The sequence below is a fragment of the Xanthomonas sp. WHRI 1810A genome (assembly GCF_040202885.1).
Lineage (GTDB): Bacteria > Pseudomonadota > Gammaproteobacteria > Pseudomonadales > Pseudomonadaceae > Aquipseudomonas.
This window is the reverse complement of the sequence record NZ_JBEGED010000014.1, coordinates 114212-171882: the sequence shown is the minus strand read 5'-3', so window position 1 is coordinate 171882 and position 57671 is coordinate 114212. Positions and strand designations below refer to the sequence as shown.

The following is a 57671-nucleotide window of genomic DNA, read 5'->3' as shown; positions in this document are numbered from 1 at the left end:
GCGACCGGCACCTTCATTGCGCTGATCATCATCAGCCTGCTGCTGGACGAAGCCGGGTTTTTCGCCTGGGCCGCGCTGCACGTGGCGCGCTGGGGCAAGGGCAACGGGCGCCGGTTGTTTGCCTTCATCGTGCTGCTGGGGGCGCTGGTGTCGGCGCTGTTCGCCAACGACGGCGCGGCGTTGATCCTCACGCCTATCGTGATGTCGATGCTGCTGGCGCTGCGCTTTTCCCCGGCCACCACCCTGGCGTTCGTGATGGCAGCCGGGTTCATTGCCGACACCGCGAGCCTGCCGCTGGTGGTGTCGAACCTGGTGAACATCGTCTCGGCGGATTACTTCGGCATCGGCTTCAACCGCTACGCCTCGGTGATGGTGCCGGTGAACGTCGTCAGCGTCGCGGCCACCCTGGCGGTGCTGCTGCTGTTCTTCCGCCGGGACATCCCCAAGACTTTCGACGCTTCGCAGTTGGATGATCCCGCGACCGCCATTCAAGACCGCGCGACCTTCATGGCCGGCTGGTGGGTGCTGTTGATTCTGCTGATCGGTTGTTTCGCCCTTGAGCCACTGGGCATTCCGATCAGCGCGATCTCCGCGGTGTGTGCGGCGATCCTGCTGGGGATTGCGGCCAAGGGGCACAAGATCCACACCGTCAAGGTCATGAAAGATGCGCCGTGGCAGATCGTGATTTTCTCGCTGGGGATGTACCTGGTGGTCTACGGCCTGCGCAACGAAGGCCTGACCACTTGGCTCGCAACGCTGCTGGATCGCTTCGCCCAGTACGGGCTGTGGGGCGCGGCCATGGGTACGGGACTGCTGACCGCCTTGCTGTCCTCGGTGATGAACAACCTGCCGACGGTGCTGATCGGGCTGCTGTCCATTGACGCCAGTCACGCGGTCGGGCCGGTGAAAGAAGCGATGATCTATGCCAACGTCATCGGCAGTGACCTGGGCCCGAAAATCACCCCGATTGGCAGCCTGGCCACCTTGTTGTGGCTGCACGTGCTGGCGAAGAAGGGCGTGACGATTGGCTGGGGCTATTACTTCCGCGTGGGCATCGTGCTGACCCTGCCGGTGTTGCTGATCACGTTGGCGGCGTTGGTGTGGCGGCTGAGCTGGTAATGGGTTGGGCTGGCTCTGAAGAGAGGTCAGGCCACAGGTCCGGCATCAGGAACAACCGCTCGGCCTCGTGCCAGACGCCGTCGGTGGCTTGCGTCACACGCACCATCAAGTGCGCGGCGGCCGTGGGCTCAAGTTCGCTGAACCACTGCTGCAGGTGCGCTTCGCTCCATGCCTCGTCGTAACGCGCCGGTGCCAGCCACGCAGGGCGGGGCAACGGTTGCCAGCGACCCGCGGCGCTTTGCGCGATGAACGCTTGCCAGTCCCGGCGATGCAGCCACAGCCCGCGCAGATGACGGGCATGGATGCCGGCCGGGGACGACGTGTGCCCTGGCCAGGGATAAAACAGATAACCGCCCAGCCATAGTTCGGCGCTGAGCTGCTCGACGCCCAAGTCTGACAGGGCATCGCGGCTTTGCTCACGGGACGACATTGGCAACTGATGCCCGCTCAAGTGCGCCAGCTTGCGGTCCAGCCGGTCATCGGAATCGGTGCCGACCCACTGAGCCAGGTCCGTGCCATCCCCGTGTTGCGGTCCGAGATAGAGTTTGATGGCCAGCTCAACGTGGTGAACGCCTTCGCGATCCCGCAGCAGCATGTCCAGCTCGCCCAGCGTTCGCCCGTTCAGACGGATTGGCAGGTTGGCGGCGATCAACTCCACCCCCGGCGCGTGTTCCACCGCGAACTGCCAGAGCCGTTCGTAATAACGGCCAAGCCGACGGTTTACCGGATCGGACAGGGCCTGGGTGAGGGCGCTGCTGTCTGTGTCCAGTGCCAGCAAAAAGTCGTTTAGCGCCTGTGGATCGGTCACCCAGCCGCTGGCGCTGAGCGGATGACGCTGCGGCCAGGGTGTTTCATGGAGCATGGGCGGCGACAGAATCACCCACGCCAGGTCCCGCACCGGGGGCTGGCGCAGGCGGGGGAGGAGGTGGGTGAGGGTGGGGAATAGGGTCATGGGCGCAGCATAGCAGCCCGTTTTGCCGCGTTACCGCCAAATCCCCTGTAGGAGCGCGCTTGCCCGCGATAGCCACCTTCGTGCCGCTAAAGGTGCGTCGGATGTGCCGGCTGTTCGCGGGCAAGCGCGCTCCTACAAAAGCAGCGGCCGGCATCGCTTATTTGCCGCAGCTCGGGCCTTTCGCCCATAATCGCTTTCTTTGCACGCGCCAGAGCCCTCGGGAGCCCCATGGAGCAATTTCGTAATATCGGCATCATCGGTCGCCTGGGCAGTTCGCAGGTGCTCGAGACCGTTCGCCGACTGAAGAAATTCCTGTTGTCGCGGCACATGCACGTGATTCTTGAAGACACCATCGCCGAAGTCCTGCCCGGGCATGGCATGCAAACTTCCTCGCGCAAGATGCTGGGCGAAGTCTGCGACATGGTCATCGTCGTCGGCGGCGATGGCAGCCTGCTGGGCGCCGCCCGCGCGCTGGCCAGGCACAACGTCCCGGTGCTGGGCATCAATCGCGGCAGCCTGGGCTTTCTCACCGACATCCGCCCGGATGAACTGGAAGTGAAAGTCGCCGAAGTGCTGGACGGCCATTACCTAGTGGAAGACCGCTTCCTGCTGCAAGCCGAAGTCCGCCGCCACGGGGAAGCCATCGGCCAGGGCGACGCCCTCAACGATGTGGTGCTGCACCCCGGCAAATCCACGCGCATGATCGAATTCGAAATCTACATCGACGGCCAGTTCGTCTGCAGCCAGAAGGCCGACGGGCTGATTGTCGCGACGCCCACCGGTTCCACGGCCTACGCGCTGTCGGCGGGCGGGCCGATCATGCATCCCAAGCTCGACGCCATCGTCATCGTGCCGATGTACCCGCACACCTTGTCCGGGCGGCCGATCGTGGTGGACGGCAACAGTGAGCTGAAAATCGTGGTGTCCAAGGACATGACGATCTACCCACAGGTCTCGTGCGACGGGCAGAACCACTTCACCTGCGCGCCGGGCGACACGGTGACGGTCAAGAAGAAGCCGCAGAAGCTGCGCCTGATCCACCCCCTCGACCACAACTACTACGAGGTCTGCCGCACCAAGCTGGGTTGGGGCAGTCGGCTCGGCGGTGGAGGCGACTGATGCTCGATCCCGCGCGTGGCTACGATCTGATCGGTGACGTGCATGGTTGTGCCCAGACCCTTGAGCACCTGCTCGACACCCTCGGCTACCGGTTTCAGGCCGGTGTCTGGCGCCATCCCGAGCGCATGGCGCTGTTCCTGGGCGACATCATCGACCGCGGCCCGCAGATTCGCCAGGCGCTGCACATCGTGCATGACATGGTCGAGGCCGGTCAGGCGCTGTGCATCATGGGCAACCATGAATTCAACGCCCTGGGCTGGATCACCCCGGCGCCGCCGGAAACCGGCCAGCAGTTCGTTCGCGAACACTCGCCGCGTCATACCCGGCTGCTGAGCGAAACCCTGGCGCAGTTCGAGCAGCATCCCGGCGACTGGCACGATTTCACCCAATGGTTTTACCAACTGCCGTTGTTCGTCGATGCCGAGCGGTTCCGCATGGTGCACGCCTGCTGGGACGCCAGGCTGATCGAGCCGCTGCGCGGTGTGCACGGCGACGGCCGGATCGACCAGCATTTCGTCGAGGCCTCGGCGATCCCGGGCAGTTTCGCAGCGGCGGTGTTCGACCGTCTGCTGCGCGGCACCGACATGCGTTTGCCCCATGGCATGACGCTGACCGGTGGCGACGGCCTGACCCGCGCCTCGTTCCGCACCAAGTTCTGGGAAGACGACCCGCAAACCTACGGCGACGTGGTGTTTCAGCCGGACGCATTGCCCGAGCCTGTCGCCAAGCGTCCGCTGTCCGACACCGAGAAAAACGCGCTGCTGCGGTATGGCATCAACGAACCGTTGTTGTTCGTCGGTCATTACTGGCGCAGTGGCATCCCCGCCGCCATTCGGCCGAACCTGGCCTGCCTGGATTACAGCGCGGTGCTGTACGGCAAACTGGTTGCCTACCGGCTCGATCAGGAAACACAGATCGATCCGGGCAAATTTGTCTGGGTCGATGTCACCCGACCCGAGAGTGCCGAATGAGTCCTGTCGCCGTTTTACGTCTGCCGTTGAACACCGACCTGAGCGGGTTCGTCGACCTGCTCACGCGCCTGAACGTCCCCCATCGGGTCAGCGAGGAGGCCGGCGAGCAAGTGCTGTGGGTGCCGGGTGCGGCGCAACTGGCCGACGACGTGCGTGATCTGTATCAGCGTTACCCCGAAGGCGACCCCACTGCGAAGCTGCCGGCCGGTCAGCAGGTGTCGACGTTCCGGCGCCCGAGCGGGCTGGCCGGGGCGTGGGTGCAGTTGCGCAGCAGCCCGGTCACCGCGTTGATCCTGCTGGCGGCAGCCATCGTCGCCGGCATCACCTTACTGGGCGACAACCTCGGTACGCTGAGCTGGTTCACCTTCAACGATTTTCGGGTCAACGGGCAGTACGCCCTGTTTACGCCGCTGCAGGACAGCCTGGCGGCGGGGCAGTGGTGGCGCATCGTGTCGCCGATGCTCATCCACTTTGGCCTGCTGCACCTGGCCATGAATGCCATGTGGTACTGGGAGCTGGGCAAGCGCATCGAACTGCGCCAGAGCGGTTGGCAGTTGCTGGGCCTGACGCTGTTGTTCAGCGCCGTGTCCAATTACATCCAGTACCTCTGGAGCGGGCCGAGCCTGTTCGGCGGGCTGTCCGGCGTGCTTTACGGCCTGCTCGGTCACTGCTGGCTCTTTCAATGGCTGGCGCCCAACCCCATGTATCGTTTGCCCCGTGGCGTGCTGATCATGATGCTGGTCTGGCTGGCGGTGTGCCTGACCGGTGTGGTCAGCCTGCTGGGCTTTGGCGAAATCGCCAACGGCGCCCACGTGGGCGGGCTGATCATCGGTTGTGCAACAGGTCTGCTGGGCGGTGCATTGGCCCGCCGTAAACACTAAAATCGCCGGCTAACTCTGGGAGCACTTCATGTCCACATTCAACGAAATGATTGAAAACATCACCCCGGACATCTACGAGAGCCTGAAACTGGCCGTGGAAATCGGCAAATGGTCCGACGGGCGCAAGCTGACCCAGGAACAACGCGAGCTGTCGCTGCAGGCGCTGATCGCCTGGGAAATGCGCAACGTGCCCGAAGAACAGCGCATCGGCTACATGGGCCCGCAGGAATGCGCGTCCAAATCGGCGCCGGTGCCCAATATCCTGTTCAAGTCGGACGCTATCCATTGATTGAGCTTGGCCGCGGTGCAGTCAACAAAATGTCGGCGCGTCTAGAGGCGTCGCGGGTTGAGTACAGCTTTCGTCTGGGCGAGACCGAGATCGCGGTCAATCCGCTGATCGGCAAGACCGTGCGCCTGGAATACCTTGGCGCTATTTATTGCAGCCACTGCGGGCGTCGCACCAAGACCAGCTTCAGCCAGGGTCATTGCTACCCGTGCATGCAGAAGCTGGCGCACTGCGACATCTGCATCATGAGCCCGGAAAAGTGCCACCACGAACACGGCACCTGCCGCGATCCGGAGTGGGGGCAGCAGTTCTGCATGACCGATCACGTGGTCTACCTGGCCAATTCTTCGGGCGTAAAAGTCGGCATTACCCGCGCTACCCAGTTGCCGACCCGCTGGCTGGACCAGGGCGCCAGTCAGGCGCTGCCGATCCTGCGGGTGGCGACCCGTCAGCAATCAGGCTTCGTCGAAGACCTGCTGCGCAGTCAGGTGGCCGACCGCACCAACTGGCGCGCGCTGCTCAAGGGCGACGCCCCGGCGGTGGACCTCAAGGCCGTGCGCCAGCAATTGTTCGCCTCCTGCGGGGCGGGCCTGATGGCGCTGCAAGAACGATTCGGGCTGCAGGCCATCCAACTGCTGCATGACGTCGAACCGCTCGAGATGGTTTACCCGGTCCAGGCGTACCCGACCAAGATCGTCAGCTTCAATCTGGACAAGGACCCGATCGCCGAAGGCACGTTGATGGGGATCAAGGGCCAGTACCTGATCTTCGATACCGGCGTGATCAATATTCGCAAGTACACGGCGTATCAACTCGCCGTGCATCAGTAATAAGGAATCACCATGCGCACCGACCAGCCGAAAATGATCTACCTGAAAGATTACCAGGCGCCTGAGTACCTCATTGACGAGACGCACCTGACGTTCGAATTGTTCGATGACCACTCGCTGGTCCATGCGCAGTTGGTGATGCGCCGCAACCCCGAGCGCGGCGCCGGCTTGCCGCCGCTGGTCCTCGACGGTCAGCTGCTTGAGTTGCAATCGATCAAGCTGGCGGACATCGACCTGACCGAGGCCGATTACCTGCTGACCGATGACAGCCTGACCGTGCACCCCAAGACCGACAGCTTCACGCTGGACACCACGGTCAGGATCCACCCCGAGACCAACACCGCGCTGGAAGGCCTGTACAAGTCCAGCGGCATGTTCTGCACCCAGTGCGAGGCCGAGGGCTTCCGCAAGATCACCTATTACCTCGACCGCCCGGACGTGATGAGCAAGTTCACCACCACGGTCAGCGGCAGCAAGCATGACTTCCCGGTGCTGTTGTCCAACGGCAACCTGGTGGCTCAGGGCCCTGGCGACGACGGCCGGCACTGGGCGACCTGGGAAGACCCGTTCAAGAAGCCGGCGTACCTGTTCGCGCTGGTGGCCGGTGACTTGTGGTGCATCGAAGACACCTTCATCACCATGACCGACCGCAAGGTCACGCTGCGCATCTTTGTCGAGCCGGAGAACGTCGACAAGTGCCAGCACGCCATGGACAGCCTGAAGAAGTCCATGCGCTGGGACGAGGAGGTCTACGGCCGCGAATACGATCTGGACATCTTCATGATCGTCGCCGTCAACGACTTCAACATGGGCGCCATGGAGAACAAGGGCCTCAACATCTTCAACTCCAGCGCCGTGCTGGCCCGCGCCGAAACCGCCACCGACGCCGCGCACCAGCGGGTCGAGGCCATCGTCGCCCACGAATACTTCCACAACTGGTCGGGCAACCGCGTGACCTGCCGCGACTGGTTCCAGCTGTCGCTCAAGGAAGGCTTCACCGTGTTCCGTGATGCCGGCTTCTCGTCGGACATGAACTCGGCCACGGTCAAGCGCATTCAGGACGTTGCCTACCTGCGCACCCACCAGTTCGCCGAAGACGCCGGCCCCATGGCCCATGCCGTGCGCCCGGACAGCTTCATCGAGATTTCCAACTTCTACACCCTGACCGTGTACGAAAAGGGCTCGGAAGTCGTCGGCATGATCCACACCCTGCTGGGGGCCGACGGCTTCCGCAACGGCAGCGACCTGTATTTCGAGCGCCATGACGGCCAGGCCGTGACCTGCGATGACTTCATCAAGGCCATGGAAGATGCCAACGGCGTCGACCTGACCCAGTTCAAGCGCTGGTACTCGCAAGCCGGCACGCCGCGTCTGGCGGTGACCGAGGCCTACGACGCCGACGCCAAAACCTACAGCCTGACCTTCCGCCAGACCGCGCCGACCACACCGGGCCAGCCGGGCAGCGAGAAGAAGCCGTTTGTGATTCCAGTGGCTCTGGGTTTGCTGGACGCTGAAGGCACCGAGCTGCCGTTGCGTCTGCAGGGCGAAGAAGCGGCGGTCAATACCTCCCGCGTGCTGTCGGTGATCGAGGCGGAACAGACTTTCACCTTCGTCGACATCGCTGAAAAGCCACTGCCTTCGTTGCTGCGCGGCTTCTCGGCGCCAGTGAAGCTGAGCTTCCCGTACAACCGCGATCAACTGATGTTTCTGATGCAGCACGACACCGACGGCTTCAACCGTTGGGACGCCGGCCAGCAGTTGTCGGTGCAGGTGCTGCAAGAGATGATCGGCCAGCATCAGGCCGGCACGCCGCTGGACATGGATCAGCGTCTGGTGACGGCATTGAGCACTGTGCTGGCCGACGACAGTCTGGATCAGGCCATGGTCGCGGAAATGCTGTCGCTGCCGGGTGAGGCGTATCTGACCGAAATCAGCGAAGTGGCTGATGTGGAGGCCATCCACGCCGCACGGGAGTTCGCCCGTCTGCAACTGGCAGAGAAACTGTCGGACGGCCTGTGGACGCGTTATCAGGCCAATCGCGCAGTCTCCAAAGCCACGCCGTATGTCGCAGAAGCCGAGCACTTTGCCCGTCGCGCGCTGCAGAACATTGCCCTGTCGTACCTGATGCTGGTGGGCAAGCCTGAAGTGCTGGCCGCCACCAACGAACAGTTCGAGACCGCCGACAACATGACCGAGCGCCTGACCGCGCTGGCGGTGCTGGTCAACTCGCCGTTCACCGCGGACAAGGACAAGGCGCTGGCGGAATTTGCCGAGAGCTTCAAGGACAACCCGCTGGTCATGGACCAATGGTTCAGCGTCCAGGCCGGCAGTGCGTTGCCGGGTGGTTTGGAGCGCGTGAAAGCCTTGATGCAGCACCCGGCGTTCACCCTGAAGAACCCGAACAAGGTGCGTGCGCTGATCGGTGCCTTTGCCGGGCAGAACCTGATCAACTTCCACGCCGCCGACGGTTCGGGTTATCGCTTCCTCGCGGACCTGGTGATCGAGCTGAACGGCTTCAACCCGCAGATCGCCTCCCGTCAATTGGCGCCGCTGACCCGCTGGCGCAAATACGACGACAAACGCCAGGCCTTGATGAAAGGCGAGCTGGAGCGCATTCGCGCTTCGGGGCAGCTGTCGCCTGACGTGTATGAAGTGGTGAGCAAAAGCCTGGCGGAGTGATCCACCGGCTTCACCAAAAGAGCGCCATCCCGTGAAAGCGGGGTGGCGCTTTTTTGTGTGGGCTCAGGCCTGCCTCCTCCGGAACACTGGAGTCAATGTGGGAGGGAGCTTGCTCGCGAATTGTTTGCTGATGGTTCCCACGCTCCGCGTGGTAACACCTCACATGACGCTCCGCGTCGGACGCGGAGCGTCCATGGATGCATTCCCACGCAGAGCGTGGGAACGATCATTTACTGGTTAAGTGGCCATTCGCTTGTATGTCACTCGACAGCTTATCCGGCGCGCTAAAGTCTGCATCAGCCCCAGTGATAAGCCGCCAATCACCGTGTCGTGGCTCAGCCAAACAGGCCGTCACTTCGATTGTCAGCGCTTTCCAAAGCTGGATAGGATGGGTCCGCTGCCAGGCAGGTCGGTACGCAGGCGATGAAACCAATAACAATAAAGAAAAGGAAAAGCTTCATGGGCGAGCCAGTCAATGGGGGCGACCGATTCGGTGTTCGCGCGGGTCATCGTGGCCATCGCCTCGTTGAGTCAAAGACGCCCTTGAACGCCAGGCTGTTGCTCCTCGCGTTGACCCTTTCAACCGCTTCGTTCCCCACATTCGCCGCGCCCGTTGATGCGTCTGCCACCGCCGACGACCCTGCCGTTTACGCCATCGAATCCACCAAGGCGTCCCGCGGTTTGCTGCTGGACGTGACCCAGGCCGGCAAGCGCCTGATCGCCGTGGGTGATCGCGGCCATATTCTCTATTCCGACGACCAGGCCAAGACCTGGACCCAGGCCAAAGTGCCGACCCGGCAACTGCTCACGGCGGTGTATTTCGTTGATGACCAGCACGGTTGGGCAGTGGGGCACGACGCGCAGATCCTCGCCAGCCGCGACGGCGGCACCACCTGGAGCAAGCAGTTCGAAGACGTCAAACGCGAGGCGCCGCTGCTGGATGTCTGGTTCAAGGACACCCGGACCGGCATCGCCGTCGGGGCCTATGGCGCGCTGCTGGAAACCACCGACGGCGGCCAGCACTGGGAAGACATCAGCGCGCGCCTGGACAACGAAGACCAGTTCCACCTCAACGGCATCGCTCAGGTGAAGGGCGCCGGGCTGTTCATCGTCGGCGAGATGGGCAGCATGTTTCGCTCCTCGGACGATGGCCAGACCTGGGAAAAACTCGAAGGGCCTTATCAGGGCTCGCTGTTCGGGGTGGTGGGCACCGCGCAGGCCAGCACGCTGTTGGCCTACGGGCTGCGCGGCAACCTGTACCGCTCCACCGATTTTGGCGACAGCTGGCAGCCCATCGCGTTACAGGGTGAGCGCGGGCCGCTGGAATTCAGCCTGTCCAATGCGTCATTGCTGCCGGACGGATCGCTGGTGCTGGTGGGCAACGGCGGCAGTGTCATGCGCAGCCGCGATGACGGCTTGACGTTCAAAGTGTCCAACCGCGCCGACCGTCTCTCGCTGAGCGGGGTCGCCGAGGACGATAAAGGCGATCTGATTCTGGTGGGGCAGGGCGGCATTCACGTCACGTCGCCCTCGGGCACCGACGTCGCTCAACCGTAGCGGCTCAACGATAAAAAAGTCGCCCAACAATAAGAACAGAAGGCAAGGACGTTTCTGCATGACGAATCTGCAACTCCCCGAAGAAAAGTCCACGTTCCTTGAGCGGTTGATCTTCAACAACCGTCCGGTGGTGATCGGCATCTGTCTGGTGGTCAGCCTGTTCCTGTTCTGGCAGGCGACGCTGGTCCGGCCGTTCACCAGCTTCGAAAAAATGATCCCGTTGGGGCATCCCTTCGTCCAGAAGATGATGGAGCACCGCAACGACCTGACGAATCTGGGCAACACCGTGCGCATCTCCGTGGAAGCCAAGGACGGCGACATCTTCTCCAGGGACTACATGGAGACCCTGCGGCAGATCAACGACGAGGTGTTTTACATTCCGGGGGTGGACCGTTCCGGGCTCAAGTCGTTGTGGAGCCCGAGCGTGCGCTGGACCGAGGTGACCGAAGAGGGGTTTGCCGGCGGCGAGGTGATTCCGCAGAGCTACGACGGGACCGAGGCCAGCCTCGATCGGCTGCGCAACAACGTGCTCAAGTCCGGCCAGGTCGGGCGGCTGGTGGCGAACAACTTCAAGTCCAGCATCGTCGACGTGCCGCTGCAGGAGTTCTACCCGGACCCGGCCGACCAGAGCGTGCTGGTGCCGCTGGATTACCGCCAGTTCTCCCATCAGCTCGAAGAAAAGATCCGCGACAAATACGAAGCGCAGAACCCCAATGTCGAGATCCACATCGTCGGCTTCGCCAAGAAGGTCGGCGACCTGATCGACGGCCTAATCATGGTGGTGCTTTTCTTCGGCGTCGCGTTCCTGATCACCCTGGTGCTGCTGATCTGGTTCACGCGCTGTATCCGCAGCACGGTGGCGGTGTTGAGCACGACCTTGATCGCCGTGATCTGGCAGCTGGGGCTGATGCATGTGGTGGGTTTCGGGCTTGATCCCTACTCGATGCTGGTGCCGTTTCTGATCTTCGCCATCGGCATTTCCCACGGCGTGCAGAAAATCAACGGCATCGCCCTGCAATCCAGCGACGCCGACAGCCCCTTGCTCGCGGCCAAACGCACGTTCCGCCAGCTGTTTCTGCCGGGGATGATCGCGATTCTGGCGGACGCCGTGGGCTTCATCACGCTGCTGATCATCGACATCGGGGTGATTCGCGAACTGGCCATCGGCGCGTCCATCGGCGTGGCGGTGATTGTGTTCACCAACCTGATCCTGCTGCCTGTGGCGATTTCCTACGTCGGCATCAGCAAAAAGGCCGTGGTGCGCAGTAAACAGGATGCGGTGCGCGAGCATCCGTTCTGGCGTCTGCTGTCGAACTTTGCCAGCGCCAAGGTCGCCCCGGTGTCCATCGCGCTGGCGGTGCTGGCCATGGGCGGCGGCCTTTGGTACGGGCAGCACCTGAAGATCGGCGATCTGGATCAGGGCGCGCCGGAGCTGCGGCCCGACTCGCGCTACAACCAGGACAACGCGTTCATCATCAACAATTACTCCACCAGCTCCGACGTGCTGGTGGTGATGGTCAAGACCCCGCCCGAGGGCTGTTCGGCGTACCAGACGCTGTCGGCGATCAACGAGCTGTCGTGGAAGATGGAGAACACGCCGGGGGTGCAGTCGGCGATCTCGCTGGTGACCGTGTCCCGGCAGGTGATCAAGGGCATGAACGAAGGCAACCTGAAATGGGAGTCGCTGTCGCGCAACAAGGACGTGCTCAACAGCTCCATCGCCCGCGCCGACGGGCTCTACAACAACACCTGCTCGCTGGCGCCGCTGTTGGTGTTCCTCAACGACCACAAAGCCGAAACCCTGGACCGCGCGGTGCAGGCGGTGCAGACCTTCGCCGCCGAGAACAACCGGGAAGGCCTGGAGTTTCTGCTGGCCGCCGGTAACGCCGGGATCGAGGCGGCCACCAACGAGGTGATCAAGCAGGCCGAGCTGACGATTCTGGTGCTGGTCTACCTGTGCGTGGGCGTGATGTGCATGATCACCTTCCGCTCGTGGGCCGCGACCTTGTGCATCGTCCTGCCGCTGGTGCTGACCTCGGTGCTGGGCAATGCGCTGATGGCGTTCATGGGCATCGGCGTAAAAGTCGCGACCTTGCCGGTGGTGGCGCTGGGCGTGGGGATTGGCGTGGATTACGGGATTTACATCTACAGCCGCCTGGAAACCTTTCTGCGCGCCGGGCTGCCGTTGCAGGAGGCCTATTACCAGACGCTGAAATCCACCGGCAAAGCGGTGTTGTTCACCGGCCTGTGCCTGGCCATCGGGGTGTGCACGTGGATTTTCTCAGCGATCAAGTTCCAGGCCGACATGGGTCTGATGCTGACCTTCATGCTGCTGTGGAACATGTTCGGCGCGCTGTGGCTGCTGCCCGCGCTGGCGCGGTTTTTGATCAAGCCGGAGAAGATGGCGGGGAAGGTGGGCCATTCGTTGTTTTCCCATTGATCCATGGACAGTGCTGCCGACATTTGTTGGAGCGAGGCTTGCCCGCGAAGAGCATGACCGTGGCTTTACAGAAACACCGCGTTTGGAGCTTCGCGGGCAAGCCTCGCTCCAACAGGACATTTATCAGCCCGAATGGCGAGGCGTTTTCAGGACTTCGGGGGTTGTCCGAGAACCACACTCAACGCATTGCGCGCATCGTCCAGTTGCACCAGCGTCGCGTGATGGGCGCCGAGGGCGTCGCGGTTTTCGATGGCGGTGAGGATCGCCTTGTGCCGCGGCAGCGCCAGCTCGTGCAGGTTCGGCCGCTGATTAGAGTGCTTGAGCGCTTCACGCAACGCCAGCGACAGCATGTTGCACAGGTGCGCCAGCAGGTCGTTATGGGTGGCGTCGGCGATGCGGCTGTGGAAATCCAGGTCCGGTTGCAGCACCTCTTCCACCGTCTGCGCGCCTTCCATGCGGGTGTAGGCCTCGTTGATCAAGGCGATGTCATCGGCGCTGGCGTGCTGAGCGGCGAGGGCGGCGGCGGCCGGTTCGATGATGCTGCGCACGCTGGTCAGCAGGGCGAAGAATTCGTTTTGCGGGGAGCTTTGCATCAGCCAGTGCAGCACGTCGGGATCGAGGATGTGCCATTCGCGACGGGGTTTGACCACCGTGCCGACCCGGGGCCGCGAGTAGACCAGCCCCTTGGCGACCAGCACCCGCGTGGCCTCGCGCAGCACCGGACGGCTGACCGCGTACTCTTCACACAGCAGCGCTTCGGGCGGCAGTTTGTCATCGGGTTTGAAACGGCCCGACACGATCTGCATGCCGAGTTCCTGGACAATGCGCGAATGCATGCTTTTGCGGACGGAGGGCTTACGGTAATCCATGGGGCGCGGGGTGATCCTGGGCGATGAATGCGGCGCATCATAGCATCGGGGCGGTGTGTCTGGACTAACGCGGTCCATTGTAGGAGCGCGCTTGCCCGCGAAAGCGTTGGGTCAGATACAGGGGTGGGGCTGACACACCGCACATCGCGGGCAAGCGCGCTCCTACAGGGTTTGCGGTTGCTGCAGATAGTCGCAGCTGTGGTAATCGGTGTAGGAGTGAGCTTGCTCGCGATGCGTCAGGTCCGACAATTGAATTGTGCCTGACACACCGCACATCGCGGGCAAGCGCGCTGCTACAGGGTTGGCGTCATCAGTGAGAATGCCGCGGCACTTCCGATCCGCGCATCCCGACCAGAAAGTCGAAATCGCAGCCCTGATCCGCCTGCATCACGTGGTCGATGTACAGCTGGCGATAACCCCCGACCAGGAGCTGCGGCGGCGCTTGCCAATCAGCCAGGCGCGCGGCGAGTTCGGCTTCCGGGATGTCCAGATGCAAACGCCCGGTGGCGCAGTCCAGCTCGATGAAGTCGCCTTCCTGCACCACCGCCAACGGCCCGCCCGCAGCCGCTTCCGGCGCCACATGCAGCACAACCGTGCCATACGCCGTGCCGCTCATGCGCGCGTCGGAAATCCGCACCATGTCGGTCACGCCCTGGGCCAGCAGTTTGGCCGGCAGGCCCATGTTGCCGACTTCAGCCATGCCCGGATAACCCTTCGGCCCGCAGTTTTTCAGCACCATGACGCTGTTGGCGTCGACGTCCAGATCGGGATCGTTGATCCGCGCCTTGTACATGTCGAAGTTCTCGAACACCACCGCGCGGCCGCGATGCTGCATCAGCGCAGGCGTGGCGGCGGACGGCTTGAGCACGGCTCCGAGCGGCGCGAGATTGCCGCGCAACACGCAGATGCCGCCGTCGGCGCGGATCGGGTTGTCCAGCGCGCGAATCACTTCGTCGTCGCCGTAGATCGGTGAGTTCTTCACGTTCTCCCGCAGGCTCTGGCCATTGACCGTCAACGCGTGGGGGTGCGGCAGCAGGCCGGCTTCGTCCATGCGCCGCAGCACCGCCGGCAGGCCGCCAGCGTAGTAGAACTCTTCCATCAGGAAACGCCCGGACGGCTGCAGGTCGACGATGGTCGGCGTGCCGCGACCGATGCGGGTCCAGTCGTCCAGCTCCAGGTCGACGCCGATGCGACCGGCGATGGCTTTCAAGTGGATCACCGCATTGGTCGAGCCGCCGATGGCCGCGTTGACCCGGATCGCGTTCTCGAACGCTTCCTTGGTCAGGATCTTGGACAGGCGCAGGTCCTGCTTGACCATTTCCACCGCGCGCATGCCGGACATGTGCGCCAACACGTAACGCCGCGCGTCCACCGCCGGAATCGCCGCGTTGTGGGGCAGGGACGTGCCCAGCGCTTCGGCCATGCAGGCCATGGTCGAGGCAGTGCCCATGGTGTTGCAGGTGCCCGCCGAGCGCGACATGCCGGCTTCGGCGGAGAGGAATTCGTCGAGGCTGATCTGCCCGGCTTTGTAGGATTCGTGCATCTGCCAGACGATGGTCCCGGCGCCGATGTCCTTGCCTTTGTGCTTGCCGTTGAGCATCGGCCCGCCGGTGACGACGATGGCTGGCACGTCGCAACTGGCTGCACCCATCAGCAGCGCCGGGGTGGTCTTGTCGCAACCGGTGAGCAGCACCACGCCATCAATGGGGTTGCCGCGAATCGCTTCCTCCACGTCCATGCTCGCCAGGTTGCGGGTCAGCATGGCGGTGGGGCGCAGGTTCGATTCGCCGTTGGAGAACACCGGGAATTCAACGGGGAAACCACCGGCTTCGATCACGCCACGCTTGACGTGTTCGGCGATGGTGCGGAAGTGGGCGTTGCACGGGGTCAGTTCAGACCAGGTGTTGCAGATGCCGATGATGGGTTTGCCGAACTGATGATCGGCAATGCCCTGGTTCTTCATCCAGCTGCGGTACATAAAGCCGTTCTTGTCGGCCGTGCCGAACCATTGGGCAGACCGCAGGACAGGTTTTTTCTCGGAATCAGACATAACTCAGCACTCTTATTGTTAGATCGATTTGTAAGACTAAAAGCTTTGCGTTCTGACTAAAATAGGCTGAAATTCCCCCGAGTGGAAGAGTTGTCAGCTTAAATAGTAATACTATATAGTCTGCTTCCATCGAGGGACGATCCTGCCAGACCGACGCTACCGCAGCACGGCGCACACGACACGGCAGAGACGATCCCCGACGTTTCCATAACAAAAACAAACATGGAGAAGGCATACATGAGCCAGGAACTCAGGCTTATTCGTCGCATCACCCTGAAACTCATTCCCTTTCTGATCCTGCTGTACCTGATCGCCTATGTAGATCGCTCCGCCGTGGGCTTCGCCAAGCTGCACATGGGCGCGGACGTCGGCATCGGGGACGCGGCGTATGGCCTGGGCGCCGGGCTGTTCTTCATCGGCTACTTTCTCCTGGAAATCCCCAGCAACCTGATGCTCGAACGCTTCGGCGCCCGTCGCTGGTTTGCGCGGATCATGCTGACCTGGGGCGCCATCACCATGGGCATGGCCTTCGTGTCAGGGCCCACCAGTTTTTATGTCATGCGTTTCCTGCTGGGTGCGGCCGAGGCGGGGTTCTTTCCCGGGGTGCTGTACTACATCACCCAGTGGTTCCCGGTGCGCCATCGCGGCAAGATCCTCGGGCTGTTCATCCTCTCGCAACCCATCGCGATGCTCATCACCGGGCCGATTTCCGGTGGCTTGCTGGGGCTCGAAGGCGTGGGCGGCCTGCACGGCTGGCAATGGTTGTTCCTGTGCATCGGCGCGCCGGCGATTCTGCTGACCTGGCCGGTGCTGCGCTGGTTGCCGGACGGTCCGAAGAACGTCAAGTGGATGGACCCGGTGGAGAAACAGTGGCTGGCCGGTGAGCTGAAAAAGGACCTGGAACAGTACAGCCAGACGCGCCATGGCAATCCGTTGCATGCGCTGAAAGACAAGCGCGTGTTGCTGCTGGCGCTGTTCTACCTGCCCGTGACCCTGAGCATTTATGGGCTGGGCCTGTGGCTGCCGACGCTGATCAAGCAGTTCGGCGGCACGGATTTGGTCACCGGGTTCGTGTCGTCGATTCCTTACATCTTCGGCATCATCGGCTTGCTCATCGTGCCGCGCAGTTCGGACCGCTTGAACGACCGTTACGGGCACCTGGCCGTGCTGTACGTGATTGGCGCCATTGGCCTGTTCTTCAGCGCTTACCTGACCGTGCCGGTGTTGCAGCTGGGCGCGTTGTGCCTGGTGGCGTTCTCGCTGTTTTCCTGCACGGCGGTGTTCTGGACACTGCCGGGGCGGTTCTTCGCCGGGGCCAGTGCGGCGGCGGGGATTGCGTTGATCAACTCGGTGGGCAACCTGGGTGGCTACATCGGCCCGTTCGTGATCGGCTGGCTGAAAGAAGTCACCGGCAACCTGGCCAGCGGCTTGTACTTTTTGTCCGGCGTGATGGTGTTCGGGTTGATCCTGACCGGCATCGTCTATCGTGTGCTGGAGCGCAATCACGTGCTGCCCGAATCGCAGTTTGCCGCGAGCGCGCGGAGCAAGGCCTGACACAAATCCTGTAGGAGCGCGCTTGCCCGCGAAGGCGGTGTGTCAGACATGAAGATATTTCAGACAGATCGCTATCGCGGGCAAGCGCGCTCCTACAAGGGCGTGGAAATCTGGACATTGGTACAAACCTGTAGGAGCTGACGAGCCCGAGCGAGGCTGCGAGACGTCGGTACAGACGAAGAATATTCGTCGGCCAAACCACCGCTTCGCAGCCTTCGGCGGCTCGGCAGCTCCTACACAGGGCGTGGACATTTTGACCATTGATGCAAACCTGTAGGAGCGAATTTATTCGCGAAGCGCCGGGGCTGACACCGCGTCGATATCGCCAACACATAAGCGCCTACCGAGTCGTGGACATTTAAGAGGAGAAATTCATGCATTTATTACAGTTCGAATTGAGCAACGGCGAGCGGCGCGTAGGTCTGGTGGACGGTGCGCTGGTGCGCGAGATTCAGGGCGCGACCACTACCCGCGACCTGGCCCTCGCGGCCATTGAGAAGAAGATTTCCCTGGCCGAACAGGTGGACAGCATGGGCCTGGGGGACGATTACGATTACTCGCAACTGCGCGCCGACCTGCAGATCCTGCCGCCGCTGGACCACCCGGACCCGGCGCACCTGCTGGTCAGCGGCACCGGCCTGACCCACCTGGGCAGCGCCTCGGCACGGGACAAAATGCACCAGCATGCTGGCGACGAAGCGGCGATGACCGACACCATGCGCATCTTCAAATGGGGCCTGGAAGGCGGCAAACCCGGAGCGGGCGTGGCAGGTGTGCAACCGGAGTGGTTCTACAAGGGCGATGGCAGCATCGTCATTCGTCCGGGCGAATCCTTCCCGCAGCCGCCGTTTTCCGAAGACGCCGGCGAAGAACCCGAGCTGTGCGGGTTGTACGTCATCGGCCATGACGGCCAGCCGTACCGCGTGGGCTACGCCATCGGCAACGAGTTTTCCGACCACGTGATGGAGCGCAAGAACTACCTGTACCTGGCCCATTCGAAACTGCGCGCCTGCAGCTTCGGCCCGGAGTTGCGGGTCGGCGAACTGCCGCAACACCTGGCTGGCACCAGCCGCATCCTGCGTAAAGGCGAAGTGCTGTGGGAGAAGGAGTTCCTCAGCGGCGAGGCCAACATGTGCCACAGCCTGGAAAACCTCGAGTACCACCACTTCAAGTACGCGCAGTTTCTGCGTCCGGGTGACGTGCACGTGCATTTCTTCGGCACGGCCACGCTGTCGTTCGCCGACGGGATCAAGACCCGACCGGGTGACCGGTTCGAAATCAGCCAGGCCGCGTTCGGTGCGCCGTTGGTCAATGGCATTCATCAGACTGACGCGGTGTTTGCGCCGGGGGGCATCCACCAGCTCTGAGATTTGACGCAGTACCGACACCCCATAAAAACAAAACGAGGTGCGCCCCATGACCGCCAACGCCATACCGGTCGAACACGTCGATGCCGACACGTTCGAAGCCGCCATCTACCGCAAGGTGACCTGGCGCATCGTGCCGTTGTTCATCCTGTGCTTTCTGTTTGCCTACCTGGACCGGGTCAACATCAGCTTTGCCAAGCTGCAGATGGCCAGCGACCTGGGCTTCAGCGAGACCGTCTATGGCCTGGGCGCAAGCCTGTTCTTCGTCGGCTATTTCCTGTTTGAAGTCCCAAGCAACATCCTGCTGCACAAGATCGGCGCGCGGGTCTGGATCGCCCGGATCATGGTGTCCTGGGGCATCGCGTCGTCCTGCATGATGTTCGTGCACACCGAACTCTGGTTCTACACGCTGCGGTTTCTGATCGGCGTGATGGAAGCCGGGTTCGTGCCGGGGGTGCTGTATTTCTTCACCCAGTGGTACCCGAGCACGCGGCGGGCACGGGTCAATTCCTACTTCAAAAGCTCGATTCCGTTGTGCGGGATTGTCGGCGGCCCGATTGCAGGGCTGATCCTTGGCCACATGGACGGCGTCATGGGCTTGGCCGGCTGGCGCTGGTTGTTCCTGCTCGAAGGCGTCCCGTCGATCCTGATCGGCGGCATCGTGTTCTGGCTGGTCAAGGACCGTATCCAGGACGCCACCTGGCTCAACGACCAGGAAAAACAGGTGGTGCTGGACCGCATGGCCCGTGAAAAACAGCCCGACACCCCGCAGCGCTTCAAAGACGTCTGGAAAGAACCCACCACCTACGTCATGTCGGCCATTTACCTGTGCCTGGTGATGGCGCTGACCGGTCTGCTGTTCTGGATGCCGCAGCTGATCAAGAGCGCGGGCGTGCTCGACACCCTGAACATCGGCCTGCTGACCGTGATTCCCTATGTCGTGGCCGTCATCGGCAACCTGCTGATCGGCGCCAGCTCCGACCGTCACGCCGAACGTCGCTGGCACCTGGCGGGGTGCGCCACGCTGACGGCGGCGGGGTACCTGGTCTGCGCGCTGTTTCCGGGGCAACTGCTGCCGCTGATGATCGGCATGAGCATGACCATGACCGGCATGATCGCCTGGATGCCGATCTTCTGGACCATCCCGCCGCGCTTCCTCACCGGGCTTGCCGCCGCGGCAGGCATCGCGTTGATCAACTCGCTGGGGCAACTGGGCGGGGTCATTGCGCCGTACATGGTCGGGCGGATCAAGGACCTCACCGGTACCGCGACGCCGGCACTGTACGCCTTGTGCGCCGTGAGTCTGCTGGCGGTGGCGCTGATTGTCTGGGGCGTCCCGAAGCGCTTTTATGACCGGGACATGACCCACGACTGATCATGGGAACCGGTCCGAAGGGCGCCTGCGACCACACACCGGCGCCTTTTGGCCTATCATTCGCGCTTTCACCTACGCGAATGAATGCCATGACCACCACCCCGGAAAACCTGCTCGCTGCCCTGCAAACCGCCGACATGCTGGAAATTGACGGCCTGCACGCCTTCGAGTTCTCCCTGACCGAGGAGCAACTGAACATCGAAAGCATGGACGGACGCGAGCGCAAGGTCTGGCGTTTCAGTCAGGCGCAGATCGACGCCGCCCGCTTCGACGATACCCTGCAGAGCTGGGTGATCAACGACGGCAACGCCGACCACCGGATCATCGCCATGAGCGCCTTTGCGGCGCGTGATGAGGATGATGGGGAGCAGGAGTAACGCGCACCCATTGTAGGAGCGCGCTTGCCCGCGATTGCGGTGTGTCAAACAACCTTGCTTTGTCTGACCGGACGCCATCGCGGGCAAGCGCGCTCCTACAATGACCGAGGCCGGCAACTACCCGCCGCCACCCGCTGTCATACCCACCGACGTACGGCACACAATCGACAAAGAGAACTGCCCCATGACTCGTAAAATTCTGCCCTGGCTGGTAATGGCCAGCAGCATCAGCGCTTTCCCCCTTCAGGCGAAAACCATGACCGACTACGACGTGCTGGTGGGTGCCTACACCGCCGGCGCCAGCGAAGGCATTTATCGCTTTGGCTTCGACACCACCACCGGCAAACTCGACGCCACCCCGCGTCAAGTGATCAAAAGCGAAAACCCGTCCTGGCTGACGCTGACCAAAGACCAGCGCCACCTGTTCGCGGTGAACGAGAACGGCCCGGGTCAGACCGATGCGGTCGGCAAGGTCAGCAGCTTCTCCATCGATCCCAAGACCCACGTCGTCTCGTTCATCAATGCGATTGAAAGCAAGAGCGAAGAGCCGACTCATTCGAGCCTGAGCTTCGACGAGCGTTTCCTGTTCGTCGCCAATTACGCCGTCAACCCGGTGCCAGGCGGTTCGCTGGCGGTGGTGCCGGTGGGCAAGGACGGTAAATTGTCCGCGGTGGCGCAAACCAGTATTCATCCGGCCAGCAAGGTCAATCCGGAGCGCCAGGCGTCGTCCCACGTTCACTCGGCGGTGCCTTCACCGGATGGCAAGTACCTGATCGCCAGCGATCTGGGCGCCGACAAATTGTTCGTGTTCACCTACGACGGGAAGAAGACCCAGCCCTTGCAGCCGGCGAAAACCCCTTCCGTCGATATGCCGGCCGGTAGCGGTCCGCGCCACTTGCTGTTCAGCAAAGACGGCAAGCACGCCTGGCTGACCACGGAAATGAATGCGCAGGTCACCGTGTTCGACTACCACGACGGCGTGTTCAAGCGCACGCAACAGGTCGAACTCGCCAGCAAGGAAGGTCAGGACCAGCGCGCTGCAGGCGGCTTGCACACCTCCCCGGACGGCAAATTCCTGTACGTGGCCAATCGCGGTGCCGTGAACGAGTTGCTGGTGTACAGCATCGATCAGGCCACCGGGCAGTTGAAGGAAATCCAGCGTCGGTCGGTAGAAGGCAAGGAGCCACGTGAGTTCAGTTTCGACCCCAGCGGCCATTTCGTGCTGATCGCCAACCAGAAAAGCAACCAGATCGTGACCGTGCGCGTCGACCCGAAAACCGGTCTGCTGGGCGAAACGGTGCAGACCCTGGACTTCGATTCACCGTCGGACATCCGCTTTCTCACCGCCAAGTGAGTGCCTGATTGATGCTCCAGCCCTTCATTTGTAAGGGCTGGAGCGCTGTATCAATTGGCGTGATAAGGGCTAGTGCTACAAAAGATTTTTGCTGATGCCCCCTCGGGCGTACTTTCGATTCACGGCCAAGACGGTCAAGACTTGAAACGCAACATTACACCCGAGGTACACATCATGAACTTCAATCTCTTCTCCATCATCGCCGCGTCTGCCATCTCCGCCACGGTTGCATTGCCTGCCAGCGCCAGTGTCGATGTTGCCGACAAAAAAGTAAGTTCGACCCAGACTTACACACCGAAGTATCTGCAACAAAGCGCCAACTTCTACGCAGCACTGGATCACAAGACTCAGTAATGATTAGAACTTTCGACGTAAATCCATTCCCCGTTAGCGTACACAACGATACCGGGGAATGGATTTGTAAGAACCGACTCAAGTTACGCGCTCGGGCTACTGTTTAAACGCTTTCGCGAACACATTCGTTTGCAACAGGTTGATGCGACCCACTGACCCGTACGTGTCAGGCCATGTATCAAGTGTCAAACGAACGTGTTCGCGAAAGCGTTGATTCCCTCCCCTTATCCCCGTCTGCTGAATAAGCGATGGGGATTTTTTTATGCCGGGCGGTGTCCTGCAACGACGTTGCCCTGTAGGAGCGCGCTTGCCCGCGAAGGCGGTGTGTCAGACACGAAGATGTTTCAGACAAATAGCTATCGCGGGCAAGCGCGCTCCTACAGTTTGCTCATTGTGTTTAAAAAAAGGTGCGACTCCAGAAACCGCTGCAACCACACTTGCAACTTCGGATACGGGCTCTGCCAGAACCACTCAGGATCGACAAAACAAAACTGCCGAACAAACGGGGCGAGGGCGGTATCGGCCAGGGTCAGGTGGGACGCCACTAAATAATCGCGCTGTTGCAAACGCGTTTCCAGATCACGCAAGAACACTTCCCCACGCTGCCGATAGTCCTCCTGGGAGCACTCGGGATAACGCACGGCGTATTTGTAGTGGTCCAGCGAGGTCTTGAACGGGCCGTCGTTGCGCATGATCAAGCCCGCGATTTCTCGCTGGGCATCAGGATCATTGGCCATCGACCAATCATCGGGGTCATTCAGGGCCAGGGCCCAATGCATGATGTCCAGGCTCTGTTCCAGCACGCGATCGCCCAGTACCAGGACGGGGACGGTGCCTTTGGGTGAGCGTTCGAGCATGTCGGCCGGTTTGGCCTTGAGGCTGACTTCGACGATGTCCACCGCGCAGCCGGCGTACCTTACGGCCATGCGCGCACGCATGGCGTAAGGACAACGGCGAAACGAGTAGAGCGTCGGTGTCGCGCTGCGAGAGGCGATCACCAACACCGGATCACGCTGCTTAGAGTTCGCCACAATCGGCGATGGTGACTTTCTTGCTGGTGCGGCCGGACTGCGAGCCCAGGGCTTCGATGGCGCGGACCACGTCCATGCCTTCGATGACTTTACCGAACACCACGTGCTTGCCATCCAGCCAGCTGGTGACGATGGTGGTGATGAAGAACTGGCTGCCGTTGGTGTTCGGGCCGGCGTTGGCCATGGACAGGTCGCCTGGCTCGGTGTGCTTGAGCTCGAAGTTTTCGTCCTTGAATTTTTCGCCGTAGATCGACTTGCCGCCGGTGCCGTTGTGGTTGGTGAAATCGCCGCCCTGCAGCATGAAGTCGTTGATGACGCGGTGGAAGGACGAGCCTTTGTAGGTCAGGCCATCGACTTCGCCGGTGCACAGGGCACGGAAGTTTTCAGCGGTTTTCGGCACCACGTCGTTGCGCAGTTCCATGACGATGCGGCCCATAGGCTCGTCGTTGGCGGTGATGTCGAAAAATACTTTGGAGTTGGACATGGGATTACCTTCTTCTCTGGTTCGGCGCGACGAATCGCGCGGTGTGTATAGCGTTGCACAGAACACCTTTGGCGTTGTGTGCCGGAAATAATTCGAATTATCCGTTATTCACTTCAATCGTGCTCAGGCCGTTGCCTTGACGGCGGACCTGAATCTGCACCGGTATGCGCTCGTGCATTTCCTGCACGTGGGAGATCACACCGACCTTGCGGCCCTGGGCTTGCAGCCCGTCCAGCGCATCCATGGCCAGTTGCAGTGATTCTGGATCGAGGCTGCCGAAGCCCTCGTCGATGAACAGCGATTCGATTTTCAGCGTGCTCGATGCCATGGACGCCAGGCCCAATGCCAGGGCCAGCGAGACCAGGAACGTCTCGCCGCCGGACAACGAATGCACCGAGCGCAGTTCGTCGCCCATTTCGGTGTCCATGACCAGCAGGCCGAGCATGCTGCCGCCGCGCTTGAGGCGATAACGGCGCACCAGTTGCTTGAGCTGGGCATTGGCGTGATGCACCAACAGGTCGAGATTGTAAGCCTGGGCGATCTTGCGGAACGTGTCGCCGGTCGCCGAACCGATCAGCGCGCTGACCCGGCCCCAGCGTTGATATTCGGCCGCCGCCATCGCGATACGCGATTGCAGCTCACTGTTGGCGTTGCGCCGGCGCTCGTCTTCGCTCAATTGCGCCCGCAGCTCGGCGCACAGTTGCTCGTGGCTGGCGGCCAGGGTCTGTGCCTCCAGCAGGGCGCTGGCCAGTTGCGCCGCGTCGGCCATGTCGGTGTGCTGCGCCTGATGCTGCTGCACCTGCTTCTCCCGCTCGGTCACCAACACGCGCGCCTGTTCCAGCGCTTTTTCGCTGCGCTGCAACTGCTGGCGAAGCTGGCTGACGGCCTCGTCGGTGTAGGCGAGCAGGGTGTCCAGCGCGGCATCGTCCAGTTCCGGGTGCGCAGTGCGCCACTCCAGAATCTGCCGGTCCAGTTCAGACACTTCCTGCTCAAGGCCTTGCAGCCGTTGACGCTCGGCGTCCAGTTCCGCCGCCAGCTTGATCAGCTCGCCACGCGCCGTTTGCAGCGCTTCGCTGGCCGCATGCTGCGCTGCCCGGGCCTGTTCGACCGCCTGTTCCAGGTGCTGCTGCCATTGCTCGGCGCTGGCCTGTTCTCCCAGCAAGTCGGCCAGGCGTTGCTGGCCGGCCAGTTGTTGCGCCTGACTGGTTTCAAGCCGCGCCTTGAGCTGTTCGTGGGTCTGCTGCCGATTGAGCTGAGCCACGTGCTCCAGTTCGATCTTCTTCGCCCGTTCGCTGTGCGCCTGTTGCTCGTCCTTTTGCTGGTCGAGTTGCGCCAGACGCTGGGCAATGTCGTTGTCCAGCTGCATGAAGCTTTCGGTGGCCGACTCGCGCCACAGTGGCAGGCTCTCGCTGGGCAGCAGCGCTTCGAACTCCTGCAACGCGGCTTCGAACGCCTGATTGTCCAGGGAGATATTGCGCTGCTGGTCGTCCAGTTGCTTCATCGCCTGGGCGCTGGCATCGCGGGCGGCCTGGGCCTGCTGCTGCATCGCTTCGGCCTGTTGCTGCACCTTGAGCAACTGCGTCTGGCGCTGCTCGCTGGTAAGGATGTCCTGGGCCAGCGTGTGCAGACGTTCGCTGAGCCAGTCGCCACGCTGTTGCTCCGGCTGCTCCAGCAGGCGCGGGTACAGCGGATGCGCGTCCAGCTGCGGGGTCAGCGTCTGCAACTGTTCGCCGAGCTGTTCCAGTTGCGGCTTGGCCTGCTTGAGCTGGTTGTTGAGCTCGGTCACTTCCACCCGCAGCTCGGTCAGCTTGTCGCTGAGCTGGCTGACCAGAAGGCGCGCTGCCGCTTCCTCGCCGTCGTCGTGCCCGGACAGCGCCTGCAGCAATGCTTCGGACTGGTGATACGGATGCTCTTGGCTGCCACACACGGGGCAGGGCTGTTGGTCGATCAATTGCTCGCGCAACTGCTCGACGCTGGCACTGCGCGCCAGACGCTGACGTTGCAGCAACTCGACCGTAACGTTCAGCGCCTGGGTAGCGGCTTCGTGTTCGGTCTTGAGCTGCAAGCCCGACGCGATGCCGTGCGCGCGACGTTCATTGGCTTGTTGCTGCTGAAGCTGAAGGTTCTGCAACCGGCTGTCGAGGTCTTGATGGCGCTGCCACAGACGGTCCAGTCCGTCGCAGGCGCTGTGTTGCTGACGGTTGTCTTGCAGCAACTGGCCAAGGCGCTGGATCTCTTCATTGACCGCATCGGCCTTGACGTCGGCCTCGCGGTACAGCGCGTCCATGGCGCTGCGGCGTTCGGTCAGATCCAGCTCGGCGCGGGTGGCGTTCTGTTCCAGCACCGGCAGTTCTTCGCGGCCCTGTTTCAGGCGCGCGCTGAGGGCGACGGTCTGTTGCAAGCGGGGACGGTAGGCTGGCCAGGCCTGGCTCAAGGGCGCCAATACGGCGCTGTGTTCCAGTTGCGTGGCGATCGATTGCAGGCGTTGATCGCGTTCGCGCTGCTGCTCAATCTGTTTGTCCAGACCCGCCTGACCGACGACGTACGCCTGATGCGCGGCCTGGGCCTGTTCGCTGATGTCTTGCAACGCGGTGTTCAGGTGCGTCAGGCTGGTTTGATGCTCGAACGCTTGCTTGAGCAACGGCGCGGCTGAGGTCTGTTGCGCCTGGGCCTGTTGCAGGGTTGTCTGCGCAGCCAGCAATGCGTCGTCCAGCGAGGTCTGTCGTGTCTGAAGCTCGGTCTGCTGCTGGGTGTGCTGCTCAATCACGTCCTTGAGCGGCGTGATCTGCCCGTCGAGTTTGTTGCGCAACGCGAACAGGTGACGCTGAGGGGCGAGCCGTTCCAGTTGCCCGAGCATCTGCCGCTCACCGGCTTGCGCGTCCCACGCCTGTTGGGCGCTGCTCAGTTGTTCCGTGGCGCTCAGGTGTTCGTCGCGCAGGCGCTGCAATTCGGTCAGCCACTGCTGCTTGAGTTCCAGCTGACGTTGTTGCGCCTGCTGCAGCTTGAGTTGCTGCTGCGCATCGCTGAAGCGCTGCTCCAGTTCGGCGCGTTGCTCGGGCTCCATGGGAATGACGCCCGTCGCCAGCAGGTTCAGGTCATCGCAGGCCTTTTTCGCTTCGCTGGCCTTGCTGTAGGCGCGACGGCCGAGCTGGCTGTAAATCGCCGTGTCGGTAAGCTTTTCCAGCAGTTCGCTGCGCTCGCGGTCGTCGGCCTTGAGGAAGGCGCTGAATTCGCTTTGCGCCAGCATCACGGCGCGGGTGAACTGCTCGAAGTTCAGGCCCAGCCGGGCTTCCAGCAGCGGCTTGTAGTCGGTCTTGTTCTGACTGAGGATTTGCTCGCTGTCCAGGTCGGTCAGGGTCTGGCGGCTGGCCTGCAACTTTTTGCCAGCGTTGTCCCGGGCCCGATTGGTTTCCCAGCGCGCGCGGTAACGGCGCTGGTCGATGCCGACAAAATCTACCTCGGCATAACCGCTGCCGGTGCCGCGCCGCAACAGGTTGCGCGGATCGCCGGTCGAGATGTCGCCATCGATTTCCGGGACTTTTGACTGGCCGACGTTGTTCAGGCGCGGAATCGCCCCGAACAGCGCCAGGCACAGGGCGTCCAGCAGCGTGCTCTTGCCGGCGCCGGTGGGGCCGGTGATGGCGAACAAGCCGGCGCTGGCCAGGGGTTCGGCGGTGAAATCCAGCTCGAACGGGCCGGCCAGCGAAGCGAGGTTTTTCAGGCGGATGGCAAGGATTTTCATGGCTGTTCACCCTCCAGCTGGACGTCCTGCAACAGCTCGGCAAAGTCCTTGAGGGTCTGTTCGTCCACCTCGCTGCCGTAGCTGTCGAGCCAGGCGCGGCTGAACAATTCCTGCGGGCTGAGTTGGTCCAGGTCGATCAGGCCTTCGCCGTCATCGTCGCGGCCATTGGCGCCTTTGCCGGCGTACTCGGCGGCGATGCGCACCAGGCGCACGGCTTTGTTTTCCAGCGCCGATTCGATCTGGTGGCGCAGGTCCGGCTGCGGTTCGTCCAGCCGCACGCGCACCTCCAGCCAGGGCTGGCGGTCGATGTCGGCCAGCAGGTCGATGTCCGGCAGGTCCTTGAGTTGCACCAGCAGCTCGGCCAGCGGCGCAGGGCCGACCCGTTGCAGGTTCACGGCGCGGGGGATCAACAGGGTGTCGACGCTGGTCAGCTTGTCGCCCTTGCAGTTGATTTCCAGGATCTGGTGTTGGTAGCCGATTTCCGAAAACGACAACGGAATCGGCGAGCCGCTGTAACGAATTCGCTCTTCGCCGTTGACCCGTTGCGGTTTGTGCAAATGGCCCAGGGCGACGTAGGTGATGGTCTCGCCGAACAGGCTGGCGGGCAGGGCTTCGGCGTTGCCGATGATCAGGCTGCGTTCGGACTCTTCCGACACCGAGCCGCCGGCCATGTGGGCGTGGCTCACCGCGATCAGCGCCTGACCCGGTTCGCGCTTGAGGTTGGCGGCTTCTATCAGCATTTCATGCACACGGCCGATGCCGCGCAGGTAGTTGTCGCCCAGGGTAGGGCCGGTGACTTCGGCCGGGCGCAGGAAGGGCAGGGCCAGGCACCAGGCGCGGATTTTGCCTTTGGCGTCGGGCAATGGCAGCAACAGGCGTTCGACGTTGAGGGTGCCGTCGTCCAGCCACAGCACGCGGCCCAGGGCATGGGTGCGCAAACGGCGCATCAACGGCGCGGGCAGCTCGATGCGCGAACCCGAATCGTGGTTGCCGGCGATCATGACGATGGTCAGCTTGGGCTGTTGCTCGTGGGCACCGACGATGAAGTCGTACAGGCGCTCCTGGGCTTTGACCGGCGGGTTGACCGTGTCGAAGATGTCCCCGGCGATCAACAGCACATCCGGCGCACGCTCAGCCAGACGCGCCAGCAACCACGTGAGGAAGCTGGCGTGCTCGAAGTCCCGCTCCTGGCCATGGAGGTTTTGGCCCAGGTGCCAGTCGGAGGTGTGGAACAGACGCATTTAATTACCTTGTTTCGAAAGAGATGAGCAAAGTGGCGTACGGGGTCTGGTGGGAGGGAGCTTGCTCGCGAGAGGCCGATACATCCGGCATGTCTTCTTCGCGCCAGCCCGTGCATCGCGAGCAAGCTCCCTCCCACATGGGGTCGTTGTTGGCCATCACTTCGGGTACAACGGCGGCAGGCTGTTGTCGCCGCTGTTGTCCTGCGGGCGTTCGATGGCGGGGAGGGCCTTGACGGCGCGCCACAGGTCTTCGCCCAGCCACAGTTTTTCGGTTTCGCTGTAGAGCACGCCGTTCAAGCCATCCAGTGCGTCGGACAAGGGCACGAACCGCGCGGCCATGTCGGCCAGGGTTTCCGGCTGTTGCCGCGCCCAGGCGTCCAGCGCCTGGCGGGTGGCGTGGGGGTCGTTGGCCAGGCTCGCGCGCTTGAGGTCGTCGAGCACCGACCGCGGGCTGGGACCGGCCTGCGCCACCCGGGCCCGGGCCGGTTGCCAGCGCGCGCGCCACCACAGACCGAAACCCAGCAGGGTGGTGAAGCTCAGCAGGACCGTCGCCAACTGCCACGGCCAGACCGGCGGCCCCATGACAATCAGGCCGCCGTTGTCGCTGACCGGGGTGTCCACCGCCAGTGCCGGGTTGCTGCTGATCTGCAGGGTCCGCGCCGGCAGGGTGCTGTGTTCCAGATGGTCTTCGTGGGTGTTCCACCACACCAGGTCCACCGCCGGCACGTCGATGGCGCCGGGACGATTGGGCACCAGCGCTTCACGCTCCTCGCGGGTGCCAATCAATCCACGCTCGCTGGCCAGATTCGCCAGTTTCGGCTGATCCGGATAGCGCCGCAGGGCACTCACGTCGGTGGCAGGCAGCGGCGGCAATTGCGCACTGGACAGGCCTTCGACCTTCAGCGTCAGGGTGCGGGTCAGGGAATCGCCCACCTGGCTCTGCCCCGGTTCCGGGCTCCAGCTTTCGCTCAGGTTGATGCTGCGCGCCGGCAACCACGGTGTGTTGGCCGGGTAGTTGGCGGGCTGGGCCTTGACCTGCAGGGTCAGCGGCGCCGAGGTCACCCGCATGACCTTGCCGGGCTTGGGCCCGAACGGGTTGACGTCGGTGGTCTGCGCCTGGCCCTGATTGCCGTTTGCCGCGGGCGGCTCCTGCACCAGCGTGGCGCTGAACACCTGCGGCGGGATCACCAGCGCGCCGCTCTGTTGCGGGTACAGCGCGTAGCGCATCTCGATCACGCCGTGACGAACGTTGTTGATCAGCTTTTCGTAGGTGCGGGTGTCGCCGAGCTTCTCGATCCGCGCGTCGGGCACCTGCAGCGGGGTCAGGTTGCTGTCGTCGAACAGCGACACCGAGTGGTAGATGCGCAACGTCAGCACCGCCTGAGCCTGAACGTAGACCGAATCCTGATCAACGCTGACCTCGATGAACACCGGCGCCAACGCCTGCGCCTGCGGGCTGACCGGCGCGTCAACGGCCACCACTTGCAGGGTGATCGGTTCGCTTTTCATCTCCCCCAGTTGCAGCGCGGGGATCACCACCGAACCGCTGCGCCTGGGCATCAAGGTGATCAGCCAACGGGTGGTAGCCTGGCGGGTGCCGTCCAGGGTGGTGGAGCGGTTGACCTGACGCGTGCCCTGCACCTCGAAGTCGGTGTCCAGCACGCCGATGTCCGGTTTGCCGAACAGGGTCGGGTCATTGGATTCCAGGGTCAGCTCGACGGTTTCCCCGGTGTTCAGGCGGGTGCGGTCGGTGCTGGCGAGCAACGCGGGCGCGGCCTGGGTCGACAACGCCACCAGGCACAACAGCCAACCGATCACCACGCGGTGTACACGACTCATGGGGTCTTTTCCTGATGCTGCTGTTGTTCGTACCAGAATTTGCGCCTGAGCAGCTCGCCCGGTTCGTCCGGAATTTGCCGCAGCCATTGTTCGAGCGCCTGCTTTTGTTCGCCGCTGAGGGATGCGTCCGCCGGTTGGGTCGGCGGGCGCGTGCTGTCGACTTCGTCCAGCGATGTGCCCGGGGTTTCATTGCCGCCAGTCACGGGCTGCTGACTGCCGGGACTGTTTTCCTCGCCGCCCTGGGGCGGGGTCTGCGGCGGATTGCGTTCGTCGACACTGCCGCTGCGGGGGTGGTCGCCGTCATTGTCGCCTTCGGTCTTGCCCTTGCTCGGGTCCTCGGCGCCCGGCTGTATGCGCTGGTCCAGGAGGGTCTGCACCAGCGCGCGGTTGGCGGTGGCGGCCGGAAACTCGGGTTGTCGCTCCAGCGCCTGATCATAGGCATCCAGTGCGGCTTCCAGTTCCCCGCTTTTGGCCAGGGCATTGCCGCGATTGTAGTGGTCGGTGGCGCTGTTGCCCTGGGCGAAACGCTGGGCGGCACCGGCGTAATCGCCTGCTTCGTAGAGCGCCACGCCTTGCCATTGCGGGTCCTCGAAGTGGCGCGCGGCGTCCACCGGTCGATGCCGTTCCAGCAGGCGCTGGCCCTGTTGGTCCGGGCGCAGCCACAGGTCCTTGAAGTCAAAGGCGTAGCTGTTTTGCGGCAGCATGAACAGCAGCGGCAGGCACAACACCCAGCCGCGTCGCCCGGCACACGCCGCCAGCAGCAACAGCGGCAGCAGCAGCCAGTAACCCTGGTCGGCCCAGGTGTCGAGCTGCACGATCTGGCCATCACTGCGAATGCTTTTCGGGCTGTCCAGCAGGCCCAGTTCCCGCAGGTCCTGATCGTCCATGCGCAGCGAGCTGTAGCGCCCGTCGAACTGTTCGGCGAAATCCTTGAGGCTGGCGCTGTCCAGACGCGGCAGCAGAATCGCCCCCTGGGCGTCCTTCAGAAAACCGCCCTTGTCCTGGGCCACCGGCGCGCCTTCGGCGGTGCCGACGCCAAGAATCAGCAGCGATTGCGGGTGACCGCTCATGGCCAGGCGAATGCCCTGACGCTCCTGCTCGGTCAGCGACGAGCCAATCAGCAGCAAACGGCCTTGGCCCAGCGCGCCCTGGCGCAGCAGGTCGAGGGCCTTTTTCACCGCCAGGTCCGCGCGCTGGCCGCTCTCGGGCATGATCGACGGCTTGATCGCGTCCAGCAGGTTTTTGCTGGTGGCCAGATCGTCCGACAGCGGCACCAGCGTGTGGGCGCTGCCGGCATAGACCACGATGGCGGTCTGCGATTCGCTGCGCGCCTGCAGCAGGTCCATCAGTTTGCGCCGCGCCTGTTCCAGCCGCGTGGGCGGGGTGTCGGTGGCGAGCATTTCCGGGGTCAGTTGCAGCATCACCACCAGCGGGTCCACCGGTTTCTGGCTGGTCTGTTCGACCCGCTGCCAGCTCGGCCCCAGCAGCGCCAACAGCCCCAGCGCCCAGCCAAAGCCCATGGCGATCCACGGCAGTCGGCTTTCGCGTCCGCTGCCGCCGTTGAGCAGCACCGAGTGGAAGGCGACGGGCAAGATCATCTGCCAGCGCCCGGCGCGCTTTTGCCGGTTCCACAGACGCCAGAGCAGCCAGCCGAGCAGCGGCGCAATCGCCAACCACCCAGGGCGAAACCAGTGCGGCCAAAGGGCGATCATCGACGCCTCCCCAGACGCTGGAAGCGCTGACGCCACTGCGGGCTTCTGAGCAGGGCGGGCTGGCGTGCGAGAAACCGGTAAAAGCGGTTGTTGGGCCGGCGCTCATGAATCACCAGCAACACGCTCAACACCAGCGCGACGGACAGGGGCCAGTGATACAGCGCCAGCACCGGCCGGGCCTGGGTCGGTTGTTGCGTGACCGGTTCCAGGGTGTCGAGGGTCTTGCCGATTTTGGCCAACTGCGCGCCATCCCGGGCGCGGAAGTATTGCCCGCCGGTAATGTCGGCCAGTTCTTTCAATGACGGTTCGTCCAGGTCCAGGCTTGGGTTGAGGCCCAGCACGCTGGCCGCGCCCTTGTCCGGGTCGGCGCCGATGCCGATGGGGTAGATTTTCACGCCTTCCTGAGCGGCCAGTCGCGCCGCCGTGGCCGGGTCGATCTGCCCGCCGTTGTTGGCGCCGTCGGTGATCAGGATCAGCACCCGGCTCTGCGCCGGACGCAGGCGCAGGCGCTTGAGGGCCAGGCCAATGGCGTCGCCGATGGCAGTGTTTTTGCCGGCGATGCCGATGCGCGCTTCATCCAGCCACACCCGCACCGTGTGCCGGTCGAACGTGAGCGGCGCCTGCAGATACGCCTGACTGCCGAACAGGATCAGCCCGACGCGATCGCCTTCGCGGTGTTCGAGAAAGTCGCCCATCAGCAGTTTGACCAGTCCCAGGCGGCTGACGTCGTCGTTTTTCCAAGTCATGTCGGGATAATCCATGGACCCGGACACGTCCACGGCCACCAGCAAATCCCGGCCGCTGGCGGCGATGGGCAGCGGATCGCCCAGCCATTGCGGTCGAGCGGTGGCCAGCAGCAGCAACAGCCACAGGCCGACGAAGGGCAATTGCCGACGCCAGCCCGGCAGGTTGGCCCGCGCGCGGCGGCCGGCCATGCCTTCGAGTTCGTTGAGGAAGCTGACTTTCAGTGATGCCTCACCACTGTCGGCCACAGGCAACAGGAAACGCATGATCCACGGCAACGGCAGGGCCAGAAAGACCCACGGCCAGGCGAATTCAAACATGCTTGCGAATCCAGGTGTCGACTGACTGCGTCAGGCCATTGATGGCTTTGTCGTCGAGTTTGCACTCCGGCTTGTAGGCGCCCTCCACGAGGATCATCCATCGGGTCAGGCCCGCCGCCGGGCAGCGGTTGTCCAGGAACGCCAGCCATTTGCGGCCATTGAGGGTGTGGCTCTGGCTGTAGGGGTAGTGGTTGCGGCACAAGCGTTTGAGCAGGCCGTTGATCTGCTGCAACCAGGCGCCCGCCGGCGCGCCGTCGTAGGGTTTGGGCATGCGCGCCAGTTCTTCGAGGGCGGCCTGCCGCAACGGGTCCAAGGCTTGCTCGCGTTTGGGGCGCAGGGCTTTGCGCGGCAGCAGGTGCCGGTAGCGCCAGGCCGCGTAAGCCAGGGCCGGCATCAGGATCAGCAGTAGCCACCAGCCGGGGGCGGGCGGCCAGAACCCGACGGCCTCGGGCGCGATCACCGGTTGCAGCAGGTCCAGCGGGTTCATTTCTGTTTCACCGGGTGCTGCGCGTTGAGGTATTCGCGCAGCTGCTCGACCATCTCGCGCTGGGTGCTCAGCGGCATCAGCAACACCCGCAGTTTTTGCGCCAGCCGCTCCCAGCGTGCCAGCCGCGCTTCACCCTGGGCGCGATAGTGCTGGCGCAAGGCCGGGTTGAGCGTGTCGATTTCCAGTTGCGCACCGCGCTCTGCGAAGCGCAGCAGACCGGCGGCAGGCAGGGCGTGGTCCAGCGGATCGGAGATCGGCAACAGCAGCAGGTCACAGTGCCGGGACAGCAGCGACAGTTGCTGCTCCGCCGAATCCGACAGCGCGCGTTCGTCGCACAAAATGATGGCCAGGCTGCCGGGGCGCAGCACTTCCCGGGCGCGGCGCAGGGCGATGCCGAACGTGTCGCGGTCGGCCACCGCTTCGGTGTGCAGCGACTGATTGACCCGCACCAGCCGGTTCAACAGCTGCAACAGGCTCTGCTTGCTGCGGCGCGGTTTGATTTCGTAGTGCTCGTTGTCGCCGAACACCAGCCCGCCGACCCGATCGTTGTGCGCCAGTGCAGCCCAGCCCACCAGCGCCGCCGCCTGCGCCGCCATCACCGACTTGAACATCAGCCCGGAGCCGAAAAACAAGCGGCGGCTCTGCTCGACCATGATGAAAATCGGCCGTTCGCGCTCTTCGTGAAACAGCTTGGTGTGGGGTTCCTGGGTCCGCGCCGTGACGCGCCAGTCGATGGTGCGCACATCGTCGCCGGCCTGATAGACCCGCACCTGATCGAAATCCACGCCACGGCCGCGCAGCTTGGAATGGTGCAGGCCGATCAGCGGGCTGCGGCGGCTGGGGGTGGAGAACAGCTGAACTTCCCGCACGCGATGACGCATTTCGATCAGCTCGGCGAGGCTGACGCGAATGCCCGGTTGGGAAATCAGATAGGGCTGCATGGGTCAGGCAACGGCAACGACGTCGAGAATGCGCTGGATCACTTTGTCCTGATCGACGCCCGCCGCTTCGGCTTCAAACGAGAGAATCACCCGGTGGCGCAGCACGTCGAACAGCACCGCCTGAATGTCTTCGGGGCTGACGAAATCCCGCCCGGCCAGCCAGGCGTGGGCCCGGGCGCAGCGGTCCAGGGAGATCGAGCCGCGGGGGCTGGCGCCGTAGGCAATCCATTCGGCCAGTTCCGGGTCGAACTTGGCCGGGGTGCGGGTCGCCATCACCAGTTGTACGAGGTATTCCTCCACGGCATCGGCCATGTACAGGCCGAGGATTTCCTTGCGCGCGGCAAAGATCGCCTGCTGGCTGACCCGGCGCTCGGGTTTGGTTTCGCCGTTGAGGGCTTCGCCACGGGCCTGGGCGAGGATCTTGCGTTCCACCGACGCGTCGGGAAAACCGATCTTGACGTGCATCAGGAACCGGTCGAGCTGGGCTTCGGGCAGCGGGTAAGTGCCTTCCTGCTCGATGGGGTTTTGCGTGGCCATTACCAGAAACAGCGGCGACAGGTCGTAGGTGCTGCGACCTACGCTGACCTGGCGCTCGGCCATGGCTTCCAGCAGCGCCGATTGCACCTTGGCCGGTGCCCGGTTGATTTCGTCGGCCAGGACCAGGTTGTGGAAGATCGGCCCCTGCTGGAAGACGAAGCTGCCGGTTTCCGGGCGGTAGATCTCGGTGCCGGTGATGTCGGCGGGGAGCAGGTCGGGGGTGAACTGAATACGGTGAAATTGCGCTTCGATGCCTTCGGCCAGCTCTTTGATCGCCTTGGTCTTGGCCAGGCCCGGGGCGCCTTCAACCAGCATGTGGCCGTCGGCGAGGAGGGCGATCAGGAGCCGTTCAACCAGTTTCTCCTGCCCGAGAATCTGTGTTGAGAGAAAGGTTCGCAGCGCGATCAACGCTTCACGATGTTCCATCGATGACGGTTCCTGGCAGGTTCGCAGCAGCGCCAAGTCGGCACCGAGGCTGGGGGCGTTACTTTAATCGATCCGGGGGCTGGCGACTAACGGCGAAGGGGGTTTTTGCGGGATTTTCAGGGAATGGTGTCGCAAAGTGGTGAATGGGTTCAAGGATACGAATCCTCGCTCGGGTCGTCAGCGCCGAAAAAGAGTGTTTTTCAGAGCTGCCCGCACACTGCCCAGATTTTTTTTACGGCTACTTACCCTCTGTAGTCGCGGGTCGCAGGCCGAAGCCTCTTGTATGACTACGCCGTTAGTCAGTTCTGACCGGCGGATTGGCGTGGATCTGCTTGAATTATTTTAAGGATCTTGTGCGGTGATCCGTTAATGGAAGCGTTATCTCAGGATGAGCACCGCCATGAAGAAGATCGTCAAGAATTCCGCCAAGTCCGTTTCGGCCCTGGATATGCTGCTGGGCAATACTCGGCAGACCAAGGCCGGCATCTCTGCGCTGACCCAGCAGTTCAGTTCGGTTCTGAGCCTGTCCCAAGCCGATATTCCCCGCTTGATGAAGCAAAACCCGCAGATGCACATCACTGAAGCCCGCGATATCCATGCGCGTGCGCAGGCGATGTCTGTCGTGATTGCCCGACAGTTTCGCGAGCAACGTCTGACTGCCTCGGTGCGCCAGGCCAATCGCCCGCTGTCAGGCATCAAAGGTTTGGTGGATGGCCCTACCTACACAGACATGTTCAACCCGGACTGGGCCAATCACTGTCCGCCGGATGCCATTGAAGCCACCACTTCACCCGTTGCCTATCTGGCCGATCTGTATCGGTTCGCGCTGGAGTTGGAGGCCTCCGGTGATCAGAGCGCAATCATCAGCCTCGACGCGCGGCGCCCAGATCTGAAAGACCTGCTGCTCGACCACACTGCGCTCAACCGCGTAGAGCCGACCATCGTGTTGGTCAACGAGATTCTGGAGAGCTCGATCCGTGGTTATCTGGACGGCATCGCGCTTGAGGACAAGCCGGTCGACGATGCGCTACTGGAGGCGCGCTACCCCAATGCGCTGCCGTTCGAGCGCTACACCAGCCAGATCAACTACGCCCTCGGCCGCAAGAATTACACGCTCGGCGATGCCATACGCGCGGCAGACCCTGATTACCCGTACTTCAAGGAGCCCGGTGTGCATTCCTTGCTGTCGGACATCGCGCTGATTCAGGACACCGGGCTTGGTCCGGTGCAGCAGGGGTTGCTGCTCGAAGCACCGTATTTTCCTCAAGACGGTGCTACGGCACATCCGCTGAGTTCAAGCCGAGGCCGCATCGATCCGCGCACCCGACTGTTGAGCGATGAAACCGACCCGGGTACTCCCACAACGTTTTATCTGGACAACTTTGGTGTGGGCGGATTTGTCGATTTGCAGGACACCCAGACGTTTTGCCTTCGCACCGGGCTTACCACCGAGGAGCTTGAAGCATTATTGTCCGTCGGTGCGTTCGCAACGACCCGTTCATCCAACATCACTGAGGGCGCGGGGCAGGCGGTGGACGGCAGCCTGTCCGGTTCGGTCTACATCAACGCTGGCGCATTGCCGGCGATGGGCATTGAAACGCTGCCAGCGCAGGACGGCGGTCCAGGGCCAAGTCATCGCCTCACCGGCAGCTCGCCTGATCGATTTGATCGCATGAACCGGATGATCCGCTTATCGCGCTGGCTTGAGCTGCCCTTTCATGAAGTGGACCTGCTGCTGGTGGCCTCGTTGCAAGCCGAGCAACAGGCATCCACTGTCACGCGCAGAGTAAAGGCAGGGGACTCGAACCCCTACCACATCACCCAGAACACACTGCGCTCGCTGGGGTTGTTTCAGATCGTGCGTAAACGCTTTGGCGCCACCGCCGAAGACTTTGCCGCGTTGCTCTACGGGCTGGGCGTGTATGGACGGGGGAAGACGGCGTCGCAATTCGATCGGGTGTTCAACGGCCAGGCGTTGTTTGAGGTGCCGCTGATTCTTGACGACCAGCCGTTTTCGATCATCCCCGAGAACGAGGCTGAGCGGCAGAAGATCAATCACTTGTGCGCGGCACTGGGGATGACCTACGAGGTGTTTCGCTATGTCGCCAGAGTCGTGCAACAGACCTACGCCGGGGAGTCACTACGCTGGTCCCGAGAAGTGGTTTCAGCGTTTTATCGCCTGGTAAAACTGCCGCGTTATCTCGGGTTGAATACCGTCGAAGTCCTGGCGCTGCTTGAATTGCTGGATGATGGCGGCAGTCATCTGGTTTCCAAGCTGGCGGGCGTCACGCAGATCGCCACGCACTACGGCTCGGACAACACTGACACGTTGAGCGTGTTGCACGCGCTGGTGGATTTCAGCGTCTGGCTCAAGGACAACAAATGGACTGTCGCCCAGTTGTGCAAGCTGGTTATGCCACCCGTGACGCAGCCCATTGCCACGGATGCCGAACACGCTTTGCTGCAGCAAATGCATTCGCGGCTGACGGCGGCGCTGATTACTGACAGTAGTTTTGCTCAAGTGGGGGCGCCTGATGTGTCGGTCACGATGCAGCGCGATGAACAAGGTAAAGAGGTTTATACCGGTGAATCGATTGACTGGTTCGAGGCGCTGCGCGACTTCATCGACAACGGAAATACTGCGCCGGGTGCAAAGGGCCTGGTCAAACACCTCGACGGCGAGACCGAAGAGACCTTCGAGAGCGCGCTGAGCAGTCAAATTAAAAGCGCGTGTGACAACTACGGCCTGGCCGTTGAAGAGCTACACCCCAAACTGACCAACATGATCATGCGCGCTCGCGGTGCGCAGGAAGCATTGCTCATGGAGGGGCTCGGCAGCTATCTGAATACCTCTGCCGATCTGGCGAAGGCCTTGGTGATCTGGACCAAAGGCGACCGCTACACACTGCTGCTCGAAGTGGTCAGGGTATACGGCACTGCCCTGTTCGCGAACGTACCCATTGGCGATGAAGTGCTGTTGGTACTTGAGGCATTGGTGAAGCGCGCAGCGGTGAGTTCCCATCTCGGCTTGAGCTCCGCATTGGTCATCCAGCTAGCGGAGCACCCTGACTGGTTTGGTTTGGTCAGTACCGAATTGTCCCTTCAGATGGTCTATTTCCTCACTCAATACGCCATGACCTTGCGCTTGAGCGAACAGAACGAAGACACCGTGCTCGACTACTTTCGTCTGATCAACACTGTGTGGGCCGGCTCAACCGATGGCGACAAACGCCTGATCCGTGACAGTGCGGCCAACCGGCTCGCCGGCTTCTTGCGTTGGGGTGTGCGGGAGGTGTTAGCGTCGGCTGTTCACATAGAACCTGAAGCCGGCGTCATTTTTACCCTGCGCGAGTTCGATACAGCGGTTCGTATTGCGTTGCTCAGCCGTGACACCCACCTGGACGCCAAAGCGTTATTGGCGCTGCACCTGCTGACCCCCACCAGTGCGACCGAGCTTTACCGCCAGGCCGCAGAACTGGCGTTGAGTTGCCTGACCGAATCGCCGCAGGGCAGCTCCGCGGAAGAAGTGGGACAGAGTCTTTCCAGTGTGATTACTGTGACGCCGGATTATCTGGTTGCCAATCGGCCGGGTGACAGTGCGACGTACACCATTACGTTGCGTGACTTTATGGATGAGCCGTTTGAAGCCATCACCGTTCATTGGCGCACAGATTTGGGTGAACTGGATCAGGTCCAGACCACAACGGATGAAAAAGGGATAAGTTCGACGACGATTTCCAGCGGCAGCATCATGGGTGTCGCAAACGTGGTTGCGAGTTATGGATTGGGAGAAATTTTAAAGGCTCCGGTGCTGGTGATTGATTGTGAAGAGGAATCACTGCATTTCGTGAACCCGGCTCGAGAACCTTCTGTAGCGTCCGCGAATAACATCGGGACTATAACATTTGATATCGAGCTCCTGGATGATCTTGGAAATGCGGGGGTTGACAGGGAGATAATATGGGGGACGACCCATGGAGAGTTCAAGCGCTATCAGACGTTCACTAATTCGCTTGGTGTTGGTACTGCAATGCTTCAGAGCAGAAAAAAAGGAATCGCCACCGTACGCGCGGAGTATGGAAATGGAAGCTATAACGAATTTCAATCAGTGGAATTTGTGAGTATTCCCTATTTTCAGTTCGTGAGGTTTTCATCCTTTGTTGTGGTAGATGTAGAAGCGGAAGTTGTTTGTCGGCTTGTAGAAATAGATGGCTCTCCAGTTGCGACTGATACGCAAGTATTCTGGAGCAGCAGTGATGCTTCGGCTTCTCTGACTGAAGTCAGCAATACCGATCTCGAAGGTTATGCCAAGGCGACATTCAAAGTAAGTGCAGTGGGGACTGTAACAGTAACTGTTGCCTCGCCTTCGGCCGTTGAAGAAAAGTCTACTGCTCAGGTTGAGATATTTGAGAGGGCTACGATCAGCCAGTCTTATTTATCAGCTGAGTATTATATTTTAGGGAGTTCTGATCCCGTTGTTTTCAGCGTTGTGATCGCTGGAGGTGGGCAGGATCTATCTGCTGTGCCAGTGGTGTGGAAGTCGGGTGATGTAGAAGTAGAAACAAAAACAGATAGGCAAGGATTAGCGAATTTCAGTTCAGTATTTTCGGAAGGGGAACACGTTGTAGTTGCAGCTATTCCAGGGGGTGAAACTGTTGAGTTCCAAGTCACAGGCGTCCCATTTTTTAATTTTGTAACTGAGCTTTCAGGTAAATATGTTGAAGCTGATGGCATAGAATGCCCAGGACTACTATCCTACTGCTCAAGTTATTCATTAAATGTAAAGCTTATTGATGGAAGTGGGAAGGCTATTGCAGGGGTTCCATTCGCTTTGAAGTCTGGAGCGGATGATCCCACGTTGATAGGGTGCGATATTGAAGATCTTGGAGTTCGGGTGCTCTCAAGTGTTGACGGGCACGACTTTAGCATCATTACAGATCCATGGAGCAAGGGGTTATACGATCTTGTTCTTAAATTAGGTACGGGGCCGGTTGAGTTAGGAATAAACTATAAGCTCGGAGAAATTCACAGACTGTTTGTTCGACAGTCTGTTTCGGAAGATAATCTTAGCGTTTACCATGTGGGTGAGTATCTCTTGGGCAATTCGGTGCAGCATCATACTGCCAAGGCACCACCTTGGTTCGCTGAGCGAGATGTTGAGTTTGTAGTGCCGTCCAAAGAGTTGCGAAAAACGGTACTGGTTTATTGGCAATCATGTCCCCGGTGGGATTTTTATATCGATATAGATGGTTCGCCGGAGGTGGGTGACGATTATGACGTTACCAGGTTTTTTTCTAATGATGGTTATCTCTATTGGTCGAAAGTGCCAGGCGAGAAGATTAATTAAAGGTCTAAGACATTGTAAGCCCTGATGCTTTTTGCTACTTGGATCACTGGGAGGTGGAATGTGTTCCGCTCCGACATGTATCAGCAACACCGCGACGCCCTGGTCGCCTACTACCTCGGCCAACTTGTCCCAAGTCCGGAATACCCTGCGCCCGAAAACATCGTCACCCCAGAAGACCTCTACGAATACCTGCTGATCGACAATCAAGTCAGCGCCGAAGTAGACACCAGTCGGGTTGCGCAGGGTATTGCCAGCATTCAACAGCATGTGCATGCCATCTATAACGGCATGGAGCCGGGGTTCGAGGAGATTCCGGATCTTGCCGAGCACACTCGCAGGCGGCAATTGTGGCGTGAGGGCATGAGTGAATACAGCACCTGGGCGGGTTACCAGATGCTGGCCGACTATCCTGAGAACTATCTCGACCCCTCCTTGCGGCTGGGCAAGACCGAGGCGTTCAAGGCGCTGGAAGGGGATCTGTCTCAAGCGCGGTTGACAACAGATACCGTGCAAAAGGCGTTGGGCAACTACCTGACGCTGTTCGAAGAAGTCAGCAATCTCAACACGGTGGCCTGTTACATCGACGGCGTGGATTTCTGTCGGTCCGACTATTACTTTATCGGCCGCCAGACAGTGGAGCCGTTTGCTTTTTACTGGCGCAAGGCGGCCATTGATCTGGATGGGAGCAGCCCGGTGGTGCCACCGTCCGCGTGGACTGAGTGGAAAAAGATCGAAACGCAAACGTCCGGAAAGATAACCCACATTCGTCCGGTGATTGTGGAAGGGCGCTTGCATGTGGTGTGGCTGGAACAACTACGAGAAGAACTGGACGCAAATGAACAGCCCAAGGAAGACAGTTTTATCTATCGACTGAATGTCAGTTACTTGCAGTCTAATGGACAATGGAGTGCAGCGATCAATTTGATAGAGCACCCGATGCCATCTGTTGAGACGATCGAAGCGGATGACTACGGACTGTGCGCATTCGCTGATTACAGTAGTTCAGTTTATGGCCCCAGGCTGGTGATCGCATTCGTGAAGAGAACAGTTGCTTTAGTCCAGGGGTATGCTTTCGTATTGGTCAAAGATAGGTATTGGAATTCTGTATACAGATTTCCGCAGGTATTAGCAGCAGTTGTACGCCAGCTGGGTATAAGCAGCGCCCGCGCACAGATGGTTATGGAGGTGGCCGATACGGACGGCCAAATATGGGCCCTTGAAAGCGTAGAGTGGGCGCCGACAGGCGATAACTATTCCGGGCCGCTGAGCCCATACCTTGAAGTAGAAGTCAAAGTCCGTCAGATTGACGAAACATGGGGCATTGAAGCTGTTGGGATATGCGACAAACCCTGGTATGGAACTAATGCGCTCCAACCTGCCACGCTCAGCTTTGCGGTATGGAATTACTCTGGAGAAATGTCTAGCTCGCTGACTTTGAACGGTCGCGCAAGGACAAAAATCAAACGTAATTCTTGGCCAGGTCAGGAAAATACGATGACCGTCCATTTCGGCATGAAAAGCACCACCTCCGGCTTGGGCTACAAAGAATTCACCATCACCCGCAAAGAACGTTCCGATGCGATGCCCACTGTCGTCACCACTGCCGATGGCAGCCAGTTCATCGATCTGGAATGCCTGTTGGTGCCGTCTCTGCGTTACGTGCGACTCAACACCGCCTTCGCCGGTGAGCTGGTGCGCAGGGCCGAGGTCTCTGTGGAGGCAGCGCTGGGCTGGGAGGCACAGCACATGCTCGAAGGCGCTGCACCGAACAATCAGCCCCAGCCCGTCGATTTCGACGGCGCTAATGGGCGGTACTTCTGGGAGCTGTTCTTTCACCTTCCACACCTGGTCGCGTCGCGTTTACACCAGTCCTTCGACTACGCGGGCGCTGAGCAATGGCTGCATTATCTGTTCAATCCACAGGCGCGGGTGGCGCCGTTGCATCCCGCTCCTGCGCTTGTGGACTGGCTGCCCTACTGGACCAGCCGACCTTTGGCCTTCGCCGATGACCCGTCGCGCGACACCGCCGCGCCACGGGACCCGGACACCATCGCGTATGGCGCGCCTTCACACTATCGCAAAGCCATTTTCATGCTCTATGTGGACAATCTCATTGCCTGGGGCGACTCGCTTTACAGGCAGGTGACGCGGGACACCTTGAACGAAGCCCAGTTGCATTACGTCCGTGCACTGTCGCTGCTGGGGCCTTTGTCAAAGGGGCGCAGCATCAGCCAATGGGCGCCCCAAACCCTGGCTGAAGCCGCCCGTCATGAGGATGACGCGTTGGCAGCTTTCGAGGTATCAACCGCCGCATCCCTCGAACACGCGACTTGCGCGTCTCTAGGTGCCGAATCCTGGATTCGGCTGATCGACGCCCCCTGGTTTCGCCTGCCGGTCAATACCCGCCTGCTGGACCTGTGGGACCAGATGGACGCGCGTCTCTACAACCTGCGCAACAACCTGACGCTGGATGGCCGGCCAATGAAGTTGGCGTTGTATGAGGCCCCGGCCAACCCGCGGGACCTGCTGCGTGCTCAACTGGCAGGCAGCAGCGCCGCCGTCCGGCGTCTGGGTGCACTGGCGATCATTGCGCCTTACCGCTTTTCAGCAATGCTGATGCGTGCGCGGTCGGCGGTAGACACGCTTATGGCGTTTGGCAATCAATTGCAGGCGCATATGGAAAACCGCGACCGCGCCGAACAGCAGAGCCTGCAACAGGCTCATCTGCTGGAGCTGACACAGTTCGTGGAAACCTTCGACACTCAGGCTATTGAGCAGGCCGAACTTAATCTGGCAGCGTTGAAGTCACGTCGTGAGCAACTGAAGGCCAAAGTCGCGTCCTACGACCAGTGGCTGGAACAGGATGTCAGCGATGCTGAATTGGCGGCCGAACAGATGCTTGCCGGAGCCAGTGCCTCACGGATGGTAGCGGCCGGGTTGCGCTCAGCCGGCAGTGCGTTGAGCGCGCTTCCCAACACCATCACCTTGATATGCGCCCCGGTGCCTATCCCCGTACCGGGTGGATGGACGTGGGGAGGGCCGCCTTGGGCGGCGGCTTCACTGCTGGAGGGTTCGGCCATCTTTTTTTCGGACAGTGCCGAAGCGCAGTTGCGTGCCGATGCCCGTGAGCGGCGGCGCACCGAGTGGGCGTTCCTCAAGGACGAGGCGCAAAAGCAGGTCGAGGCGCTCGCCCTGCAGGATGAGCTGCAGCAGATGTTGATTCGTTCAGCACAACTGAAACGCGATCGCTCGCGCAAGTACAGTGAAGCGGCGCAGGCGCTTTATGCATTTATCCAGAACCGCGCCACCAATGCCGCCCTGTATCAGTGGTTGGGCGGGCAGATGGCCACGCTTTATTTTCAGGCCTACGACGCCGTGTTTTCGCTGTGCCTGGCCACCGAAGCATGCTGGCAATACGAAATCGGAGATGGCGACACGCGCTTCATACCGGTCAATGCATGGCAGGACAACCGCCACGGGCTTACGGCCGGAGAAAGCCTGGGGCTGGGGCTGATGCAGATGGAGTCGGCCTTCCTTGTGCGCAATGAACGGTCCCTTGACCTGGCAAAAACCGTATCGCTGCGACGCTTGCTGGCCGACTACCAAACCGACGAAAACGAGGCAGGCTGGCCTTCCGTGATCGCTCAGTTGCGTACGTCCGGCACCCTTGATTTTGCCTTGAAGCCATCGCTGTTCGACCGGGATTATCCGGGCCACTACTTGCGTCAGCTGGAACAGGTAACGCTGTCGCTGCCCGGTGTGCTGGGGCCGTTCGAGAACGCCCGGGCGGTGCTCGGACAGCTCACAAACAGCTACTTGTTGAAGGCTGATCTGGGTGGTTGCAAACACATGTATCAGCAGGCCAATGAGTTGCCGGGCGAGCACGATGACGTCAATCCCAGGTTTGTCATCGCCAATCCCAGATCAGGGCAGCAGATCGCGATCTCCGGTGATACCGAAGACAGCGGTCTGCATACGCCCCTGGCGGGCGATGAGCGTTACCTGCCCTTTGAGGGCACCGGCGCGGTATCGAGCTGGACGCTGACGTTTGCGCGACATGAAAGTGTGACCCAGCAACGGATGTTCGATGACTTGCAGGACATCATCATCCACTTGCGCTATCGCGCTATGGACGGTGGAAAAGTGTTTGCCCAACAGGTCAAGGCGCTGCTGCCACCCGCTGAACAGCGTCGATTAGCGGCGACGCTGGCCGCCAGCCTTTAACAGGATCGTGCCGCTGCGGCGGCGCTGCTTATGCACATCAACGGATGATGAGGTCAAGGCCATGAGCCAGGCAATTATTGGGGTTCTGGAAGAACAACGACGGGATGCTTTGGTCGCCTACTACCTGGGCCAGCTCGCTCCCCAGGGAAACGCGGCGTTGAGTCCGGCGCTGACCAAAGACGATCTATACGAGTATCTGCTGATCGACAATCAGGTGACCGGGCAGGTGGACACCAGTCGAGTGGCGCAGAGCATTGCCAGCGTCCAGCAACATATTCATGCCATCTACAATGGCATGGAGCCAGGCTACGCCAATGCATCCCGCGAATCGCTGACGCTCTGGCGCGAGGGCATGTCGCAGTACAGCGTGTGGGCGGGCTACCAGATGCTTGCGGATTACCCTGAAAACTATCTTGACCCGACGCTGCGACTCGACAAGACGACCCTGTTCGAGACCTTTGAATCAGAAATCGCCCAGGCCCGGTTGTCTCGGGATTCGGTTCAAAGCGCGTTGGGCAACTACCTGCAGGCATTCGAGCTGATCAGCAATCTGCAGATCACCGGTTGTTATGTGGACAGTACGAAGTTTGTGGACGCCGATTACTATTTTATAGGGCGGCAAAGCATTGAGCCGTTTGGGTTTTATTGGCGCAAGGCGTATTTATATCCGGGAGACGATGCAACAAAACCGATTATGGCGAGCTGGACACAGTGGTTGCCGATTGACTCGGTCTCGGGTGCACATATAAAACATTGTCGGCCGGTTGTCATGGATGGGCGTTTATATGCGGTCTGGGCTGAATGCGGGAAAGCTGTGTATGACGATGCCGGGGCTACCACCGGTGAGTTCAAATATCATCTGAAGCTGGCATATCGAAGGCTTGATAATGGCTGGAGTGTGCCGATTGTGCTTCACACCGGTCAGGCTGCGGACGAGCTGGTGGCGAACGAAGTCGATGGCAACGGTGTGGTGAAGAAAGGCTATCGGCTCGCCGCCGCCACTGATCATGACGCGAACGGCAAGTCGCGCCTCGCGGTAGGCCTTCAATCCTATGGATACGACGAGAATTTCAATGACGTCGTGGCCCGTGACAGTCTGCTCAATCATGTCGATTCGGCCGGGGTCATAGCCAATGGCTTGGCCATTATGCAGGGGACTGACACTCGGCGTATTCAGTTCCGCCTGGATGAAGTCCAAGCACAGGCCGACCTCAATTGGCGAATCTCATCAGTGGAGTGGGATCGCTCTGCTACGGTCACCACGATTGGCACGGTGAATCCGGTAAATGACAGTCTCAGGCTTCAGGCTCAGTGGCAGAACGGCCAACTGGTCCTGCAAGGGTTTTGCGATAAAGCGGTTAATGTGATGAAACATCAGAACTTCAAGTTCAGAACCTCCATTGACTACAACAATACCTTTGGGTATTCGATTGTGGTGTGGGCCAAGGACGGCGTGATGAAGTTTGATGTAGTGATGTTCAAATCTGTCAGTTGGCCGACTCCAACGTTCAGCTTACAGCTGCTGCACCGCGACAGTACCTTGGGAATGATACTGTACAGCGACTTGACCCCCACCGTACAAGCTGGCGGTTATCAATACTACTCAGCCGTCAAGACATTGGATGTAAATCCCGATGAGCTAAGCTTTGATACGGGAAGTGGCGGGTTGCAAGTTTATAATGTCGATACGACCTATTATTTGACGTGTGATGACTACACCCCTGAGTTCACCCCTGCGCTGGTGAATTGTGGGGTTGGCAAATATGAAGCGGGAACAGTTGACTGGATCCCCGGGCAGAATGCTCTATTGAATGGTGCTCTCAGAACTCCTGTCTATCGCGTCGCTTGGCCAGCGACTGAACCCCAGACTCGAACCTACATTTGGGGCCAGTGGTCGGGGAGCGGAAATCAGTACGGCTGGAATGGGTTCACCGTCACTCGTGAACCCCTATCCGCCCCCGCGCCCTTGGTGAATACCACCACAACAGGCGCGCAGTACCTGGATCTGGGCCCCATCGGCATCGAAGACAGTGCCGCCTCCATTCGCCTCAATACCCTTTTCGCCAAGGAACTGTCGCGCAAAGCCAGCCTGTCTCTGGAGAGCGCGCTGTCCTGGGAAACCCAGCACACCGTAGAACCTGAATTACCCGGCCAGACCGCGCCGGTTTACCTGGACTTCGACGGCGCCAATGGCCTTTATTTCTGGGAGATTTTCTTTCACGTCTCGCACCTGGTCGCCTGGCGCTTACAGCAGGAGTTCGACTACTCAGAAGCGCAGGCCTGGCTTGAGCGCCTGTTCAATCCGCAAATGCGCGTTGCTCCGCTTTACCCGCCGCCTTCAACAACCGATTGGCTGCCGTACTGGAGTTGCCGTCCGTTGGGCCTGCCTGATCGCTTCAACATCGAGCTGGAAGGTTTGAGCAATCCTGACGCCATCGCGCGAGGGGCGCCATCGCACTACCGCAAAGCCATATTCATGCTCTACGTGAACAACCTCATGACCTGGGGCGACATGTTGTATCGCCAGGTTACCCGCGACACCCTCAACGAGGCCAAGCTGCTGTACGTTCGGGCAGGCTCCCTGTTAGGCCCGTTGTCGAAGGGCCGCAGTATCAGCCGCTGGACGCCGGCGACCCTGTCTGCTGTGCTGGAACCGGAGAAGCGTTCCTTTGCCTTGCTCGAGTCGTCCATGCTCGACGAGCTGCGCGACTTGATTCCGTTGCGCGACGACGGCGCACCCTGGCTGCGTCTGCTTGATCTCGCGGCCTTCCGACTGCCGGTCAACAGCCAGTTGCTGGACCTGTGGAGCCAGCTGGAGCAACGGCTGTTCAACCTGCGCCACAACCTGACGCTGGACGGCAAGCCGATGCAACTGGCGCTGTACGAAGCCCCGGCCAATCCACTGGACCTGCTGCGTGCGCAGTTGAGCGGCTCGAGCCTGAGCCAGCGGCGCCTGGGCTCGCTGGCAATCATCCCGCCGTATCGTTTTCGCGCCATGCTGCCACGCACCCAATATGCGGTGGAAATGTTGATCCGTTTTGCCCAGCTAGTGCTCAACCACATGGAATCCCGGGACCGCGCCGAGCAGGATGAGCTGCAGCAAGGGCAGATCGTCGATGATCTGGCGACCTTTGCCGAGCGCCTGCAACAAAATGCCATCGATGAAGCCGGCAAAAGCCGCGACGCGTTGCAAGCAAGTCGTCGCGGTGTCGCCGCGCGCAAAGAGTATTACGACGAGTTAGTGCGCAAGGATGTCAGCGCCCTGGAAAAATCCGCCCATGGCAAGCGTATGGCTGCGATGGGCTCTACCGTTGCTGCCCGGGCGCTGGGTGCCGCGGGACACTTCGCCAACCTGGCACCTAACCTGTTCGGTGGTGCCACCGGTGGCATGCACTGGGGCGGCGCTGCTTTCGGCCCGGCGGAATTAGCCGAGAGTGCCGCTGCAGTATTGTCGGAGCTGGCCCAGGTACAACTGACCACTGACATGCAAAATCGCCGTCGTGACGAGTGGCAGTTCATGGCCAAACAGGCCGAGTTCGAGCTGGAGATACTCGATCAGCAGATCCAGGCGCAGGAAGTGAACATGCAGTCGGCCACAACCAGCCTGGAACAGGCCACCAAAGCGCGGGAACAGGCGCAAGCGATGTACGCCTTCATCAAAGGGCGGGCCTGCGGTGCTGGGCTGTATCAATGGTTGCTGAGCCAGATGTCGACGCTGTATTTCCAGGCCTACGACGCCGTGCTCTCGATGTGCTTGAGCACCGAAGCCTGTTGGCAGTATGAAATTGGCGACCGCGATACGCGGTTTATCTCGACCACCGCCTGGGCCGATAACCGCTTCGGGTTGACAGCGGGCGAGTCCCTTAAGTTGGGCTTGCTGCAGATGGAGTCGGCGTATCTGAGTCGTCATGAGCGGCGCCTTGAACTGACAAAAACCGTGTCGCTCAAAGCGCTATTGCAGGATTACGAGCCAGGCGCTGCTTACTCGTCGCAGACAGCTGCCACGGGTTGGGACGCGGTGGTCGAGACACTGCGGACCCAGGGTGAAATCAATTTTCAGCTCAAGTCCTCAACATTCGACAAGGATTACCCCGGCCATTACTTGCGCCAACTGGTGCGGGTGTCGGTGTCATTGCCGGTCGTGCTCCAACCCTATCAAGACATTCATGCAACGCTGAGTCAGCAGTCCAGCAGTTACCTGTTGAAGCCGCAGATCGGCAATGTGAAATACCTGTATCAACAGGCTGGGGAGCTGGCAGAAGGCGACGAAGATATTCGTCAGGACCAGATCGTCTTCAACCCGCGATCCAATCAGCAGATCGGTCTTTCCAGCGGTGTTGATGACCACGGCATGGCTACGCTGGACTTTGGCGATGAGCGTTATTTCCCGTTTGAAGGAACCGGTGCCATCTCCAACTGGACGTTGAGTTTCCCCAACCAGGAATCCGAGAGTCAGCAGGCTATGCTTGCAACGCTGACCGACGTCATCTTGCATGTGCGCTACATGGCGCTCGACGGCGGAAAAGCGTTCAGCGCAGAGGTCGAGGCGTTGGTGGCGTCGGTCGAAGAAGGGGAGGCCAAGCGGCGCTTACCGCCGGGTACACGCCACGACCGGATCACTCACTAGCCGATTTCGCTGATATATGCCCCTACATCCTTGAGGATGATTCGCAACGTTGCATCCAGATCGGCCAGCTCACTGGCCGGCGTGCTGTGCAGGATTTCGTAGGACGTATCACCGCCCAGATGGATGGCGTCCCCAGCGTCAATCTCCAACAGCAGGCGGGTGGCGCTGAAGGTCACCATGATCTGCTCATCAACGTGAATGGTGTCGTCGCGGAAGGTAATGTCGACTTCGTCCTCGTCCGGAAAGCGCGCCAGCATGAACAGGTCGCCGTTTGACCCATGGCAACAGGCCAGCGCCATGTCATCTTCTTCCTCGTCACAGGGGTTGTAGATGAAGCTGTCGGTGGTCATGCGCATGGGGCTGTTCCTTGAGGGCGTCGGGGGCTGAGCGGGATTTTGCCAGTGTTCGCGCAAATTTGCCTCTGCCTTGATCCTCTGTAGGAGCGCGCTTGCCCGCGAAACGATTTTGCCTGTCGCCGACGATGTATCTGACCCACCGTCATCGCGGGCAAGCGCGCTCCTACAATCCTACGTGGTGTCAGACCTGACGCGGTTCTATAGGAGCCAACTTGTTGGCGAAGGGGATTGCGTCGGTGTGTCAGGCAGAACGCTTCGCGAGCAAGCTCACTCCTACAGGGTCCGGGTTGTCATCTCGACCCAGGTGGCGCCTTCGCCGCTTTCGCAACATCCCGTAGCAACCCGATGTCCGAATATGTCGCAGCACCGCAAGCAGGCGCGCGGCTGGTCTCGTTAAGCTGCGCAGCAGATGAAACGCTGTACAGCCGAGCCTGCCTGGGCGACGGTGTACGCGGTTCATTCGGGTCGGCCAGATGTGACGGCGCACACACGACAAGCGTTAGTACTTAAGCAAAGCGATACGCTTTGCTCGTTGTCACGTTTTCCTGACTATCCTCGTGCAGCGGTAAACGCGACACTCGACCCGGCACCACGCATCTCTCCTAAGACCGTATATAAAAGCCCAAGCGGAGTACCAAAGATGGCGTTCTTCACCGCAGCCAGCAAGTCCGACTTCCAGCACCAACTGCAAGCGGCACTGGCCCAGCACATCAGTGAACAGGCACTGCCACAAGTGGCGCTGTTCGCTGAGCAGTTCTTCGGCATCATTTCCCTGGACGAGCTGACCCAGCGTCGGCTCTCCGATCTGGCAGGCTGTACCCTTTCTGCCTGGCGTTTGCTTGAGCGCTTTGAACATTCCAGCCCGCAAGTGCGGGTCTACAACCCCGATTACGAGCGCCACGGCTGGCAATCCACGCACACCGCCGTGGAAGTCCTGCACCACGATCTGCCGTTTCTGGTGGACTCGGTGCGCACCGAGCTCAACCGCCGCGGCTACAGCATCCACACCTTGCAAACCACCGTACTGAGTGTGCGACGCGACGCCCGTGGCCAACTGGTCGAACTGCTGCCCAAAGGCACCAGCGGCGAAGATGTGCTGCAAGAATCCCTGATGTACCTGGAAATCGACCGCTGCGCCAGCGCCACCGACATGAGCATGCTGGCCCGCGAACTGGAGCAGGTGCTGGGCGAAGTCCGGGTCGCGGTGGAAGATTTCGAGCCGATGAAAGCCAAGCTTAATCAGCTGCTGGCGGGCATCGATACCACCGAATACAGCGTCGATCCAGACGAAAAATCCGAGATCAAGGCGTTCCTGGAGTGGCTTGAAAACAACCACTTCACCTTTTTGGGCTACGAAGAATTCCAGGTCAATGGCGACAGCGACGGCGGCCAACTGACTTACGATCCCGCCTCGTTCCTGGGCCTGACCAAACTGTTGCGCGCCGGGCTCACCGCCGAAGACCTGCAGATCGAAGGCTACGCGGTCAATTACCTGAACGAGCCGACGCTGCTGTCCTTCGCCAAAGCCGCGCACCCGAGCCGCGTGCACCGGCCGGCGTACCCCGATTACGTGTCCATCCGCCAGATCGACGCCAGCGGCAAGGTCATCAAGGAATGCCGCTTCATGGGCCTGTACACCTCGTCGGTGTACGGCGAGAGCGTCCGGGAAATCCCGTACATCCGCCGCAAAGTGGCAGAGATCGAGCGTCGATCCGGTTTCCATCCCAAGGCGCACCTGGGCAAGGAACTGGCCCAGGTGGTCGAAGTGCTGCCCCGGGACGACCTGTTCCAGACGCCTGTGGACGAGCTGTTCAACACCGTGATGTCCATCGTGCAGATCCAGGAGCGCAACAAGATCCGCGTGTTCCTGCGCAAAGACCCGTATGGCCGTTTCTGCTACTGCCTGGCCTACGTGCCGCGCGACGTGTATTCCACCGAAGTGCGCCAGAAGATCCAGCAAGTGCTGATGGAGCGCCTGAAGGCCAGCGACTGCGAGTTCTGGACCTTCTTCTCTGAATCGGTGCTGGCCCGTGTGCAGTTGATTCTGCGTGTGGACCCGAAAGTCGCCCTGGACATCGACCCGCAGCAACTGGAAAACGAAGTGGTCCAGGCCTGCCGTTCGTGGAAGGACGATTATTCAAGCCTGGTCATCGAAAGCTTCGGTGAAGCCCACGGCACCAGCGTGCTGGCCGATTACCCGAAAGGCTTCCCGGCCGGTTACCGCGAGCGCTTCGCCGCGCACTCGGCGGTGGTCGACATGCAGCACCTGCTTGCCCTGAGCGAAGCCAAACCGCTGGTCATGAGCTTTTATCAGCCGCTGTCCGGGGACAAGGCGCAGCTGCACTGCAAGCTGTACCACGCCGACACCCCGCTGGCGCTGTCCGACGTGCTGCCGATCCTGGAAAACCTCGGCCTGCGGGTGCTGGGTGAGTTCCCGTACCGCTTGCGCCACAAGAGCGGTCGCGAGTTCTGGATTCACGATTTCGCCTTCACCGCCGGCGAAGGCTTTAACCTGGACATCCAGCAGCTCAACGACACGCTGCAGGATGCGTTCGTCCACATCGTGCGCGGCGATGCGGAAAACGATGCCTTCAACCGACTGGTCCTGACCGCCGGTCTGCCGTGGCGTGACGTGGCGCTGCTGCGCGCCTACGCACGTTACCTCAAACAGATCCGCCTGGGCTTCGATCTGGGCTACATCGCCAGCACCCTGAACAACCACACCGACATCGCCCGCGAGCTGACGCGCCTGTTCAAGACCCGCTTCTACCTGGCGCGCAAGTTGACCGGCGACGACCTGGACGACAAGCAGCAGCGTCTGGAACAAGCGATCCTGACCGCCCTCGACGACGTTCAGGTGCTCAACGAAGACCGGATCCTGCGTCGCTATCTGGACCTGATCAAGGCCACCCAGCGCACCAACTTCTATCAGGCCGACGCCAACGGGCAGAACAAGAGCTACTTCAGCTTCAAGTTCAACCCGCGCCTGATCCCCGAGCTGCCAAAACCGGTGCCGAAGTTCGAAATCTTCGTGTATTCGCCCCGCGTCGAAGGCGTGCACCTGCGCTTCGGCAATGTGGCCCGTGGCGGTTTGCGCTGGTCCGACCGTGAAGAAGACTACCGCACCGAAGTGCTGGGCCTGGTCAAAGCCCAACACGTGAAGAACTCGGTCATCGTGCCGGTGGGCGCCAAGGGTGGCTTTCTGCCCCGTCGTCTGCCGCTGGGCGGCAGTCGCGATGACATTCAGGCCGAAGGCATCGCCTGCTACCGCATCTTCATTTCCGGCTTGCTGGACATCACCGACAACCTGAAAGAAGGCGAGCTGGTGCCGCCGGTCAACGTGGTGCGACACGACGACGATGACCCGTACCTGGTGGTGGCCGCCGACAAAGGCACCGCGACCTTCTCCGACATCGCCAACGGCATCGCCATCGACTACGGCTTCTGGCTCGGCGATGCGTTCGCCTCGGGCGGCTCGGCCGGTTACGACCACAAGAAGATGGGGATCACCGCCAAGGGCGCGTGGGTCGGCGTGCAGCGTCACTTCCGTGAGCGCGGCATCAACGTGCAGCAGGACACCACCACCGTCATCGGCATCGGCGACATGGCCGGCGACGTGTTCGGCAACGGGCTGCTGATGTCCGACAAACTGCAAATGGTCGCTGCGTTCAACCACCTGCACATCTTCATCGATCCGAACCCGGACCCGGCCAGCAGCTTCGCCGAGCGTCGTCGCCTGTACGACCTGCCGCGTTCGGCCTGGACCGATTACGACACCAGCCTGATGTCCGAAGGCGGCGGGATTTTTCCGCGCAGCCTGAAGAGCATCACCATCACGCCGCAGATGAAAGCGCGGTTCGACATCCAGGCCGACAAGCTGACGCCCACCGAACTGATGCACGCGCTGCTCAAGGCGCCGGTGGACCTGCTGTGGAACGGCGGCATCGGCACCTACGTCAAGGCCACCTCCGAGTCCCATGCGGATGTCGGCGACAAGGCCAACGATGCGTTGCGGGTCAATGGCAATCAGTTGCGCTGCAAAGTGGTGGGCGAGGGCGGTAACCTCGGCATGACCCAGCTGGGCCGTGTGGAGTTCGGCCTGGAAGGCGGCGCCACCAACACCGACTTCATCGACAACGCAGCCGGCGTGGACTGCTCCGACCACGAGGTCAACATCAAGATCCTGCTCAACGAAGTGGTGCAGGCCGGCGACATGACCGAGAAGCAGCGCAACCTGCTGCTCGAAAGCATGACCGACGAAGTCGGCAACCTGGTGCTCGGCAACAACTACAAGCAGACTCAGGCGTTGTCGCTGGCAGCCCGTCGCGCCTACGAGCGTATCGCGGAATACCGGCGCCTGATGACCGATCTGGAATCGCGCGGGAAACTGGACCGTGCCATCGAGTTCCTGCCCGGCGAAGAACAGATCGCCGAGCGCGTGGCCGAGAAGAAAGGCCTGACCCGCGCCGAGCTGTCGGTGCTGATTTCCTACAGCAAGATCGACCTCAACGAGGCGCTGCTGGAATCCCGCGTGCCGGACGACGATTACCTGGCCCGCGACATGGAAACCGCCTTCCCGCCGTCACTGGCCGCGAAGTACTCCGAATCCATGCGCCGTCACCGCCTCAAGCGCGAAATCGTCAGCACCCAGATCGCCAACGATCTGGTCAACCACATGGGCATCACCTTCGTCCAGCGGCTCAAGGCCTCCACCGGCATGAGCGCGGCCAACGTGGCCGGCGCCTACGTGATCGTGCGTGACATCTTCCACCTGCCGCACTGGTTCCGTCAGATCGAGGCGCTGGACTACAAGGTCCCGGCTGAGATTCAGCTGGCGCTGATGGACGAACTGATGCGCCTGGGACGTCGCGCCACGCGCTGGTTCCTGCGCAGCCGTCGCAACGAACTGGACGCCGGACGTGACGTGGCGCACTTCGGTCCGCACATCGCCGCGCTGGGCCTGAAACTCGACGAACTGCTGGAAGGCCCGACGCGGGATGTCTGGCAGGCGCGTTACAAGGAGTACGTCGACGCCGGCGTGCCTGAGTTGCTGGCGCGGATGGTCGCGGGCACCAGTCATTTGTACACGCTGCTGCCGATCATCGAAGCCTCGGACGTCACCGGGCAGAACGCGGCGGACGTGGCCAAGGTGTACTTCGCGGTGGGCAGTTCGCTGGACGTGACCTGGTACTTGCAGCAGATCAGTGCGCTGCCGGTGGAGAACAATTGGCAGGCCCTGGCGCGTGAGGCGTTCCGTGATGATATCGACTGGCAACAGCGGGCGATTACGGTGTCGGTGCTGCAGATGGCCAATGGTCCTGCAGATGTCGAGGAGCGTTTGAATCTGTGGCTGGAGCAGCACCTGCCGATGGTCGAGCGCTGGCGCGCGATGCTGGTGGAGTTGCGGGCGGCGAGCGGCAATGACTACGCGATGTATGCCGTGGCCAACCGTGAACTGCTGGACCTGGCCATGAGCGGGCAGACTGCGGTGGTTTGATTCTTTAGCTGAGCTGTGGTTTTGGAAGAGCCCTGCATCGAGAGATGTGGGGCTTTTTTATTGCGATGAACGCAGGCCTCTGAACGGACGCCGCGTGGATTGCGGGCCGGATGCGGTCCACTGTAGGAGCATTCGGAGGTTACGACGGGCGCGATGCGGTCTATCTGACACGCCTAAGAGGCTGCGATGCGGTGTGTCTGACACCCTGCGCGATTGGGGGCGTGTGAATATCCGTTATCGCGGGTGTTGCTGATTACGGTTCCGCCCTTACGGCGGGTCACTTTTCTTTCGGGAAAAGTAACCAAAACCATTGGCTCCCGGTTTGGCCCTCCTTCGTCGGGTTCCCTCACTCCGGCGACGCTCCGTGGGCACGCCGCCAACGGCCATCCATGGCCTGGGGCGGCTAGCGCGGCATCCATGCCGCGCTGCCCACTCCGCGCCGCCTGCGTTCGGCCTGCACCCAAGTCGCGATGTGTGGTGTCTGGGCTAACGTGGATGAAGATCAAAAGCAGATGCAAAACGCATCCTGCGCTCGCGCTTGATCGTTCCCACGCTCCACGCGGGAATGCAGCCCCGGAGCAATGCCGGAGCGAGGGAACCCCGACGAGGGAGGGGCCGGACACGGGAGCGAGGCGGTTTGGTTACTTTCCCAAGACAAAGTGACCCGCTGTAAGAGCGGAACCGATATCAGCCACACCCTCGATAACGGATATTCACACCGACCAAGATGTGTCAGCACCACCGCATCGGTCGAGCGCGACCCCGGAGCCTTCGGCGGCTCGTTAGCTCCTACAGGCAACGGGTGCACCCAGGAAAACCACAAAAAAACCCCGCCGAAGCGGGGTTTTTGGTGACGCTGGTTTCAGCGGTTAAGCCTGAACCACCGGGATGTTGGCGTTCGCAGCCGCTTCACGGAACTCGGCGATCTGGTCGAACGACAGGTAGCGGTACACATCGGCCGCCATGGTGTCGATTTCCTTGGCGTACACCATGTACTCCTCGACGGTCGGCAGGCGACCCAGGATCGATGCGACGGACGCCAACTCAGCCGAAGCCAGGTAAACGTTCGCGCCGTCGCCCAGACGGTTCGGGAAGTTACGGGTCGAAGTCGAGACCACGGTCGAGTTCGGTTCAACGCGTGCCTGGTTACCCATGCACAGCGAGCAGCCCGGCATTTCCATGCGCGCGCCGGCCTTGCCGTAGATGCCGTAGTAGCCTTCTTCGGTCAGTTGGTGAGCGTCCATCTTGGTCGGCGGCGACAGCCACAGACGGGTTGGCAGCTGACCCTTGACCTGATCGAGCAACTTGCCCGCAGCGCGGAAGTGACCGATGTTGGTCATGCACGAACCGATGAACACTTCGTCGATCTTCTCGCCAGCCACGCTGGACAGCAGACGGGCGTCGTCCGGATCGTTTGGCGCACAGAGCACAGGCTCTTTGATATCCGCCAGGTCGATCTCGATGATCTCCTCGTACTCGGCGTCAGCGTCGGCCACCATCAGTTCCGGATTGGCAACCCAGGCTTCCATCGCCTGAGCACGACGCTCCAGGGTCCGTGGATCGCCGTAGCCCTGTTCGATCATCCAGCGCAGCAGGGTGATGTTCGAGTTCAGGTATTCAGTGATCGACTCTTTGGACAGCTTGATGGTGCAGCCTGCAGCGGAACGCTCGGCCGAGGCGTCGGACAGTTCGAATGCCTGCTCGATGCTCAGGTTATCCAGGCCTTCGATTTCCAGGATGCGGCCGGAGAAGGCGTTTTTCTTGCCTTTCTTCTCGACGGTCAACAGACCTTTCTGGATGGCGAAGTACGGAATCGCGTGAACCAGGTCGCGCAGGGTGATGCCCGGTTGCATCTCGCCCTTGAAGCGGACCAGTATCGACTCCGGCATGTCCAGCGGCATGACGCCGGTAGCAGCGGCAAACGCCACCAGACCGGAACCGGCCGGGAACGAGATGCCCATCGGGAAGCGGGTGTGGGAGTC

General features: G+C 61.3%; 34 protein-coding genes (2 of these 34 running past the window's edge). 19 read left to right on the top strand and 15 right to left on the bottom strand.

Annotation, left to right across the window (positions count from 1 at the left end; translation table 11 throughout):
* Positions 1-1119, top strand: the 3' portion of a protein-coding gene (locus ABQX22_RS20205) for an arsenic transporter (RefSeq protein WP_349801620.1). Its footprint begins 165 nt before the window's first position; the window shows 1119 of its 1284 coding nt (coding positions 166-1284); the start codon falls outside the window, past its left edge; its stop codon occupies positions 1117-1119.
* Here ABQX22_RS20205 and ABQX22_RS20200 read toward each other — a convergent pair.
* Complete coding sequence (locus ABQX22_RS20200; RefSeq protein WP_349801619.1) at positions 1082-2071, bottom strand: DUF1853 family protein; 990 nt, start codon at positions 2069-2071, stop codon at positions 1082-1084. The two genes, ABQX22_RS20205 and ABQX22_RS20200, sit on opposite strands and share 38 nt — an antisense overlap.
* A gap of 228 nt (positions 2072-2299) precedes the next feature.
* On the opposite strand from ABQX22_RS20200, the gene ABQX22_RS20195 reads away from it, so the two are divergent.
* The 8 genes from ABQX22_RS20195 to ABQX22_RS20160 all read left to right on the top strand — a co-directional run bounded on the left by ABQX22_RS20195 (position 2300) and on the right by ABQX22_RS20160 (position 12834).
* The gene (locus tag ABQX22_RS20195; RefSeq protein ID WP_349801618.1) at positions 2300-3190 is read left to right on the top strand and encodes an NAD(+) kinase; all 891 of its coding nucleotides are present in this window, start codon (positions 2300-2302) and stop codon (positions 3188-3190) included.
* Positions 3190-4161 carry a metallophosphoesterase gene (locus ABQX22_RS20190; RefSeq protein ID WP_349801617.1) on the top strand — a complete coding sequence of 324 codons (972 nt, stop codon included), beginning with the start codon at positions 3190-3192 and terminating at the stop codon, positions 4159-4161. Before ABQX22_RS20195 ends, ABQX22_RS20190 begins: the two co-directional genes overlap by 1 nt.
* Positions 4158-5042, top strand: a complete 885-nt coding sequence (locus ABQX22_RS20185; protein WP_349801616.1) for a rhomboid family intramembrane serine protease — start codon at positions 4158-4160, stop codon at positions 5040-5042. The genes ABQX22_RS20190 and ABQX22_RS20185 overlap by 4 nt, the downstream gene beginning before the upstream one ends.
* Before the next feature lie 28 nt (positions 5043-5070).
* Complete coding sequence (locus tag ABQX22_RS20180; protein ID WP_349801615.1) at positions 5071-5331, top strand: YeaC family protein; 261 nt, start codon at positions 5071-5073, stop codon at positions 5329-5331.
* Positions 5332-5360: 29 nt separating this feature from the next.
* The gene (locus tag ABQX22_RS20175; RefSeq protein ID WP_349801614.1) at positions 5361-6158 is read left to right on the top strand and encodes a DUF2797 domain-containing protein; all 798 of its coding nucleotides are present in this window, start codon (positions 5361-5363) and stop codon (positions 6156-6158) included.
* Between the two features lie 12 nt (positions 6159-6170).
* Complete coding sequence (pepN, locus tag ABQX22_RS20170; protein ID WP_349801613.1) at positions 6171-8837, top strand: aminopeptidase N; 2667 nt, start codon at positions 6171-6173, stop codon at positions 8835-8837.
* A 459-nt stretch (positions 8838-9296) separates the two neighbouring features.
* A complete protein-coding gene (locus ABQX22_RS20165) occupies positions 9297-10394 on the top strand; it encodes a WD40/YVTN/BNR-like repeat-containing protein (protein WP_349801612.1) in 1098 nt (365 codons plus the stop codon).
* Positions 10395-10452: 58 nt separating this feature from the next.
* Positions 10453-12834 (top strand): efflux RND transporter permease subunit, encoded by a 2382-nt coding sequence (locus ABQX22_RS20160; protein WP_349801611.1) that lies wholly within the window; start codon positions 10453-10455, stop codon positions 12832-12834.
* A 146-nt stretch (positions 12835-12980) separates the two neighbouring features.
* On the opposite strand, the gene ABQX22_RS20155 is transcribed toward ABQX22_RS20160, so the two are convergent.
* Entirely contained in the window at positions 12981-13670 is a 690-nt protein-coding gene (locus ABQX22_RS20155; RefSeq protein WP_349801636.1) for a FadR/GntR family transcriptional regulator, read from the bottom strand.
* Positions 13671-14013: 343 nt separating this feature from the next.
* The gene (locus tag ABQX22_RS20150; RefSeq protein WP_349801610.1) at positions 14014-15753 is read right to left on the bottom strand and encodes an IlvD/Edd family dehydratase; all 1740 of its coding nucleotides are present in this window, start codon (positions 15751-15753) and stop codon (positions 14014-14016) included.
* 237 nt (positions 15754-15990) lie between these two features.
* Here ABQX22_RS20150 and ABQX22_RS20145 point away from each other — a divergent pair, with 237 nt between their 5' ends.
* The 6 genes from ABQX22_RS20145 to ABQX22_RS20120 all read left to right on the top strand — a co-directional run bounded on the left by ABQX22_RS20145 (position 15991) and on the right by ABQX22_RS20120 (position 22134).
* Positions 15991-17307, top strand: coding sequence for an MFS transporter (locus ABQX22_RS20145; protein ID WP_349801609.1), 1317 nt, complete (start codon positions 15991-15993; stop codon positions 17305-17307).
* A gap of 374 nt (positions 17308-17681) precedes the next feature.
* A complete protein-coding gene (gene araD1, locus ABQX22_RS20140; protein WP_349801608.1) occupies positions 17682-18674 on the top strand; it encodes an AraD1 family protein in 993 nt (330 codons plus the stop codon).
* A 49-nt stretch (positions 18675-18723) separates the two neighbouring features.
* Complete coding sequence (locus ABQX22_RS20135) at positions 18724-20049, top strand: MFS transporter (RefSeq protein ID WP_349801607.1); 1326 nt, start codon at positions 18724-18726, stop codon at positions 20047-20049.
* An 89-nt stretch (positions 20050-20138) separates the two neighbouring features.
* The gene (locus ABQX22_RS20130) at positions 20139-20426 is read left to right on the top strand and encodes a DUF5629 family protein (protein WP_349801606.1); all 288 of its coding nucleotides are present in this window, start codon (positions 20139-20141) and stop codon (positions 20424-20426) included.
* A 184-nt stretch (positions 20427-20610) separates the two neighbouring features.
* The gene (locus ABQX22_RS20125; RefSeq protein ID WP_349801605.1) at positions 20611-21780 is read left to right on the top strand and encodes a lactonase family protein; all 1170 of its coding nucleotides are present in this window, start codon (positions 20611-20613) and stop codon (positions 21778-21780) included.
* 174 nt (positions 21781-21954) lie between these two features.
* Positions 21955-22134, top strand: coding sequence for a hypothetical protein (locus tag ABQX22_RS20120; protein ID WP_349801604.1), 180 nt, complete (start codon positions 21955-21957; stop codon positions 22132-22134).
* A gap of 377 nt (positions 22135-22511) precedes the next feature.
* Here ABQX22_RS20120 and ABQX22_RS20115 read toward each other — a convergent pair whose 3' ends face one another.
* From ABQX22_RS20115 to ABQX22_RS20070, 10 genes are all read right to left on the bottom strand, one after another.
* Positions 22512-23132, bottom strand: coding sequence for a glutathione S-transferase (locus tag ABQX22_RS20115; RefSeq protein ID WP_349801635.1), 621 nt, complete (start codon positions 23130-23132; stop codon positions 22512-22514).
* Positions 23133-23151: 19 nt separating this feature from the next.
* On the bottom strand, positions 23152-23649 hold the full coding sequence (locus tag ABQX22_RS20110; protein ID WP_441005314.1) for a peptidylprolyl isomerase: 498 nt from the start codon (positions 23647-23649) through the stop codon (positions 23152-23154).
* A gap of 97 nt (positions 23650-23746) precedes the next feature.
* Positions 23747-27391 carry an AAA family ATPase gene (locus ABQX22_RS20105; protein WP_349801603.1) on the bottom strand — a complete coding sequence of 1215 codons (3645 nt, stop codon included), beginning with the start codon at positions 27389-27391 and terminating at the stop codon, positions 23747-23749.
* Complete coding sequence (locus tag ABQX22_RS20100; RefSeq protein ID WP_349801602.1) at positions 27388-28632, bottom strand: exonuclease SbcCD subunit D C-terminal domain-containing protein; 1245 nt, start codon at positions 28630-28632, stop codon at positions 27388-27390. The genes ABQX22_RS20105 and ABQX22_RS20100 overlap by 4 nt, the downstream gene beginning before the upstream one ends.
* Before the next feature lie 156 nt (positions 28633-28788).
* Positions 28789-30471, bottom strand: a complete 1683-nt coding sequence (locus ABQX22_RS20095; RefSeq protein WP_349801601.1) for a BatD family protein — start codon at positions 30469-30471, stop codon at positions 28789-28791.
* A complete protein-coding gene (locus ABQX22_RS20090) occupies positions 30468-32183 on the bottom strand; it encodes a VWA domain-containing protein (protein ID WP_349801600.1) in 1716 nt (571 codons plus the stop codon). The genes ABQX22_RS20095 and ABQX22_RS20090 overlap by 4 nt, the downstream gene beginning before the upstream one ends.
* Complete coding sequence (locus ABQX22_RS20085; RefSeq protein WP_349801599.1) at positions 32180-33247, bottom strand: vWA domain-containing protein; 1068 nt, start codon at positions 33245-33247, stop codon at positions 32180-32182. Before ABQX22_RS20085 ends, ABQX22_RS20090 begins: the two co-directional genes overlap by 4 nt.
* Positions 33240-33734 carry a DUF4381 domain-containing protein gene (locus ABQX22_RS20080; protein ID WP_349801598.1) on the bottom strand — a complete coding sequence of 165 codons (495 nt, stop codon included), beginning with the start codon at positions 33732-33734 and terminating at the stop codon, positions 33240-33242. Before ABQX22_RS20080 ends, ABQX22_RS20085 begins: the two co-directional genes overlap by 8 nt.
* On the bottom strand, positions 33731-34675 hold the full coding sequence (locus ABQX22_RS20075; protein WP_349801597.1) for a DUF58 domain-containing protein: 945 nt from the start codon (positions 34673-34675) through the stop codon (positions 33731-33733). Before ABQX22_RS20075 ends, ABQX22_RS20080 begins: the two co-directional genes overlap by 4 nt.
* Before the next feature lie 3 nt (positions 34676-34678).
* Positions 34679-35638: an AAA family ATPase gene (locus ABQX22_RS20070; RefSeq protein WP_268797174.1), complete on the bottom strand. Its 960-nt coding sequence runs from the start codon at positions 35636-35638 to the stop codon at positions 34679-34681.
* A gap of 400 nt (positions 35639-36038) precedes the next feature.
* On the opposite strand from ABQX22_RS20070, the gene ABQX22_RS20065 reads away from it, so the two are divergent.
* From ABQX22_RS20065 to ABQX22_RS20055, 3 genes are all read left to right on the top strand, one after another.
* Positions 36039-40985, top strand: coding sequence for a Tc toxin subunit A (locus ABQX22_RS20065; protein WP_349801596.1), 4947 nt, complete (start codon positions 36039-36041; stop codon positions 40983-40985).
* Between the two features lie 60 nt (positions 40986-41045).
* Positions 41046-45209, top strand: a complete 4164-nt coding sequence (locus ABQX22_RS20060) for a neuraminidase-like domain-containing protein (protein WP_349801595.1) — start codon at positions 41046-41048, stop codon at positions 45207-45209.
* Positions 45210-45270: 61 nt separating this feature from the next.
* Positions 45271-49836 (top strand): neuraminidase-like domain-containing protein, encoded by a 4566-nt coding sequence (locus ABQX22_RS20055; protein ID WP_349801594.1) that lies wholly within the window; start codon positions 45271-45273, stop codon positions 49834-49836.
* On the opposite strand, the gene ABQX22_RS20050 is transcribed toward ABQX22_RS20055, so the two are convergent.
* Positions 49833-50192: a hypothetical protein gene (locus ABQX22_RS20050; RefSeq protein ID WP_349801593.1), complete on the bottom strand. Its 360-nt coding sequence runs from the start codon at positions 50190-50192 to the stop codon at positions 49833-49835. The genes ABQX22_RS20055 and ABQX22_RS20050 overlap by 4 nt on opposite strands.
* 640 nt (positions 50193-50832) lie before the next feature.
* Between ABQX22_RS20050 and ABQX22_RS20045 the strand changes: the two genes are divergently transcribed.
* A complete protein-coding gene (locus ABQX22_RS20045) occupies positions 50833-55689 on the top strand; it encodes an NAD-glutamate dehydrogenase (protein ID WP_349801592.1) in 4857 nt (1618 codons plus the stop codon).
* An 869-nt stretch (positions 55690-56558) separates the two neighbouring features.
* Here ABQX22_RS20045 and acnB read toward each other — a convergent pair.
* Positions 56559-57671, bottom strand: partial view of a bifunctional aconitate hydratase 2/2-methylisocitrate dehydratase gene (gene acnB / locus ABQX22_RS20040; protein ID WP_349801591.1) — the end only. 1497 nt of this gene lie beyond the right edge of the window; the window shows 1113 of its 2610 coding nt (coding positions 1498-2610); its start codon lies off the right edge, out of view; it ends in the stop codon at positions 56559-56561.

Excerpts from the sequence above, each read along its gene's own strand:
- ABQX22_RS20200 (WP_349801619.1), bottom strand. The coding sequence starts at position 2,071 with ATGACCCTATTCCCCACCCTCACCCACCTCCTCCCCCGCCTGCGCCAG.
- ABQX22_RS20195 (WP_349801618.1), top strand. The coding sequence starts at position 2,300 with ATGGAGCAATTTCGTAATATCGGCATCATCGGTCGCCTGGGCAGTTCG.
- ABQX22_RS20190 (WP_349801617.1), top strand. The coding sequence starts at position 3,190 with ATGCTCGATCCCGCGCGTGGCTACGATCTGATCGGTGACGTGCATGGT.
- ABQX22_RS20185 (WP_349801616.1), top strand. The coding sequence starts at position 4,158 with ATGAGTCCTGTCGCCGTTTTACGTCTGCCGTTGAACACCGACCTGAGC.
- ABQX22_RS20180 (WP_349801615.1), top strand. The coding sequence starts at position 5,071 with ATGTCCACATTCAACGAAATGATTGAAAACATCACCCCGGACATCTAC.
- ABQX22_RS20175 (WP_349801614.1), top strand. The coding sequence starts at position 5,361 with ATGTCGGCGCGTCTAGAGGCGTCGCGGGTTGAGTACAGCTTTCGTCTG.
- pepN (WP_349801613.1), top strand. The coding sequence starts at position 6,171 with ATGCGCACCGACCAGCCGAAAATGATCTACCTGAAAGATTACCAGGCG.
- ABQX22_RS20165 (WP_349801612.1), top strand. The coding sequence starts at position 9,297 with ATGGGCGAGCCAGTCAATGGGGGCGACCGATTCGGTGTTCGCGCGGGT.
- ABQX22_RS20160 (WP_349801611.1), top strand. The coding sequence starts at position 10,453 with ATGACGAATCTGCAACTCCCCGAAGAAAAGTCCACGTTCCTTGAGCGG.
- ABQX22_RS20155 (WP_349801636.1), bottom strand. The coding sequence starts at position 13,670 with ATGCATTCGCGCATTGTCCAGGAACTCGGCATGCAGATCGTGTCGGGC.
- ABQX22_RS20150 (WP_349801610.1), bottom strand. The coding sequence starts at position 15,753 with ATGTCTGATTCCGAGAAAAAACCTGTCCTGCGGTCTGCCCAATGGTTC.
- ABQX22_RS20145 (WP_349801609.1), top strand. The coding sequence starts at position 15,991 with ATGAGCCAGGAACTCAGGCTTATTCGTCGCATCACCCTGAAACTCATT.
- araD1 (WP_349801608.1), top strand. The coding sequence starts at position 17,682 with ATGCATTTATTACAGTTCGAATTGAGCAACGGCGAGCGGCGCGTAGGT.
- ABQX22_RS20135 (WP_349801607.1), top strand. The coding sequence starts at position 18,724 with ATGACCGCCAACGCCATACCGGTCGAACACGTCGATGCCGACACGTTC.
- ABQX22_RS20130 (WP_349801606.1), top strand. The coding sequence starts at position 20,139 with ATGACCACCACCCCGGAAAACCTGCTCGCTGCCCTGCAAACCGCCGAC.
- ABQX22_RS20125 (WP_349801605.1), top strand. The coding sequence starts at position 20,611 with ATGACTCGTAAAATTCTGCCCTGGCTGGTAATGGCCAGCAGCATCAGC.
- ABQX22_RS20120 (WP_349801604.1), top strand. The coding sequence starts at position 21,955 with ATGAACTTCAATCTCTTCTCCATCATCGCCGCGTCTGCCATCTCCGCC.
- ABQX22_RS20110 (WP_441005314.1), bottom strand. The coding sequence starts at position 23,649 with ATGTCCAACTCCAAAGTATTTTTCGACATCACCGCCAACGACGAGCCT.
- ABQX22_RS20105 (WP_349801603.1), bottom strand. The coding sequence starts at position 27,391 with ATGAAAATCCTTGCCATCCGCCTGAAAAACCTCGCTTCGCTGGCCGGC.
- ABQX22_RS20100 (WP_349801602.1), bottom strand. The coding sequence starts at position 28,632 with ATGCGTCTGTTCCACACCTCCGACTGGCACCTGGGCCAAAACCTCCAT.
- ABQX22_RS20095 (WP_349801601.1), bottom strand. The coding sequence starts at position 30,471 with ATGAGTCGTGTACACCGCGTGGTGATCGGTTGGCTGTTGTGCCTGGTG.
- ABQX22_RS20090 (WP_349801600.1), bottom strand. The coding sequence starts at position 32,183 with ATGATCGCCCTTTGGCCGCACTGGTTTCGCCCTGGGTGGTTGGCGATT.
- ABQX22_RS20085 (WP_349801599.1), bottom strand. The coding sequence starts at position 33,247 with ATGTTTGAATTCGCCTGGCCGTGGGTCTTTCTGGCCCTGCCGTTGCCG.
- ABQX22_RS20080 (WP_349801598.1), bottom strand. The coding sequence starts at position 33,734 with ATGAACCCGCTGGACCTGCTGCAACCGGTGATCGCGCCCGAGGCCGTC.
- ABQX22_RS20075 (WP_349801597.1), bottom strand. The coding sequence starts at position 34,675 with ATGCAGCCCTATCTGATTTCCCAACCGGGCATTCGCGTCAGCCTCGCC.
- ABQX22_RS20070 (WP_268797174.1), bottom strand. The coding sequence starts at position 35,638 with ATGGAACATCGTGAAGCGTTGATCGCGCTGCGAACCTTTCTCTCAACA.
- ABQX22_RS20065 (WP_349801596.1), top strand. The coding sequence starts at position 36,039 with ATGAAGAAGATCGTCAAGAATTCCGCCAAGTCCGTTTCGGCCCTGGAT.
- ABQX22_RS20055 (WP_349801594.1), top strand. The coding sequence starts at position 45,271 with ATGAGCCAGGCAATTATTGGGGTTCTGGAAGAACAACGACGGGATGCT.
- ABQX22_RS20050 (WP_349801593.1), bottom strand. The coding sequence starts at position 50,192 with ATGCGCATGACCACCGACAGCTTCATCTACAACCCCTGTGACGAGGAA.
- ABQX22_RS20045 (WP_349801592.1), top strand. The coding sequence starts at position 50,833 with ATGGCGTTCTTCACCGCAGCCAGCAAGTCCGACTTCCAGCACCAACTG.